The sequence below is a fragment of the Gemella morbillorum genome (assembly GCF_900476045.1).
GTDB lineage: Bacteria > Bacillota > Bacilli > Staphylococcales > Gemellaceae > Gemella > Gemella morbillorum.
The window spans coordinates 921,255-978,925 of the sequence record NZ_LS483440.1 but is presented as its reverse complement, the minus strand read 5'-3'; the positions used below and the strand labels follow the sequence as shown (position 1 = coordinate 978,925).

Here is a 57,671-nt window from a genome sequence, read left to right as displayed (position 1 = left end):
GGAAACAAATCTGAGAAATGGACTCGTGATGCTAACAAACTTAAAAAAGGTGAAGTTCTTAAAGTAGAAAAAGGTGCGAAAGTACCAGCTAAAAAAGTTTTACCTAAAACTTCAGCTGTTAAATAATTAGCTGTTGCTATAGAAAAGGATGTTTGTTAAGTCAAACTCCTTTTTCTTTATATTCCACATCTTATATAAAAGATGTGTTTTTTTTAATTTTATAGTATTTATTTTCTTTAATCAATTTTTTCATTATGTTATAATATAGTTATTATTAATTTAGGAGTGAAATTATGTTAAAAGTAGAAGTTTGTGCGAATAGTGTAAAGGATTGTTTGATTTCCCAAAGCTTGGGGGCTCATAGAATAGAGTTGGTAAGTGCAAGTTATTTAGGTGGGCTAACACCCAATCTTAGTGTCTTAGATATGGTTCTTGAAAAAGGTGTAATATTACCCATTATGGCAATGGTACGTCCGCGTGGTGGTGGTTTTTGTTATAGTGATTTAGAAAAAGAACAAATGTTTAGGGAGGCAAAAGAATTATTAAAACATGGAGCTAATGGTCTTGTTTTTGGTTTTTTAACAGAAAATAATGAAATTGATTGGCTAGCAACAGAGAAAATGATAGAACTTTGTGACAAATATAATGCAGAAAGTGTTTTTCATAGAGCTTTTGACTGTGCAAGTAATCCTGAATATAATATTCAACGCTTAATTGGATTAGGTTGTACTAGAATATTAACAAGTGGATTGGCTAATAACGTAAAAAGAGGGGCTAAATTAATAAAGTTATTCCAAGAAAAATATGGACAACATATTGAAATTTTAGCAGGAGCAGGGATAACAAGTGATAATATAGAGAAAATACTTGAAAAAACAGGTGTAAAACAAATTCATGGAACTTTTAAGAAATATATGAATGATACCACAACAAGTCGAGATGAAGTATCTTTTGCCTATACGGATAAAGGGGATTATGAAGAGGTAGATCCAGAAGAATTGATGAAAGTTTTAGTTAGTAGTAGAAATTATGAGATGACTTAAAGATAATAATCGGAAATTGAGAAAGGATATATATGATATTTGAAAGCATTCATCATATAGCAATAATAGGAAGAAATTATAATAAAACTAAAGAATTTTATATTGAAAAATTAGGTTTCGAAATAATAAGTGAGCATCATCGAGTAGATAAAAATGATATTATAATAAATGTAGAAAAAGAAAATGTAGTTTTAGAAATATTTATAAAAGAAGATGCACCATTACGCCCTCCAATACCTAATCCAGAAAACACAGGACTTAGGCATTTGGCGTTCAAGGTAAAGGATGTAGAAAAAAACACTTGAAGAATTTGACAGTTTAAAAATAGTACATCAAGGTTTAAGATATGATGATTTTGATGGAAAAAAGATGGTATTTTTCTTTGATCCAGATGGATTACCTTTAGAGATTCATGAATAATAATAAAACACAGTTTATTAAAAATAAAAAGAGATTGTATAAAAAAGATTAGTAGCTAAAAAATTTAGTACTAATCTTTTGTTCTTATATATCTATGTTTATGCCAATATTATTTTTTTCTGCTTTTTTTATAATTTCTGAGCCGCAAACTATGTCTAAAACAGCTGTTCCAACTGATTTGAATATAGTAATGTCATCTTCAGAGGTACGGCCTAGCGAAAAATCTAGTAGCAATTCTCCGAGTTCTCCTTTAAAATCCTTTGTTGTTATATGTTGTTTATCCAATGCCGATAATATTTCACCAGCTTCGCTAAGGACGCCATCATAAGTGTCTAAATATATTTTGTTCTCTTTTGTAATTAAGTCAACAGGAATTTCTATCATTTCTGGTGTGAATGAGCCAATTCCGTTAATATGTGCTCCTTTTTTAACAAATTTACTATCAAAGGTAGGTGTTTTTGAATTCGTGACAGTTGTAATTATATCGGAATTTTGTACAGCATCATTTGCATCTTTATATGCGACAATTTTAGTTTCAAAATTAGAAAAATCATTTTTCAAAATTTCAACAAAGTTTTTCGTTTTTTCGAAATTTCTACCAACAATACGTAGCTCATCTAATTTTCTAACAGTTAGAAGAGCGTGTGCTTGTTCGTATGCTTGTCCTCCAGTTCCGATTAATGAGGCTATTTTTGAATCTTTGCGAGCTAATAAATCAGTAGCTAAGCCTTGAAGAGCTGCTGTACGTAGTGCAGTGAGATAAGTCCCATCTAAAAGTCCATTAACAATTCCAGTTTTTTCATCAAGTGTCAACATAGTTGCAGGAACGGTAGGTAATTTTTTTTCTGTATTATTTGGGTAAACAGAAACTATTTTTAGCCCAAGTGATTCAGTATTAGAATTTACAGAACCTGGCATAAATAAGACTTGACCGTTGTGATTGGCTACAGAAATATTTGTGCGAAGAGGTATATTTGTTTTCTTTAGTGAGTAACTTAACATAGCACTTTTGCAAGTTTCAATAGTTTCTTGCATAGTAATACATTTTTTTATATCTTCTTTAGTTAATATAAGCATTAGAAAACCTCCACAATTATTAGTAATATATAAGTTTATTATAACAAATATTCTTTAAAAGTAAAACGCTATCTATCAATAAAAATGATCGATATGTAGTTGGATTTAAGAGAAAGTAAATGGTAGAGTAGAGGTGAATAATACAATTACCACCAAAATTATCTTTTGGTGGTAATTGTATTATTTATTTAAAAATTTAACAGTAACAGTTCCAGTAGAAGAAGATGTAAACAGCGTTTTCTTTTTATTAGAACCATTTGTGAAATTAGATTCATTATCGTTTAATTCAGCAAGGATGTTACCAGTTGTAGATTTAAGGGAAATAGAGTTGTTTACTGTAAGATTAAATAGGGAAATATCTCCTGTTTTTGTTTCTAAATTAATATTATCTGTTGATTCATTAGGTAAATTATTTATTGTTATATTTCCAAGTTTATTAGATATATTGATATTTTTTATAGTTGATGATGATAAATCAATATCTCCAGTATTATTATCAATATTTAGATTGCTAATACTGCTAATATTATTTAGTTTTATATTTCCAGTAGCAGTCTTTATTTTTAGAGAATTATTTTCACTTTTAAAATTATTAATTTTAAGATCACCAGTTGAAAGTTTGATTTCCGTGTCTAAAGTAGAAACATTAGTTAAATAAACATTTCCTATTTTACTATTTGCTGTAAGATGTTTGATGTTTAAATCTTTAATAATTAAATTACCTATCTTATTTAAAGAATGGACATCTATACTAGAAGAAGACTTAGGTACTTTTATTTTAATTTCTCGTTTTTTGAAGAAGATACTAAAGTCAATATTAATACCAAAAATATTTTTATTTTCTTTTATAGATAATTTTTTATCAGTGTGGGTTATAAGTATTTCGTGCTCTATACTAGTATAGTAATCTATTTCTATTTTATCAGAAGAGGTATTTTCTTCTAAGACAATATCGGAATCAAGAATATTTAAATCCAAATCTTTAATCTCATTAATTGAGACAGTATAATTCTTTTTATCATAATTAGCAGAGAATCTAGGTATATTGCCATTATTTAAGTATGTTGCAAAACCTATTAGTATGATACCAGTAATTATCAGGCTAAAGGCGATTTTAATAAATTTATTCATTGATATATACCTCTTTTTTGAAAACTTTTACAAACATTTTTTTGAAACTCCAACCATTTTTCCTTACTTTTTTTAATGATTTTAATAGATAATAAATTCCTATTAAACCAATTCCTGTAATAATAAAACCAAAGCCTAAAGTATCTAAACAGTAAGCTATGTTCTTTTCATATATAAGGTAGAAGGGTGCTTTTAATATGAGAGCAATACCTCCAACGAAAAAAGCAATTACTGAAACTACTAAACTGAATATTAAAGATATAAAAACTAGAAAAAAGCTAGCTACTAAAGAAAAAATGGTAATCCAAATAGGGAAAAGTATTATAGCAATAATTATATTAGCTACTGAGGGTGTTTTTTGTGGTATAAATCTCCATACTAATTTTTTCTGTCTTTTTTTGATATTATGTTCATCTAAAATTTGACCAACAATATCGTCTATATTACCTAATTGCGATACAGCTTGTTCTTCGCTTAATCCTTCATCAACACGATCGTCAATCATTTCTTTGAAAAAATTAAGAGTCTTATATACTTCTTCCGAAGATAAATATATTCTTAATTCATTTTCCAAAAGAGTACAAAACTGTTTTTTATTCATGTTGTTCATCTCCTAAAATATATTTATGTGCATTACTAATCACTTGCCAGTCAATAAGAAATTCTTGAATTTTGTTAAGACCAATATCCGTGATTTTATAATATTTTCTTAGTCTACTATTGTGTTCTACCGAATAAGAAGTAACACAATTATTCGCTTCTAAACGTTTTAAGATAGGATATAATGTTGATTCTGATATTGGAATTACATCTGATACATCTTTTATAATTTTATAACCATATGATTCGGAATTACGTAAAGTAGCGAGGACACAGATTTCCAATAATCCTCTTTTTAATTGAGATTCCATACAAATATCTCCTTTCATATTATACTATACATTACGCAGTATAATCTGTCAAGTAGTATAATGACTAATATTTAGAAAATAGCTTATAAAAAGTGGAATGCTAGCTAGAGAATAGATTTAACAATATAAATTAAATGATTAAGTTTTTCATAATTCATTTTGATAAAAGAGAAAACGATTTGTCTTAGTTGCTCTTTTTTGTAAATAGCAAAAAAGCTCTTGACACAATCAAAGGGAAAAGGTATAATAAATATTGTTGTTAAATATGGCGGTTGTGGCGAAGTGGTTAACGCATCGGATTGTGGTTCCGACATTCGTGGGTTCGATTCCCATCAGCCGCCCCATTTTAAAATATAATATAGTAAGGCGGCTTAGCCAAGTGGTAAGGCACGGGTCTGCAAAACCTTGATCACCGGTTCAAATCCGGTAGCCGCCTCCATTTAGACATCTAATTTAGGTGTTTTTATTTTTTTAAATAATTTAAAGCAAAAGTCTTTTAGAGTAATTATTCTAAAAGACTTTTTAATTATATTTTCTAACAGCACTCAAATTAAGTGATGTATTTATAATAAATTTTTTTGATTAAAAAATTAATGAAAATAAAAAATCTAGCGAACATAATGAAAATATGGTAAAATTAGGTAGAAATGAAATGGTAAGGTAATTATCCATAAGATAAGGAGGATTTGTATGAGAAAAATACTGTTGATAATTTTTAGTTTTATATTTATTTTTTCTATTGCAGGATGTTCTTCTAAGACAGAAAATAAAAAATCAGAAGAAAAAGTAATAAAAATGGGATTTGTTCCTCTTAAAAATAGTGAACAACTGATAGAGGATGTTAAACCGATTGCTGAGTATCTAAGTGAAAGGTTGGGTGTAAAAGTAGAGGCATTTACTGCTAGTAACTATATTGGAGTAGTAGAAGGTATAGGTAGTGGAAGTGTTGATTTTGGAATTATTCCACCATTTTCTGCTTTATTAGCTCAAAAACAAAGTAATGCTCAACCATTGTTGACTTCAAAAGGTACAACTGGGAAACCAGGATATACAGCAGAGTTATATGTAAGAAAAGATTCAGGTATAAAATCTTTACAAGACGTAAAAGGTAAAAAAGTTGCCTTTGTCGATCCTTCTTCATCATCAGGATATATTTATCCAGGTGCTATGCTGGTTAAAGCAGGAATCAATCTTGAAAAAGATATTAGTTATCAATTTAGTGGTGGACATGATAAAAGTTTACAACTTTTACTGAATAGAGATGTTGATGTTATTGCTACATTTGATGGTGTACCAGAAAGATATAAAAAAGATTTTCCAAATGCAGTTAATGAAGTTGAAAAGTTAGCAACAAGCGATATGATACCTGGAGTTATGGTAACAGCATCGAATAAAATGGATAAAGAATTACAAGAAAAATTAAAACAAGCCTTGCTTGATATAGAAAAAGATCCAAAATTAAAAGAGTTATTTAAAAAAATGTTTAGTATAACTGGATTTTCAGATGTAGACCAAGATGCGTACTCTAAGGTTGAAGCAACTGCAAAAATTATGAATGTTGATTTAGATAAAGTAAAATAGTTATTAGAAAGAACCTAGTTGATTTGATTAGGTTCTTTTAAAATAGTACTATAAGTTATTAAGAAATCAAATAGTCATTGATATTGACGATTTAAAATATTCTTGCTAAATGCTTGAGATTTTCGGCGTTTAATTTTATAATAATATAATCAATTAGGAGCGTGAATTTTAATGTATGCATATATAAAAGGGAAAATTTCTGAGATTAATCCTACTAACATCGTAATAGATAATAATGGAATAGGTTATGAAATCACTGTTGCAAATCCATATGAATATCAATTAAATGAAGAAAAACAAATTTATATAAGTCAACAAGTTAGAGAGGATTCTAACACCCTTTATGGCTTTTTAACTAAAGAACAAAAAAAGGTATTTTTACTTTTATTAAAAGTAAAAGGGGTAGGACCTAAAAGTGCGTTAGCAATTTTGGCTGGAGCAACTAGTGAGGAAATTATCTCAGCGATAGAAAAGCAAGATGTAAATTATTTAACAAAATTCCCTGGTATAGGTAAAAAATCAGCTCAGCAAATTATTTTAGATTTACAAGGGAAAATAGATTTTAATACTGCAGCAAATAAAACAGAATCACTAGCAAATCTTTATATTAAAGATGCATTACTTGCTTTAGAAGCCCTTGGTTATAGTACAAAAGAATTGGCAAAAATCGAAAGCAGGCTGGCTAAGTTTGAATTTAGTGCAGTGGATGATTATGTAAAACAAGGATTAAAATTATTATTTGGAAATTAATGAAAGGATGAAATATGGAAGAACGAATGGTATCTGCTCATTTAAATGACGGAGAAGAAAATGAAGAACAATCGTTAAGACCTAAATTCCTAAATCAATATATAGGTCAAGAACAAATTAAAAATAATCTTAAGATTTTTATTGAAGCAGCAAAACTTCGTGCAGAAGTCTTGGATCATTGTCTTCTTTATGGTCCTCCAGGATTAGGGAAAACAACACTTGCGACAATAATAGCTAATGAAATGGGTGTAGGGATAAAGTATACTTCAGGTCCAGCAATTGAAAAATCGGGTGACTTGGCCGCAATATTAACTAGTCTAGAGCCAGGAGATGTGTTATTTATTGATGAGATACATCGTATAAGTCGCTCAATAGAAGAAATTTTATATTCAGCAATGGAAGACTTTTACCTTGATATAGTTATAGGAAAAGGAGATGAATCTCGAAATATAAGAATAGAACTACCTCCTTTTACTTTGGTAGGAGCTACAACACGTGCAGGAGCATTAACGGCACCGTTAAGAGATAGATTTGGAGTTCATTGTCGTTTGGAGTTTTATAATGTAGACGAACTTAAAAATATAATTGATAGAACATCAGATATTTTTAATTGTGAGATTGATGAACAAAGTTCTTATGAAATAGCTATGCGTTCTAGAGGAACCCCACGAATAGCCAATCGTCTGCTTAAACGAGTTCGAGATTTCGCTCAAGTGAAAAATGATGGAGTAATAACTCAAAAACTAGCAACTTCTTCACTGGATTTGCTTCAAGTAGATGGACAAGGCTTAGACAGTATAGATTATAAAATATTAGAATGTCTAATTAAGCGTTATGATGGTCGTGCTGTTGGATTAGAAACTATTGCAATAACAATTGGAGAAGAAAGTATTACAATAGAAGATGTTTATGAACCTTATTTAGTTAAAGAAGGTTTTATAGAGAGAACTCCGAGAGGTCGTCGCGCGACACCTAAAGCATATAAACATTTAGGAATTGAATATATAGAAAAATAAGAAAGGTATAGTATGATAGATAGTAAACAGTTTATTAATACAAGGCATAAAAATCAAAAAATAAACTATGATAATGTTTTAAAAGAATTGATAAAAGAATGGAGTAAAAATAGCTTTCGCCCTAAAATTTTAATTCATTCATGTTGTGCACCATGTAGCACCTATGTTTTGGAATATTTATCAGAGTTTAGTGATATCACAATATTTTTCTCAAATTCTAATATTCATCCTAAAGAAGAATATATAAAAAGAATGCTCGTTCAAAAAGATTTTGTAGAAGAGTTTAATAGAAGAAATGACAAGAAGATAAAATTTTTAGCTGATGAATATTCACCTAGTAAGTTTATTAGAGCAGTAAAGGGTTACGAAGACGAACGTGAAGGTGGAGAAAGATGCCATATTTGTTATGAAATGCGCCTTGATTCATCTGCTCAAAAAGCTTTGGAATTAGGATATGATTATTTTGCTTCGGCATTAACAATTAGTCCAAAAAAAAACGCTCAAATAATTAACGAAACAGGATATGTTTTACAAGAACAAATTTCGATTTATTATTTACCTTCTGATTTTAAAAAAAATAATGGTTATCGTCGCTCAGTAGAAATGTGTGAGGATTATAATATATATCGTCAGTGTTATTGTGGGTGTGTTTTTGCAGCAAAAGATCAAGGGATAGATTTTAAAGAAATTAATAAGAATGCACGTGAATTTAATAATAATCATGAAGATTATGAAAGATTTAAGTCTATAATCAAACTCGGGGGAGAAATAGTTTAGTATTATTATTAAAAGTAGCTTCTTAAAGAGAATAAGTTTACTGTAAAATTATAAAAACATAATAATTTTAAATAAAACCTAAAAAAGAATTATAAAAATACTGAAGTTTAGAAAATTTCAGTATTTTTTTATATTAATATCTTTATAGTATATTTTTCTGTTTTCATTTCATTTTCAACAAAATACAACAACTATTTACACACATTAAAAGAAACGGCTTTCTTTGTTGTTTAATAGCAAGATTAGAACTTATGATTTCAACTCAAAACACTTGTAAATATTGTTTTCATGTGGTATTATTTGTTTGTAAATATTTTTTTAATAAAAGGAGATAATAACTATGCTACAAAAAGAATTTAAAGTAATTGACGAAACAGGAATTCACGCAAGACCAGCAACACTATTAGTGCAAGCTGCATCAAAATTCCAATCTAATATTGAATTAGAATACAATGGTCGTAAAGTTAACTTAAAATCAATCATGGGTGTTATGAGTTTAGGAGTTGGAAAAGACGCAGATATAACTATTTATGTTGATGGAGCTGATGAAGCTGAAGCACTTGCTGCTTTAGAAGAAACAATGAAGAAAGAAGGATTAGCATAATATGTTAAAATTAAAAGGTATAGCAGCATCACAAGGTATATCTTTTGCTAAAGCTTATGTATTTGTAGAGCCAGATTTGACAGTTAAAGAAGTGAAAATTGAAGATGTGGCAGCTGAAATTAAACGTTTTGAAGATGCTATAGAAGCATCTAAAAAAGAATTAACTATTATTAAAGAAAATGCATTAGCAAGCCTAGGTGCAGATAAAGCTGCTGTATTTGAAGCTCATCTTTTAATTTTAGATGATCCTGAATTTATGGGAACTGTTAAAACAGATATTGAGTCTAAAGTTATTAATGCAGAATATGCATTTAAAGAAACTTCTGATATGTTTATATCTATGTTTGAAGCAATGGACAATGAATATATGAAAGAGCGTGCAGCTGATATTAGAGACGTTTCTAAACGTATTTTAGCACATCTTTTAGGTGTGGATTTACCAAATCCGAGTTTAATAGATGAAGAAGTTATTGTTATCGCGGAAGACTTGACACCATCTGATACTGCTCAACTTAACAAAAAATATGTAAAAGGTTTTGCAACAAATATCGGTGGACGTACTTCTCACTCTGCAATTATGGCACGTTCATTAGAAATTCCAGCGGTAGTTGGAACAAGTTCAATTACAGAAGATGTGAAAAATGGCGACATTTTAATTCTTGATGGACTTGATGGTGTTGTTCTTGTAAATCCAGATGAAGCTACTACTGCTGAATATAAGGAAAAACACGCTAAGTTTGAAGCTCAAAAAGCTGAATGGGCTAAACTTGTAACAGAAAAATCTGTAACAAAAGATGGACATGAAGTAATTTTGGCAGCAAACATCGGAACACCAGCAGATTTAGAAGGTGTTAAAAATAATGGTGGAGAAGCTGTAGGATTATATCGTACAGAGTTCTTATATATGGGACGCGATCAACTGCCAACAGAAGATGAACAATTTGAAGCATATAAAGCTGTATTAGAAGGTATGGGTGATAAACCAGTAGTAGTTCGTACTCTAGACATTGGGGGAGACAAAGAACTACCTTACTTAGATTTACCAAAAGAAATGAACCCATTCTTAGGATTTAGAGCAATCAGACTTTGTTTAGAAGAAAAAGATCTTTTCAGAACGCAGCTTAGAGCATTATTACGTGCATCTGTGTACGGAAAATTATGTGTAATGTTCCCTATGATTGCAACAGTGCAAGAATTTAGAGCAGCTAAAGCTTTATTCTTAGAAGAAAAAGAAAAACTTGTAGCTGAAGGTGTTGCAGTAAGTAATGATATTGAATTAGGTATCATGGTTGAGATTCCGTCAACAGCTGTTATCGCTGACATCTTTGCTAAAGAAGTTGATTTCTTCTCAATCGGTACTAACGATTTAATTCAATATACTATGGCAGCAGACCGTATGAGTGAAAAAGTATCATACTTATACCAACCATATAATCCAGCTATCTTACGTCTTGTAAAAAATGTTATTGAAGCATCTCACAAAGAAGGTAAATGGACTGGAATGTGTGGAGAAATGGCTGGAGACAGTTTAGCTATTCCATTACTGCTTGGTATGGGATTAGATGAGTTTTCAATGTCTGCTACTTCAATTTTACAAGCACGTAGTCAAATCAAGAATTTAACACTTGCTAAAATGAAAGAATTAGTTGAAAAAGCTGTTATGTGTGCTACGACTGAAGAAGTATTAGCTTTAATAGAAGAATATACGAAATAAAGAAATATATAAATAAAATCATTCTTTCTTCGAAAAGGGGAAAGGGTGATTTTTATATTAATTATAAAGGAAAAAACATATTAGCTTTTTAAATAATTAAGATTAATTTGGTGTATAATAATTAGTATACTCGATAAAAATTAATATTGAGTTAAGTTTAAGATTTTAATAATAAAATAAAAACATATTCAAGGAGACTTTTATGGAAAAGATACATACATCAGAAAAATGGCTAAAAAAATATGAAGAAGTAAAGAATTTACTTACATCACCAGTAAATTATGCACAATGTTTTGAAATGAAAGAAATACAAGGTAAGGAAGTTTTTGTTTTAGATATGGGGGAAGTGAATTTCCCAACTGGAGAAATTTTGGTTAGAGATCCGTTAGTATGGCTTCACAGAGATGAAAAACCTTATTTACAGTCCGTACCTGTAGGGAAATTTAGAATAAAAACGCTAGTAGCAAAAATAGAGGAAGACCACTACAGATATGTGATGAGTAGAGTTAAATTTACAGAAGAAGAACCTGTTGTTTACTACGAAGCATTAAAGGGAGATGAAAATCTAGATTCTCTTGAAGAGGAGAGCATCTTCGGATTTTCCGTTGATGCAGGACTTGCAACAATAGTAGATGTTGAAACTAAAAATGCATATTGTGATTTTGAAGATAGTTGGTATGAAGAAAATCCTAATAAAAATATTTATGATGATTTCTTTGCGGATATTTTTGAAAAAAATGCAGTAGAAAATCCACTTTATCAACGTGAAGGAGGAGATTGGATTAATTTCAGGATTCCTAATACCAATTTAAGTATTCCGATGATTCAAACAGGTTTTGGAGATGGAGTGTATCCTGTATATTTTGGATATGATAAGAATAAAAATCTTTGTGACATCGTTATAGAGTATATTTATCTAGGATAAGGAGATTATTTATGTCGATAGAAAAAGTCTATGATTATTTTCATAACTATGATTCTAAGGTATATCAGATTTTTGCTTGTATGGGGAATGAACCATCAGAAAAAGATATATTAAATTTTGAGAAGCAGTATGATATAAGTCTTCCTGATGATTTTAAAGAGTTTACTATGTCTCCTTTGGGAGGACTTTACATGGAAGTCAGAGAAGAATTATGGCCAAGAGCTAAGGTATACGATGTAGCTCCATTTTGGACATTTTGTCGAGGAATTATGGTATATGGTATTGCAAAAGGAATACCAGATTATCTAGATATTCGTGTAAAAACAAAAGAATTACATGATGAAGGCTTAGAAGACTATATTCCATTTTTTTCAATAATAGGTGATGGAAACACAATATTTTGCTTTGATAAAAATAATAGAATTGTCGCACTTGATTGGTATTCTAAAGTTGCTTTTGTGGAAGATGAAGTGAACTTTTCTGATTTCTTGCTTAAGAAAATTAAAGAGTTGGAAGAACGTAAAACGCAAATGATAGAGACGCTCGAAAATAGAAAAATTAGTGAATAAAACTACATAGGAATGTATAGTTACTAATACTATATGAATAGGTCTGGCATTTGTAAATTTAATGTTTGGAGAGAAAATATGAAAATAATAGATAAAATCAAACAAATTGAAAAATATATATGTGAAAATTTTGAAGAATGGGATTTGGAAGATCCCGTAGAAGAAGAATATCTTGACGATTATCACAAAATTTCAGGAGCTTCAGAGACAGAGATTGTATCTTTCGAGAAGAAAATAGGTATAACCTTGCCTAATGATGTAAAAGAAATTTACAAATATAAAAATGGGAGTAAATACTTGAGTATTTTTCCTTGTATTATTGATGAAAGAGAAATGCCATTTTGTTTAATGAGTCTGCAAGATATAGAAAATACAAAGTAATATTTTCAAAATAAAGATGTCTTATTAACAGAGCTCAATGAGTATTTTTCAAAAGATGATATAAATAAAATGAAGGATAGCAGGGTAAAACCATATCTCTTTAACAAAAGGTGGATTCCTTTTGCTGAGTATTGTGATAGTTGCTTTCTAATGTTTGATTTTAGTCCAGATAGTACTGGGAAAGAAGGTCAGATTATCTGCTATATTCATGATCCTGATGAAATAGTTTATGTAGCTGAAGGAATTACAGAATTGATAGATGAGATAATGGCTGAAATTAATTAGCGTTATAATCTAACATTTTTGATCGAACTGCTAAATTAGAACTTAAAATAATATACATTGAGTTCATCAGTTATCATGCCTTATTTTTGCCGTATTAGTTGACATCGTGGTATTTTTATATTATTATTTTAACTATATAATTTAAAAGCAATGATTAAGACGGTATAATTAGAAGTTTTTAACAGGGAGCAGCTTTGTGACTGAGAGAGTTGTATTAACTGAATTTATATTTTCAGCTTATGAGTAATTGTATAAGTTAGATAATGAGTACAATCGGATGGCACCGTTAAAAGCTAAGCTAATTTAGGTTAGATTTAAGGAAGTCAGTTTGACTTTAAATTTGGGTGGTACCACGATTTATTCGTCCCTTCGAAACGAAAGTTTTGAGGGGCTTTTTATTTTGGATAATTAAAGTAACTTATACAAAATGTCTTTATAAAAAATATTAGGAGGATTTTATGTCTTTAGAAAATATAAAAAAAGAATATCTTGAATTAGTAAAAGATATTAAAAACGAAAAAGAATTGTATGACCTAAGAGTCAAATTTTTAGGTAAAAAAGGTGCACTAACAGAAATTATGAAAGGTGCTAGAGACCTTTCTCCAGAAGAGAGACCAACATTTGGGAAACTAGTTAATGAAGTGAAGACTTTCATTAATGAGAGCTTAGAAGAGCGAAAAGCAGAATTAGCAGAAAAAGCATTAGAGTTAAAACTTGCAAGTGAAAATATTGATGTTACTTTACCTAGTAGAAAAGTAGATTTAGGTGGAATGAATCCACTAAATAAAGTCATAGAAGAAGTAGAAGAAATATTCATTTCTATGGGGTATTCAGTGGCAGAAGGTCCAGAAGTTGAAACAGATAAATTTAATTTTGAAATGTTAAATCTTCCAAAAGATCATCCAGCACGTGATATGCAAGATACATTTTATATTACTAACGAACTTCTTATGAGGACTCAAACATCTCCTGTTCAAGCAAGAGAAATGTTAAAATCTAATGGTCAAGGTCCTGTTAAAATTCTTTGTCCTGGTAAAGTATTCCGTCGTGATAGTGATGATGCTACTCACTCACATCAATTTGCTCAAATTGAAGGATTAGTAGTTGATAAAAATATTACATTTAGTGATTTAAAAGGGACATTAGAATATTTTATTAAATCTGTTTTCGGAGAAAATAAAAAAATTCGTCTTCGCCCTAGCTTTTTCCCATTTACAGAACCTTCAGTAGAAGTTGATGTATCTTGGGGAAATGAAGATGACGAAAATAATATTAAATGGTTAGAAATTCTTGGTGCAGGTATGGTGCATCCTAATGTATTAGAAATGGCAGGATTTGATACAGAAGAATATAGTGGTTTTGCTTTCGGTATGGGGGTAGAACGTATCGCAATGTTAAAATATGGCGTTAGTGATATAAGAAGTTTCTATACAAACGATATTAGATTCTTACAACAATTTAATAATGATAGAAACGATTAGTAGGAGGTAGCAATGTTAGTAAGTTATAATTGGTTAAAACAATATACAAATGTAGAAGATAATGCTGCAGATTTAGCAGAAAAAATTACTCGTGGTGGTATTGAAATAGAAGGAGTAGATTACTTAGCTGAGGAATTATCTAATGTAGTGGTAGGCTATGTAGAATCGAAAGAAAAACATCCAGATGCAGAAAAATTAAGCGTATGTCAGGTAAATGTAGGAGAAGAGGAAAATCTTCAAATCGTATGTGGTGCACCAAACGTAGATGCTGGACAATATGTTATTGTAGCAAAAGTTGGAGCAAAACTACCAGGAATCAAAATCAAAAAAGCTAAGCTTCGTGGAGTAGAATCACAAGGGATGATTTGTTCGCTTAAAGAGCTTGGATTAAATCAAAGTGTAATCCCTAAAAATTATCAAGATGGTATTTATACTTTTGGAGAAAAACAAGAATTGGGAGCGGATGTATCAGAGGTACTAGGTTTAAATGATTATATATTAGACCTATCAATTACACCAAATAGAGCTGATGCATTAAGTATGCGTGGTTTATCGTATGAATTAGGAGCTTTATATAATAAGGCTGTAACTTTTAATGATAAAGAAGTAGCGGAAAATTATAAAGGAACTACTTTATCTGTAGAGGTAGAAAGTCCTTCTTGTAAAAATTATTTAGGACAAGTGATTAAAAATATAGAAGTGAAAGATTCACCATTATGGCTACAGGTTCGCCTTATGAGTTCGGGTATTCGTCCAATTAACAATATTGTAGATATAACTAACTATGTTCTTTTAGAGTTCGGTCAGCCGATGCATGCATTTGATAAAGATTTAGTGGGAGATAAGATAGTTATACGTGATGCAAAAGAAGGAGAAGTATTAGAAACTCTTGATGGAGTAGAACGTAAACTACAAGATACAGATTTAGTTATTACAGATGGGAAACAGCCAATAGCTTTAGGTGGAGTTATGGGTGGAAAAAATACAGAAGTAAGCGAAAGTACTAAAAATATAATTTTAGAATCTGCATACTTTAATTCGTCAAGTATACGTCGTACTTCAGCTGCTCATGGATTAAGAAGTGATTCATCAGCACGTTTTGAAAAAGGAATAGACTCTAATATGCAACTTGCAGCCTTACAGCGTGCAGTAGAATTAATTTTGGAATTATGTCCAAATGCTACTGTAGAATCTTCGGTAGGTGTAGTTAATAAAGAACAAGAAAGAGAAGTAGCTATTACGACAACATACATTAATAATTATTTAGGTATTATTTTATCAACAGAGGAAATTATTTCTATTTTAGAAAGTTTGAACTTTGGTGTAGAAGTAGCTGCTGAAGAATTAATAGTAAAAGTACCAACAAGACGTCCAGATATCACAATTAAGCAAGACTTAGTAGAAGAAGTTATTCGTATTTATGGTTATGATAATTTGGCATCCACATTACCAAAATTCTCAAGAACAACAAAAGGTGGTTTAACTTATACACAACGTGCTGTTCGTGATTTACGTAGATTGTATGTTAATGCTGGCTTTAACGATACAATTAATTATTCATTGGTATCTGATGAAGAATCAACAAGTTTTACTTTAGAAAATCATCATAAAGTAAAATTATTAATGCCAATGACAGAAACACATTCAACACTTCGCCAAAGTTTAATACCAGGATTATTGAATACAATTGGATATAATGTGGCTCGTAAGCAAAAGGATTTAAAACTTATAGAAATTGGGAGAGTTTTCTTCGGAAGCGGAGATGATAATGTTCAACCCAAGGAAACACTTTATCTTAGTGCTGCTTTAGCTGGAGAAGAAAGAGCTACAAAATGGTTAAAAGATAGTCGAGAATTAGATTTTTATGCAGCAAAAGGTTATTTAGAAGTTGCTTTAGAATATCTAGGTTTAGATCAGAAAGTAACATATAAAAAGGTAACAGTTGACGGAATGCACCCAGGGCGTACAGCTGAAGTATATTTAGGAGAAGAGCGCATTGGATTAATTGGAGAAGTGCATCCATTAGTAGCTGAGAAACTTGGACTTAATAGAACTTATGTTTTTGAAATTAATTTAGATAAAGTTATTTCAGAAGAAAAAGTAAAACCTAAGTATGAAGAAGTAACTAAGTATCCTGAAATAACTCGTGATATTGCGATGCTAGTTGATTTGGAAGATGAATATCAAAATATTTATAATGCAATCGAAAGTGTAAATAGTAAATTAATAACAAATATAGAATTATTTGACTTATATGTAGGCTTAGAATTAGTGGCTGGTAAAAAGTCTCTAGCATTAACAATTACATATAGCGATAAAGAAAAAACATTAACTGATGAAGAAGTAACAGCTGTTCATGAAAAAGTTCTTGCAGCGTTGACAGAGTATGGAGCTATAATAAGATAGGAGAATATATGATTACACAAGTTTTATTGTTTTGTGCTATTGCATATTTAATAGGTGCTATCCCATTTGCTTTAATTATTGGGAAACTATTTTATAATACAGATATTCGTACTATGGGGAGCGGAAATTTAGGAACAACAAATACATTTAGATGTCTTGGAAAAAAAGCAGGAGTCATGGTGTTTATTTTAGATATATCTAAAGGAATTTTTGCAACGTTTTTACCTACGTTAAGTCTAGGAAAAGTAGAATTTCTCTCTATTTTTGGAGCATTTGCAATGATAGGACATGTTTATCCTATCTTTGCAAACTTTAAAGGAGGAAAAGCAGTTGCAACTGGCTCAGGAGTATTTATTTTTCTTTATCCAGCTTTGAGCGCACTTTTACTTGTAATATTTTTCTCAACACTATTTATCACTGGATATGTTTCTTTAGGGAGTATTTTAATCTGTTTAACTTCTATAGTTTACTTAGCTATTTTTGAAACAGGTGTTGATAAGTGGGTTATGATTGTAATGTGTATTTTTGTTATATATATGCATAAGAAAAATATTCAAAGATTATTGAATGGTACGGAAAATCAATCTAAAGCAAAATTGAGATTAGGAAGGAAAAAATAATGACAAAAATTATAAGCGGTACTGATCTTGCTAAAAAATTACGCGCTGAGATAAAAGAAGAAGCAACAATTCTTCAACAAAAAGGTATAATTCCAACGTTAGCGGTAGTTTTAGTAGGAGATAATAAGGCTTCTAAAAGTTATGTTAATTCAAAGCATAAAGCATGTTTAGAAAATAACATTAATTCTGTTAAAATAGAATTAGATGAAAATATTTCTACTGCTAGCCTTTTAAATGAAATTGAGAAATTAAATAATGATGATAATGTACATGGTATTTTAGTTCAATTACCATTACCTAAACATATCGATGCAGAACAAATTTTAAATGCGGTAAGCCCGCAAAAAGATGTTGATGGTTTTCATCCTATTAATGTAGGAAAGTTAGTTATTGGAGAAGCAAAACTAATTCCATGTACACCTCTTGGTATTTTAGAAATGATAAAATCTACTGGTGATGAAATTGATGGAAAGTTAGCATTAGTAATAGGAAGAAGTAATATTGTAGGAAAACCTATATCTACATTATTGCTTCAAAATAATGCAACTGTGATAACAGCACACTCAAAAACTAAAAATCTTGATAGTTTATTAGAACAAGCTGATATTATTGTTAGTTGTGTGGGTTCTGCACACTTTTTAACTGGAGAAGAAAAAGTAAAAGAAACAGTTACTATTATTGATGTAGGTAATAACTACAAAGATGGCAAGTTAGTTGGAGATGTAAATCTTGAAAACTTTATGGGGAAAGTTAAGTACATATCTCCAGTGCCTGGTGGGGTTGGGCCATTAACAATTACTATGTTAATGAGAAACACCTTGGTAGCAACATATGATTTAATAAAATAAATAAGTATTTCTTGAGAGAAATAATAAATATAATTTTGTAATACAATTATTGAAATATATTTCTCTCAAGATTTTTAAATGTTTATTTAGCAATTTTAAGATATATATTTGAAAAGTTTCTTAATAAATGTTACAATAATATATTGTACAAGTGTACTTATTTTTATTTGAAATTTTATAGATTTATGAATTGTGCTATGGTATAATTTATAAAATGTACAATGAAAGAATTAAATTTGTATGAGAGGAGAATTCACTAGTGTTAAGATTTTTAAAAAAAGTTGTTTCAGAAATGAAAAAAGTAAGTTGGCCAACATTTAACGAACTTGTTAGAAAAACTCTTATAGTTATAGTAGTTGTAGGAATATTAATGTTGTTCAGTTATGTGGTAGATTTAGGAATAACTGCTGGAATTAGACATTTTAGTAAGTAAGAGAGGTTATTATGAGTGATACAGTAAACAAAGAGTGGTACGTAATTCATACATACTCTGGTTATGAAAATAAAGTAAAAGATAATATTGAAAAACGTGTTGAATCTTTGAATATGGAAGATAAAATATTTAGAATTGTTGTTCCAGAAGAAAAAGAAACTATTATAACACCAACAGGAAAAAGAAAAGAAGTAAATAGAAAAACTTTCCCTGGATATGTTCTAGTTGAACTTGTTATGACTGATGACTCTTGGTTTGTAGTTAGAAATACACCAGGTGTAACTGGATTTGTAGGTTCACATGGTGGGGGTTCAAAACCAAGTCCATTACTTCCAGAAGAAATCAATTTTATTTTACAACAAATGGGGCTTTCAAGCGTTGTTGATGTAGATATCGAAGTAGGAGACCATGTTCGTGTTATTTCTGGGCCATTTGTAGATATGGAAGGTAAAGTGGTGAATATAGACCTTAATAACTACAAAGCAGATGTAATGATCGAACTTATGGGTAGAGAAACAAAAGTTGAATTAGAACTGTATAATATTGAAAAATTCTAGGAAAGGAAAAGCTATTGTAAAATAGTAGGTATGAGTGTGGAAAAAATAGCTATTGTAATGGATTCGACAGCATATTTACCAGGTGAATTAACAAAAGAATTAAATATTAGAACGGTTTATTTAAATATAGTTATTGATGGAAATTCTTATAAAGAGGTTATTGATATGCCTCTTGATAAATACTATGATTATTTAAAGGATCCTAATAATTCTTTTCCAACAACCTCTCAACCAGCAATTGGGGAAGTTGTTTCATGCTTAGAAAAATTAAAAGAAGAAGGTTATACAGATGTTATTGCTATAGCACTATCTAGTGGTATAAGTGGAACATTTTCATCATACTCTGTAGCTGATCTTATGGTTGATGGTATTAATGTTCATCCATTTGATTCAGAAGTTGCATGTCATCCTGAAGGATATTATGCAATTAAAGCGGCTGGACTAATAAAAGAAGGTAAGAGTTCTAAAGAAATTATTACTGCATTAGATGAAATGAAAAAAGTTTCAAAAGCATATTTTATGGCTGATGACTTATCACACTTACAACGTAGTGGGCGCTTAAGCGGTGCACAGGCTATAGTTGGTAACTTATTACAAGTTAAACCTTTATTACATTTTGAGGATAAGGTAATCGTACCATTCCAAAAAATACGTACTTATAAAAAAGTTGTATTAAGAATTTATGAATTATTTGATGAATTTTATCGACAACACAAGGATGAAAACATATCTGTATGTATTCTTCATGTAGATGCTTTAGAGAAGGCGGAAGAAATTAAAAATTATATGAAAGAAGTTTATCCTAATGTTAATGTCGAAATAGACGCAATTACTCCTGTAGTATCAACTCATCTTGGGATTGGAGCTATAGGTTTTGCGTGGACAATATTATAAAAAGATTTTTGAGGTGAGATTATGGTTCAAACTATGGCGCATACTTGTTATAGAGTTGCTGATTTAGAAAAATCAATTAAGTTTTATACGGAAGCATTTGATTTTAAAGTAAGTAGAGAAAGAGATTTTAAAGAATATAAATTTACTTTAGTATATTTGACTTTACCAGGTTCTGATTATGAATTAGAGTTAACTTATAATTATGATCATGGTTCATATGATTTAGGAGATGGTTACGGTCATATTGCAATTTCAGTTTCTGATTTAGAAGGTTTATATGAGAAACATAAAGAGGCAGGATACGATATTACAGATTTAAAAGGTTTACCAGGATTCCCGCCAAGTTATTACTTTATCAAAGATCCAGATGGATATAAGATTGAAGTTATTCGTGATAAGTAAGACAAATTAATTGATTTCTCTTATTTATTGTGATACAATGTAACTACATTGAAATAAATTACCGAAAGGGTGGTGAATTTTGAAAGTTCTCCACTTTTTTATATTGCAATTTTAGATTTAAGAAAGAGGTGTAATATGAGTATAGTACAAAGAGTAAAAGCTATTGCAGATGAGCAAACAAAAGATACAGTATATTCACTTTATGATGTAGAATATGTAAAAGAAGGTAGTGAATTCTTCTTACGCATTTACTTCGATAAAGATGGTGGTTTAACACTAGATGATTGTGTACTTCTAAGTGAAAAACTAGCAGAAGAATTGGATAAAGAGGATTTTATAAGCGACAAGTATTATCTTGAAGTTTCTTCACCAGGTATAGAACGTGAGTTAAGAAATCTGGAAGAAGTTATCGATTCAATAGGTAAGCATGTATATATCAAAACTTATGAGAAGGTAGATAACCAGAAAGAATTTTATGGTGACATCTTAGATGTTGAAGATAAAGAAATTACTATTGAATATAAAGATAAAGCAAGAGTAAAGAAATCAACAATTAGTTATGAGAAAATTGCTAAGATTAGATTAGCTGTTAAATTTTAATTTTTAAAGGAGAAAAGAACAATGAGCAAGGATTTGCTTAAAGCTATTAAATTAATTGAACAAGAAAAAGGTATTGCAGAAGATATACTAGTAGAAGCTATTGAATTAGCTCTATTATCAGCATACAAAAAGAATTTTAACGCTGCAAAGAATGTAAGAGTAGATTTTAATCGTGCTACAGGTGATTATAAATTTATCATTAGAAAAGATGTTGTAGAAGAAGTATATGATGATAGAATTGAATTTGCTTTAGAGGATGCATTAAAAATAAATCCAGCGTATGAAGTTGGTGATATCTATGAGGTAGTAGATCTTCCAGATGACTTTGGTCGTGTTGGAGCTCAAGCAGCTAAACAAGCGCTATTACAAAGACTTCGTGAAGCAGAAAAAGAAATCTTATTTAAAGAATATAGTGAATATGAAGGAGAAATCCTTTCAGGTACTGTAGACAGAATTGATACACGCTATGTATATGTGAAACTTGGAAAAATTGAGGCTATTTTAGGAGAGAATGAAAGAGTTCCTGGTGAAAATTATGTACCACAAACACCTATAAAAGTTTATATAGCTAAAGTAGATAACCCAAGCCGTGGTAGTAAGCCGCATGTTCTGGCATCTAGATCACATCCTGAATTTATTAGAAGATTATTCGAAATGGAAGTTCCTGAAATCTATAGTGGAACAGTAGAAATTAAGAGTGTGTCTCGTGAAGCTGGCGAAAGAACTAAACTTGCCGTTTTTTCAGAAGACAAAAATGTTGATCCAGTTGGTGCATGTGTAGGTAATAAAGGAGACCGTGTTAATCGTATCGTTGATGAATTAAACGGTGAGAAGATTGATATCATTACATGGGATGCTGATCCTGTGAAATTTATTACTAATGCATTAGCACCTGCTAAAGTAGAAGAAATCATTATAGATGAAGAAGAAAAAATTGCTAATGTTAAAGTTAAAGAAGATCAACTATCTCTTGCAATAGGGAAAAAAGGTCAAAACGTTCGCTTAGCAGCAAGATTAACTGGATGGAAAATTGACATTAAAGCAGCTGAGTAGTGAGGTGTTAAGATGAAAAAAAGAAAAATACCAACAAGAAAATGTATACTAACCAACGAGATGTTTCCGAAAAAAGATTTACTAAGAATAGTAAAAAATAAAGAAGGAGAAATTTCGGTAGATCCAACAGGAAAAAAAGCTGGGCGCGGAGCATATGTTGTATCAGATTTGGAAGTAATTAATAATGCAAAAGATAAAAAATTACTTGAGAAATTCTTTTCAACTACTCCAGAAATTATGGAGCCTATTTACAACGAAGTAATTAGATTAATATATAGAAAGTCTATTCCACAAAAATAATGTTAAAAATATATAATTTATTTGGTTTAATGCAAAGAGCAGGTAAACTTATAACAGGCGAAGATTTAATCACAAAAAATTTAAAGAATAAAAAGATAAAATTATTAGTCATAGCACAAGATTGCGGTATTAATACAAAGAAAAAATTGATAGATAAAGCGACGTTTTATGGTGTTAATCACATCGAATTTTCAGATATTGAAAATATAAGTAGAGCAATTGGACGAGATAATCGTGTCGCACTTGGTATGACTGATGATGGGTTTATAAAAAAGTTTAAACAACTATTAGAAGAAGGAGGAAGATTGTAATGAAAAAAGTCAGAGTATATGAATATGCTAAAGAGATTGGTAAACAGTCAAAAGATATAATTAAAGTTTTAAGAGAATCTGAAATTGAAGTGTCTAACCATATGTCAATGTTAACGGAAGAGGGGTTAGCCAAACTTGATAGCATCTTCAAAGCTAAAAAAGAAGAACCAAAAGCAGAAAAAGTTGCTAGTAATAAAAATCAAAGTGATACTAAAAAACATAAAAAGAAAAAAAATAAAAAAGAAAAAAATAAAAAATCTAATAAACAGCAGCCTGCAATTATTGAAGCACCTACAGAAGAAACAATTTCAGAAGACACTATCTTAGTAAGAGATGGTATGACCGTAGGAGAACTTTCAGAAGTACTATCAGTAAATTCAACTGAATTAATTAAAAAGTTATTTATGGAACTTAAAATTATGGCAAATATCAATCAATCTCTTACTTTAGAGCAAATTGAATTAATTGCTATGGATTATGGAAAAGAAATTCAAGAAGAAGTAGAAATCAATAAAGAAGATTTAGATTTATACTTTGAAGTTGAAGATGAAGAAAAAAATCTTAAAGAAAGAGCTCCAATTGTTACAATAATGGGGCATGTTGACCATGGGAAAACAACTTTATTAGATACAATTAGAAACACACGTGTAACTGCAGGAGAAGCAGGGGGTATCACTCAACATATTGGTGCTTATCAAGTTCGTACTAAAGATAAGAAAATTACATTTTTAGATACACCAGGACACGCTGCGTTTACAACTATGCGTGCACGTGGAGCAAAAATTACTGACGTAACAATTTTAGTAGTGGCTGCTGATGATGGGGTAATGCCTCAAACAATAGAAGCTATTAACCATGCTAAAGCAGCAGATGTACCTATTATTGTTGCTGTTAATAAAATGGATAAACCTCAAGCAAATCCAGACCGAGTTATGAATGAACTTGTAGAATATGGACTTATTTCTGAAGAGTGGGGTGGAGATACAATCTTTGTTCCTATTTCAGCTCTGAAAGGTGAGGGTATTGATGAACTATTAGAAAATATTTTATTAGTTACAGAAATGCAAGAGTTAAAAGCCAATCCAAACCGTCTAGCACTAGGTACTGTCATTGAAGCTAAACTTGACAAAGGGCGTGGAGTAGTTGCAACATTACTAGTACAAAATGGTACTCTTAATGTAGGAGATCCGTTAGTAGTAGGTAATACATACGGGCGTGTTCGTGCTATGATTAACGATCGTAGTAAAAATATCCATACTGCTAAACCATCTACACCAGTAGAAATAACTGGTCTTCAAGACGTACCAAATGCAGGAGATCGTTTTGTAGTATTCGGTGATGAAAAAACAGCGCGTCAAATTGGAGAAAAACGTCAACAACAATATATTGAAACTACACGTCAAGCTAACTCAGCAGTATCACTTGATACGCTATTTGAACAAATGAAACAAGGTGAGATGAAAGATCTTAACATTATTATAAAAGCAGATGTTCAAGGTTCAGTTGAAGCACTTGCCATGTCATTAGCGAAAATTGATGTAGAAGGTGTCAACGTGCGTATTATCCACACTGGAGTAGGAGCAATCAATGAATCTGATATTACTCTTGCTGTTGCATCTAGTGCCGTAGTAATTGGATTCAACGTTCGTCCTGATAATAACGCTAAGCAAATGGCAGCAACTGAACAAGTAGATATTCGTTTACATAGTATTATCTATAAAGTAATCGAAGAAATCGAAGCAGCTATGACAGGATTATTAGATCCAGAATTTGTAGAAAAAGTAATAGGTCTTGCAGAAGTTCGTCAAGTATATAAAGTATCAAAAATTGGAACAATCGCTGGTGCTTATGTTACAGAAGGTAAAGTTTCTCGTGATGGTAAAGTACGTGTAATCCGTGATAGTGTTGTAATTTACGAAGGTGAAATTGATACACTAAGAAGATTTAAAGATGATGTAAAAGAAGTTCAAAGTGGTTATGAATGCGGTATGACTGTTGAAAACTTTAATGATATTAAAGAAGGAGATGTCTTTGAAGTTTACATCATGGAAGAAGTAAAAAAATAGGAGGAGAAACTAATGTCAGAATTAAGAGTTAATAGACTTGCAGAACAAATCAAAAAAGAAATTACTTATGTTTTAGCAACAAAAGTTAAAAATCATGATTTAGGATTTGTTACTGTTACAGAAGTAACTTTGACAGGAGATTATTCTCAAGCAAAAGTGTACTACACAGTTCTAGGTGGAGAACGCGAAAAAGAAAAAACTAAAGAATCGTTTAAAAAAATAAAAGGATTCGTTAAAAGCGAAGTTGCTAAAAAAATAAAGATTCGTAAGTTTCCAGAATTGATTTTCGAATATGATAAAACAGCTGAGTATGCTTTACATATTGAAAGTCTAATTGCAAGTGTAAGTCAAAAAGAAGAAGAATAAAGTATAGGGAAGCTGACTAAAGGTGTTAGGCAGTTTGTCCTATGATTGAATAAAATTAGAGGAGAATGTAATGTTACAAGTAACAAATTTAGGTTTGCGTTTTGCAGATAGAAAACTATTTGAAGATGTAAATATAAAATTTACAAATGGTAACTGCTATGGGCTGATTGGTGCTAACGGAGCAGGTAAGACAACATTTTTAAAATTATTATCTGGTGAAATTGATTCACAACAAGGTCACGTATCATTAGGAAAAGGTGAACGACTTGCGGTACTTCGTCAAAATCACTTTGCTTATGAAGAAGATAGAGTTATTGATGTTGTAATGATGGGACATGAGCGTCTTTGGGATGTTATGAAACGCAAAAATGAAATTTATATGAAAGATCCATTTACAGAAGAAGATGGTATCATTGCAGCAGAACTTGAAGGTGAGTTCGCTGAAATGGACGGTTGGAGTGCTGAGAGTGATGCGGCTCAACTTTTAGAAGGCTTAGGTATTTCTGTAGAGTATCATGTTCTGCTTATGGGAGAATTAGATAATGCAATTAAGGTAAAAGTACTTTTAGCTCAAGCGTTATTCGGAAACCCAGATGTTCTATTGCTAGATGAGCCTACCAATGGACTTGACATTGCAGCCATTAAGTGGCTTGAAGAATTTTTAATTAACTTTGAAAATACAGTTATTGTAGTCAGTCATGATCGTCACTTTTTAAATAATATTTGTACACATATTTGTGATTTAGATTTTGGAAAAATTCAACTGTACGTTGGTAACTATGATTTCTGGTATCAATCAAGCCAACTTGCACGTCGTATGATGGAAGATTCTAATAAGAAAAAAGAAGAAAAAATTAAAGAACTTCAAGAGTTTATTGCTCGTTTCTCAGCAAATGCTTCGAAATCAAAACAAGCAACAAGTAGAAAGAAAATGCTTGACAAAATTACGCTTGACGATATTAAACCAAGTAGTCGACGTTATCCATATGTGCGCTTTACTCCAGATCGTGAAATCGGTAATGATTTATTAATCGTAGATGGTGTAAGTAAAACAATTGAAGGAAAAGAAGTTTTAAACAATGTGAGTTTTACAGTTAATCCTAACGATAAAGCTATTCTTTTAGGAGATGAAGTAGCTAAAACTACACTTCTTAAAATTTTAGCAGGTGAGATTGAACCAGATAGTGGAACTGTAAAATGGGGAATTACTACCTCACGTAGTTATATGCCAAAAGATAATACAGAATATTTTGAAGGATTGAAGCTTTCATTAGTAGAATGGTTACGTCAATATGCTTCTCCGGAAGAAGAAAGTGAAGCATATCTACGTTCGTTCTTAGGAAGAATGTTATTCTCAGGAGAAGAGGCACTAAAACGTGCTCATGTACTTTCTGGGGGAGAAAAAATGCGTTGTATGCTGTCTAAAATGATGTTATCTAAAGCTAACGTTATTCTTTTAGATGAACCTACTAACCACCTTGATTTAGAGTCAATTACTGCGGTTAATGAAGGAATTATCGCATTTAAAGGTTCAGTATTCTTTACATCTCATGACTATGAATTTATTCAAACAATTGCTAATAGAGTAATTGAACTTACTCCAGAAGGAGCAATTAATAAAGAAATGGATTATGAGAACTACCTTAAATTTAAAGGAATTATCGATTAATATTAAAAAAAGAGGTTTACTTCTAAATGAAGTTAAACCTCTTTGCTATTTTAAAATTTTATGTTTTCAAAAATTTGTTTTGTTACCTCATTGAATACCAAGACTTCTTCAGGAGAGAATCTATCAAATTCAATAGAATCAATATCAAGAAGTGCAACAACTTCATTATTTTGTATAATAGGAATTACAAGCTCACTGTTAGTTGCACTATCACAAGCTATGTGTCCAGGAAATTGATGAACATCTTTTACATAAATTGCTTCTTTTGTTGTATAGCAATGCCCACAGACTCCCTTATTGAAAGGAATACGCGTACATGCGACTTTTCCTTGAAACGGACCTAAGACTAGATTGTTTTGTTCTTTATCTACTATATAGAAACCAACCCAGTTAGTATTGGGCAAGTATTCTTTGTATAATGCAGAAAGATTAGAAAGATTAGTAATCAAATTTTTCTCATTGATAATAAGTGAATTTGCTTGTTTAATAAATAAAGATTTATCTGTAATAATATTCATATGAAACCTCGCTAAATTTATTTATCTTATTTTCGCATATTAAGAAAAAAAAATAAAGTGAAATGACTATATAAGATTTAAGGGAAGATGCGAAATAAATTTTAATAGTTCTGAAATAAAAATTCAAAAAAATTTCAAAAAAATGGTTGAAATACTTTGTTTTTTACGCTAAAAATGGTATAATTTTGTTAGTATTTATTGTATTAATAAACGTAAAATTTAATAAAAATTTCAGGGGGAAGATATATGACATATATATTTTTATTTGTATGTGTTCTTATTCTTGGAGGAGTAGTGGCTCTATTCATCTTTAGAAATAGAAAAAAACAAGATTTATACCCTCTTTTAGTTATGAAAGATGAGCTAGAAAGAGAAACATTGTCTGATGATTTGAAACAAGTAAAAGCATTAGAGATAGCAGGAAAAGCAGAAAAACTTTATACTAAGTGGGAAAGTGAATGGTATGAAATTCAAAGTATTGATATAGAAGAATTAGATCGTGATCTTTATAATGCTGAAAGCTATATAGATAAATTTAATTTTAAACGTGCTGATGAAGTAATAATGAATAGCGGTGAACTAATTGCAAGTATAAAAGATAGAATTGCAGAGATTCGACGAGAAATTAAAGAACTTAAAGAAGTTGAACCTAAAAATAGAGAAGTTTATGAAGAAATTGTTGCAGAGTATAAAGAGCTTAATCGTGAACTTTTAGCTAAAAGACATCAGTATGGAGCAGCAGCTGATCAATATGAGCAAAATATTAAAGAACTTGCTCCTCAATTAGATGACTTCAAATTATTGACATCTACAGGTAAATATATTGAAGCACAAGAAAAAATTACAGCAATTAAAAATTCTATCTTTAATTTAAAAGAAAAAATGGATGTATTACCAGATCTACTAAAAGAGATAGAAAAAACTTGTCCAACTCAAATACAGTCATTAAGACTTAAAGTTGAGGAAATGGAGAAAAAAGGTTTCAAGCTTACGCATTTAGAAATATCTAGTAAAATTGAAAGTATTGTTTGGCAATTAAATGATGCCCGTGAAAAAGTTAAATTAGGTGATATTGATCTAATAGAAAATATTTTAGATGGTATTTATGATGTTATTGATGAAGTTTCTAACGACCTTAAAAAAGAGCTTGATTATAAGAGATATATAGAAGAAAACTATCGTGAAATTACTAATAAACTTGATTTACAAGATAAATTAAATGAAGCCCTTTATAATAATATTCAGGAAATTAAAACTAGATATCAAATCTATCAAAAAGATGAAGAAATGGTAGCTAATTATTATGATGAATTAAGCGAATTGTTAGATCTTAAACATGATATAGATGTCTATATTAATAATCAACCAAAATTAAATTATAAAGATCTTAAAGATAAAGTTGAATTATTAGAGCAAGGATTAGAAAAAATCGAAGAAGACCAAACAAATTACTCTAGATATTTAACAAGTTTACGTGAAGAAGAAAGTATTGCAAGAGAAAAATTAATATTTATTAATCAAGAAAAAGAAGTAATTAAACGTAAATTAGATAACTCTCGAGTTCCTGGTTTCAGTGATAGATTTATTGTTCTTTATAAAGATGTTACAGATAGTTATAGATATGCTTTGGAAGAACTGAAAAAAGAACCTATTAATATTGATTTGTTAAAACGTGCAGTTGCAGAAGCAGAAGAGTCACTAGATATTTACTCATCTGAAGTTAATAATATACTTACAGATATAGAATTAATCGAAAAGCTCATCCGTTATGCAAACAGATATAGAAAAGAAAATATTGAATTCCATCAACAATTAACAGTGGCTGAACAATATTATAGAGAATATCGTTACAACAAAACATTAGAAATAATTCGTACTTCTCTAGAAAAAGTAGAGCCAGGAGCATACGAAAGAATAAGAAATTCTGTAAAACCAAGATAAAAAAACCAGTCATTTTGACTGGTTTTTTTATCTGCGTTTTAAATTGTAATAACCAAGGCTTAGGAAATAAAATAGTGCTTCAATAGTAGCAATATAAAAAGTAGTTGGTAGGGCCGAATAGTAAGACAATGTAATGCCTAACCAAGTTCCTATTAAAGCGAAAGTAATTGAAATAGCAATCATTACTCCTACTTTATTAGTTAAATATCTAGCTGCACTAGCAGGTACAGTAAGTAATACAAACATTAATAAAGCACCTACAACTGGAACTGTAATACTTGTTGCAACAGATAATAGCACTAGGAAGAATATTGAGATAAATTTTCCATTAAGACCGAGTGCTTTAGCACCAATTGCATCAAAAGAATCAAATTTTATTTTTCTATAGAATAGTGATAGTAAAATAATTACAGCAATAGCTAGCGAAAATATTAGTTTAACGTCATCACGAGTGATGGATACAACACTCCCAAATAAAATACTATTTACATAACTTGTACTTTTTGGTGTTAGTGAAAGGAATAGCAAACCTAGACCTAAGAATATCCCAAGCATAACACTTACAGTTGCTTCACGACGAAAAGCTTTTACGCTAAGATGTCCTACTAAATATGACATAGTTATTGTGAAAATAAGCAATCCATAAATCGGATTAATTCCAAGAAAAACAGCAAAAGCAGCTCCAGCAAATCCAACGTGAGATAGGGTATGGGAGATAAATGACATATTTCGTGCCATTACAAATACTCCGATATATCCAGCCATAATTGCTACAATAGTACCTGCAATAAAGGCATTTTGCATAAAATCATAATTAAGCATAATTGTTATCTCCTACATAATGTTTACATAATTTAAAATCACTTTGTTCTTTATTAAAGTCGTTAATACTAATAAATTTATAACAATCTTCCTCTAAGTATAGAATTTTATCAATATATTTTTCGTCAATTAACGAAAGTTCATGTGTAATACAAAGAGTAATTATATTATTTTTTTTAGTAATATCACGAACCAAAGACATACATTCAATCTCGCTACCTTTGTCAAGATTAGAAGTAAACTCATCAAGAAGAAGTAAATTAGGATTATTAACAAGTGCCTGTGCTAGGAATACGCGTTGTTTTTCCCCGCCTGATAAATGACCTATTGACTTTTCTTTTTTAGTTAGCGAATTAGTTGTTTCTAAGGCAATTTCAATTTGTTTTTTTTCTTTTGACGAAAGCCAAGGAAGAATTTTTTTATGGAGAGGAAGTGCGACAAAATCCTCAACTGATAGAGGCAATTCTTCGTCTATTTGACGGAATTGCGGAACATAGCCAAGACGTGCTTCTTCTCCAGTTAATTTTATATTTTCTGTTTTATTTAATTTTTCTAATATATTGTTTAATAAAGTTGTTTTACCAACACCATTCTTTCCGACAACAGCTATTACTTCTCCAGCAGAACAGCTAAAAGAAAGATTGTTGAGTATTAACTTATCACCTATTGAATAGGTTAAGTTTTTTATATTAAGTTCAGTCATAATAAACTCCTAACTTATGGATTAAATTACACTTTTAGTATAAAAAAGAAGAGATACGATTTACAAATCTCTTCTTAATATTATACTACATATTTTCTAATTGTAAAAACTATTTTTTATTAATGGTTGTGATTGTGTCCCTCATGATTATGATCATGTCCTTCATGGTCGTGCTCATGATCGTGAGAGTGAGATTCTTTAGCATCCTCTGTGTGATATGCTTTTTCACCTTTACCACCATTTAGAATCTCTTCAAGTTTATTATATTGGTCTAACATCCACTCTATATATGTTTTACCATCAGGTTGCGTCTCAGTAACATTTAGAATCGGAATATTATTTTGTTCAGCAAGATTTATTAATCCTTCAACTGTTTTGTTAGTAGTCTGAACATTATTGATAATCAATGAAATTTGTTTTTTCTTAATTTGTTGCTGAATATTTTTAAGGTCTTGTGGTGCTGGATCATTTCCTTCCTCTGTAGCTTGCGCTAATTTATTCACCTCGTCAGATACTTTTAGTCCAAGAGATTTAACAGCATATTCGAATACAGGTTCGGTAGTAAGAACAGATTTTCCATTAGCTTTTTCTTTTAGAGAATTTATTTTTTCTGTAATTTTTGATAACTCTTTTTTGTATTTATCTCTATTTTTTTCATAGAAATCCTTATTAGAAGAATCTTTTTCACTTAATATTTTAGTTAACTCATCAGCGATTTTGCTCATTACCTCAGGATTATACCAAATATGTTCATTTTCACCTTCTTTAAGACCTAATAATTTAGCACCATCTATTTTAGTTATATTCTTACTATTATTAGTAAGTTTTTCAAACCATGAATCATAGCCGCCGCCGTTTAAAATAGCAATTTTTGAATCAGCTACAGTCTTAGCATCTTGTGCAGTTGGTTCAAAATCGTGTGGGTCAATAGAAGAAGAACTTATTATAGAAGAAACTTCTGCTTTGTCACCAGCAACAGCTTTGGCAACTTCTGCGTAAAAGTTAACAGATGTTACAATTTTTATTTTTTCAGTTGAAGTAGGGTTTGAATTTGTTTTACTAGAACACCCAACTAGAAATAAAGTTAATGCTGTAATAATTGATAAAAATTTTAAAAATTTACTCATAGTAAAAAATACCTCCGTTATTTCGTAATTATTACGGTCTAATAAATTATAATACTAAATTATTAAAAAATCAAGGGATAAATCGAAATTATTTTGATTAAGAAAAAGAGAAGATCAAAATAAGATACATACAAATCTTTAAAAAATCAAAATCTAAAAGGTATAATTTTATTTTCTAAAGAAGAAAAATAACAAGTAATATTTTAAAAATTTTCAATTATATATTTGCTAAAATGCGATAAAAGCACTTGATTTTTATTGCTGAATACTATATAATTAATAAAGTTGAGTAAAAATCAACAAAAAATAAAACACACGACATTTGAGTAGCTGCTCGGTGCATTAAATGTTTGCAGTAGGCTTAGAGAATGTCGGAGGAAAAAACCAAGGAGGAAAATAACTTATGGCAGTTATTTCAATGAAACAATTATTAGAAGCTGGTGTACACTTCGGTCACCAAACAAGAAGATGGAATCCTAAAATGGATAAATACATCTTCACAGAAAGAAATGGTATCTATATCATCGACTTACAAAAAACAGTTAAAAAAGTAGATGAAGCATATGAATTCGTTAAATCAGTTGCTGATCAAGGCGGAAAAATGTTATTCGTAGGTACTAAAAAACAAGCACAAGATGCTATTAAAGAAGAAGCTGAAAGAAGTGGTCAATACTACATCAATCACCGTTGGTTAGGTGGAACTTTAACTAACTACAAAACAATCAAAGGACGTATTGATAGAATCGCTGAAATCGAAAAAATGGAAGCTGATGGAGTATTCGAAGTTCTTCCTAAAAAAGAAGTTATCGAATTAAGAAAAGAATACGATAAACTTAACAAATTCTTAGGTGGAATCAGAGAAATGAAAGGTATGCCAGATGCAATTTTCGTTGTTGACCCTAAAAAAGAACACAATGCAATAGCTGAAGCTAAAAAATTAGGAATTCCTGTAGTAGGTATCGTAGATACAAACTGTGATCCAGACGATGTTGACTATGTAATCCCTGCAAACGATGACGCTATTCGTGCAGTTAAATTATTAACAGCTAAAATGGCAGATGCTTTTGTGGCTTATAATGAAGGGAATATCGAAGAAACAGCTGAAGAAGTATTCGTAGAAGAAGTAGAAGCAACAGAAGAATAATTTTATAAATAAATTTTAAAGAATATAATAACGGAGGCAATCAAAATGGCACAAATTACAGCTAGTTTGGTAAAAGAATTAAGAGAACGTACTGGTGCTGGTATGATGGACTGTAAAAAAGCACTACAACAAACTGATGGAAATATCGAAGCAGCAATCGACTATTTAAGAGAAAATGGTATCGCTAAAGCAGCTAAAAAAGCTGACAGAATCGCTGCAGAAGGTCTTTCTTATATTGAAGTTAAAGGTAACAAAGCTGTTATCTTAGAAATCAACTCAGAAACTGACTTCGTTGCTAAAAACGAAAAATTTGTTGCTTTAGTAAAAAATGTTGCAGATGCTATCTTAGCAGCTGAACCAAAAACTTTAGAAGAAGCACTTCAAGTAGAAGCACAAGGTGGAACTGTAGAAGCAGTTATTAATGAAGGTATCGCTACAATTGGAGAAAAACTTTCATTAAGAAGATTTGAAGTAGTATCAAAAACTGATTCAGATGCATTTGGTGCATATTCTCACATGGGTGGAAGAATTGGTGTTCTTACACTTGTTGAAGGAAGCACTGATGAAGAAGCAGCTAAAGATGTTGCAATGCACATTGCTGCTTTAGCTCCAAGATACTTAGACGAAAGTGAAGTACCAGCTGATGTACTTGAACACGAGAAAAAAGTATTAACTGAGCAAGCATTAAATGAAGGAAAACCTGCTAATATCGTTGAAAAAATGATCGTTGGTAGAATTAACAAATTCCTAGAAGAAATTACAGTAGTTAAACAAAAATTCGTTAAAGACGATAGTTTGACTGTAGAAAAATTTGTAGCATCAAAAGGTGGAAAACTTGCTAAATTTGTACGTTACGAAGTAGGAGAAGGTATCGAGAAAAGAGAAGATAACTTCGCTGAAGAAGTAATGAGCCAAGTTAACGCTAGCAAATAATTCTCTATTTAATATTCATTATTAGAAAGAGGTAAAGCACACACTTCTTGTGTGTGCTTTTTTAAAAGATTAGTATATATTTAGATATATCTGTATTTTATTAGGAGGATTAAAATGGCTACTAGATATAAAAGAGTTTTATATAAACTTAGTGGAGAAGCACTTGCAGGTGGAAAAGGATTCGGAATTGATTCTGAGACAGTTAACAAAATAACATCTCAAATCGTTGAAGTTGTAAAGCAAGGGGTAGAAGTTGCTATTGTTGTTGGTGGTGGAAATATTTGGCGTGGTAAAACTGGAGAAGAGCTAGGTATGGAACGTGCAACAGCAGATTCAATGGGAATGTTAGCCACAGTAATGAATTCATTGGCTCTACAAGATTCATTAGAACAAAAAGGTGTGGATACTCGTGTACTTACATCAGTAGAAATGAAGGCTATGGCGGAACCATATATTAGAAGACGTGCAATTAGACATTTAGAAAAAGGACGTGTTGCGATTTTTGCAGCAGGAATTGGAAATCCATACTTCTCAACAGATACTACGGCCGCTCTTCGAGCTAAAGAAATTGGAGCTGAGGCTATTCTTATGGGTAAAAATGGGGTAGATGGAGTTTACTCTGCAGATCCTAAGTTAGATAGCTCAGCAACTAAGTTTGATAAATTGTCATATATGGATGTAATGAATAAAGGATTAACTATTATGGATTCGACAGCTATTACGTTCTGTATGGATAATAACTTACCAATTATCGTCTTTTCTATTGATGATGCAGATAATATTGTAAAAGTTGTTACTGAAAAATTAGGAACAATTATTGAATAAATTATAAGTAGGAGTGTAAAACTATGCCTGAGCAAATTATGAATAATTTAAATGAAAGAATGGAAAAAGCAATTGCGAGTTTGCGTCGTGAGTTAGCTTCTATTCGAGCTGGGAAAGCAAGCGCGGCAGTACTTGATAGATTAACTGTTGATTACTATGGAGTTGCAACACCTATTAACCAAGTGGCTGGAGTTTCAGTACCAGAACCAAAAATGTTAGTAATATCTCCTTATGAGAAAACTTTATTAGGAGATATAGAAAGAGCAATTCAAGCATCAGATTTAGGTCTTAATCCTTCTAACGATGGATCAGTAATTCGTATTGTATTTCCAGCGTTAACAGAAGAACGCCGTAAAGAATTAGCAAAATTAGTAGGTAAAGAATCTGAAGGTGCAAAAGTAGCTGTTCGTAATGTACGTCGTGATGCAATTGACGCAATGAAGAAATTAGAAAAGGCTTCTCAAATTACAGAAGATGATTTGAAAGGATATTCAGATGATATTCAGAAAGTAACTGATAAATTTGTTGCAGAAATTGATAAAGTAACAAAAGAAAAACAAGATGAATTAATGAGTGTATAATAATATGGAAATGACAGAAATTATTGCTAAGATTAATTCTCTTAATGCAACAAAAAAAGAACGCGAGCTAACAGCTGTTGAAACAGAAGAGTTGGCAGAATATAGACAATTATATTTAAAAAATTTTAAAGCTAATATGCGTAATATATTAGATAATACAAAAGTGATAAATGAAAAAGGAGAAGATATTACTCCTAAAAAGAAAGGACTTTAAATTATGAGTGCGACTACAATTACAATTTTAGTTGGAGCTATTTGTTTACTTGCAGGAGTAGTAGGGGGCTTTTTCCTTGCAAGAAGAAACTTCATGAACTATATGGAAAAAAATCCTCAAATTAATGAAGATATGGTAATGGCAATGATGAGCCAAATGGGGCAAAAACCATCTCGTAAAAAAATTAACCAAGTTATGGGGAATATGCAAAAAGCTCAACAACAAGCAAAAAAACAAGCTAAAAAATAATATATTTAGAGCAAATATTATGTATTATAAAGCATAGTATTTGCTCTTTAATTTTAATAGAGAATAACTATATAGAAAATAATTATAATAGATATCATATTAGTTTACAATTAGCGTATTTTTCGTTAATATAGTATAGTACAAAAAGGAGGAAGTAATGGAAGCCAAGATTATAAAATATACTTCACAAACAGTAGAAAGAATTGATAAGTTTTTACAAAAAGAGCTTTCTGAGTTATCGAGAACTAATATTCAAAACTTGATTTCAGAAGGATATATAAAAGTAGATGGAAAAGAAATAAAAACTAATTTTAAATTAAAAGATGGTAATGAAATTACTATAGAGTATAAAGAACCGGAAGAACTAGATGTTGTAAAACAAGATATTCCAGTAGATATAGTTTATGAGGATAGTGATTTGATTGTAGTAAATAAAGCAAAAGGAATGGTTGTGCATCCATCTGCAGGACATAGAGATGGTACATTAGTAAATGCATTACTATTTCATAGTGAGTTATCTAGTATCAATGGGACTATTCGTCCAGGTATAGTACATAGAATAGATAAGGATACTTCAGGACTTTTAGTAGTTGCTAAAAATGATAAAGCACATGTTAAATTATCAGAAATGATTGCAAATAAAGATGTAAAAAGAAAATATTATGCTTTAGTGCATGGAAGTATAAAGCATGATTATGGAACAATCGATGCTCCTATAGCGCGTAATCCAAAAGAGCGTAAAGAAATGGCAATTATAGATGAAGGGAAACCGTCAATAACACATTTTAAAGTAGTAGAAAGATTTGAGAAATATACTTTGATTGAATGTGAATTAGAAACAGGACGTACTCATCAAATAAGAGTCCATATGAAATACATTAATCACCCATTGGTAGGTGATCCTGTATACGGTCCGAGAAAAACATTAAATGCAAATGGGCAGGCTCTACACTCAAAGAGTATTGAGTTTAATCATCCTATTACAGGAGAGCACTTGTATTTTGAGACGCCAATTCCTCAATATATGCTAGATATTATGGCAAAACTAGACAAATAAAATAGTTAATTGAAAAAATTTTCATAAAATAGTTTATTTTTTCTAGGAAATATAGTATTATAGAATAAGTAAGTAGTTATTTAAGGAGGACAATAACATGGTATTAGTACCAGCAAAAGATATGCTTGTAAAAGCTAGAAAAGAAGGATATGCGGTAGGGCATTTCAACATTAATAACTTAGAATGGACAAAAGCTATTTTAGCAGCTTGTGAAGAAGCGAAAAGTCCAGTTATCTTAGGTGTAAGTGAAGGAGCAGCTAAATATATGACTGGGTTCAGAACAGTTGCAGCTATGGTAGAAGCTATGGTAGAAGAAATGAAAATTACAGTTCCTGTTGCATTACACTTAGATCACGGTTCATACGAAGGAACTAAAGCAGCGATTGAAGCTGGATTTAGTTCAGTAATGTTTGATGGATCTCACTATCCATTCGAAGAAAATATCGAAAAATCAAAAGAAATGATAGCTTTAGCTCACTCTAAAGGAATATCAATTGAGTGTGAAGTTGGATCAATCGGTGGAGAAGAAGATGGAGTTATCGGTAGTGGTGAATTAGCTGATCCGCAAGAATGTAAAACTATGGCTGAATTAGGAATTGATTTCCTTGCAGCTGGAATTGGTAATATTCACGGTAAATACCCAGAAAACTGGGCTGGATTAAGCTTTGAAACATTAGAAAACATCTCAAATGTAACTGGTGGAATTCCACTAGTATTACACGGTGGTTCTGGAATCCCAACTGAACAAATTCAAAAAGCTATTTCTCTAGGAGTTTCTAAAGTTAATGTTAATACTGAGTGTCAATTAGCATTTGCAGAAGCAACAAGAAAATATATTGAAGAAGGTGGAGATCTTAAACCTAAAGGATTCGACCCTCGTAAATTATTAAATCCTGGATTCGAAGCTATTAAAGCTATGGTTCATCAAAAAATCGATATCTTCGGTTCAAGAAACAAAGCATAATAACTACAGATTACTAAAAAAGGCTCGTGCTTTGCATGGGTCTTTTTATCTATATAATAAAAATAATTTATAACTAAGTTGAAATTATATATTGTAAATACAAAGGAGTGTTCGCATGAAAGAAACTATAAATTATATAAAAAAATTAATAAGTATTGACTCACCTACAGGATTTACAAGAGAAATTAGTACATACTTAATTGAAGAGATAGAAAAACTAGGATATAAAGCAATACGTGGAAACAAAGGTGGAGTTAATGTCGTTGTAGAAGGGGAAAATGATAAAAAACATAGAATTGTTACTGCGCATGTTGATACGCTTGGGGCAATAGTTCGAGCAATTAAACCTGATGGACGCTTAAAAATAGCTCAAATAGGAGGTTATCCTTGGAATATGATTGAAGGGGAAAACTGTGAGGTGCATGTTGCTAGTAATAATAAAAAAATTAGTGGTACTATTTTAGTACATCAGACAAGTATTCATGTTTATCGAGATGCAGGAACAGTTGAAAGAACTCAAGATAATATGGAAATACGACTTGATGTGAAAGTAAATAGTGCAGAGGATGTACGTTCTTTAGGTATAGATGTAGGAGATTTTATTAGTTTTGATCCTAGGACGATTGTTACAGAGACAGGATTTATAAAAAGTCGTTTCTTAGATGATAAAGTAAGCGCAGCTATATTATTAGATCTTTTACGAAAATATAAAGATGAAAACATTACTCTTCCATATGCAACTCATTTTATGTTTAGTGTTTTTGAAGAAGTAGGGCATGGTGCAAATTCTTCTCTTCCTAAAGAAGCTGTAGAATATTTAGCGGTAGATATGGGAGCAATGGGAGATGATCAACAAACAGATGAGTACACAGTCTCAATTTGTGTTAAAGATGCAAGTGGTCCATATAACTATGAGTTTCGTCAACACTTAACAAATTTGGCACGAGAAAAACAAATTCCTTTTAAGTTAGATATTTATCCATACTATGGAAGCGATGCTTCGGCAGCTATGCGAGCAGGCGCAGAAGTGAAACATGCTTTACTAGGAGCAGGCATAGAATCTAGCCACTCATATGAGAGAACGCATATCGATTCAGTAGAAGCAACGCAGAATTTAGTTGATGCATATTTACAAAGTGAATTAATAAGTTAAAAAGCAGACTATAAAGTCTGCTTTTTTTGATAAATTATTATTCATAAAAATTTTTTATACTAGAGTTTACTTCAATTTTTTTATTTGTAACGGGATGATTAAAAATAACTTTTAGCGCTCCAAGATACATCTTTTCATATTTATGACCATCATTAGAATAAAGTTTATCTCCAATAATAGGATTTCCTTTATATGCTAAATGAACACGAATTTGATGAGTGCGACCTGTTTCTAGTGAAATGGTAGTAGCAAATTTATTCTGCTCTATTTTTTCACAAGATAGTATATTTGTAATTGCATTTTTTCCTTTATTAGTAACTGCCATTTTATTTTTTTCACGGTTATCACGTCCAATATTAGTATTAATAGTTTGAACATTAATATTATTTTTTACAAGTGCTGTATAGAAGCGTTTTATGACACGATGTTCTAACATTTGATCAAGTTTGGATTTTACAAATGGTGTTTTTGCAAAAATGACTAAACCACAAGTATCGGTATCAAGACGATGTATTGGTTCTAGATAAGGATAATCAGTAATTAAGTAATTAACTAATGTATTATTTTCATCTGTTATATCATTTGGATGAGTTTTAATTCCAAATGGTTTAGAAGCAATTAGTAAGTAGTCATCTTCGTATTCTTTTATAATGGATAGTGAATTATTTGCAATATAATTAGAAGTTCCAAGTTCTATGTTAATCTCTAAATTATCATCCTTATTCAGTTTTGATTGTAGGTCAGCACTTTGTCCATTGATAATAATAGTATGGACATCATGATGAGAATTCATACGTATAGTATGAATATTTTTTTTAGAAATTTTTAAAAAATTACTAAGATATGATTCGACATTAATGTAAGATGATAAAATTTTAAAATTCATAATTCTCCTTCTGATTTAGAATACTTAATAATATAATAAGTATAATTATATAATATTTTCAATTTTGTATAAAGTAAAAAGCAAGATAAATAAGGATCTTATAAAACTTCAAAAAGTTTAAAAATATTTAATTTAATCTTGATTTTAATTCAAAAGTATAGTATTATATATCTTGTGATTTAATATTACTAAACTTAAAGTTTAATTAAGTATAACTTTAATTACAAAAAGTTAGATATAGGTAAACAAAAGTGACAATAAGTTTAATTATAATAAACTTTGAAACTAAAAATTTATTATGCCTAAATATAAATTAAAAGAAATAATGGAAAGGAGAAATATGTATTCAATAGGTGAAAGATTAAAACGATTAAGAATTCAAAAAAATCTTACTCAAGAAGAACTTGGGGAAAGAACCGACTTAAGTAAAGGATATATTTCACAAGTAGAACGTGATTTAGCATCACCATCTATGGAAACATTTTTTAATATTTTGGAAGTGTTGGGTTGTGCTCCAAAAGACTTTTTTGATAAAGAAAGTACAAGTCAAAAAGTATATTATTCATTAGAAGATCAAACTAGTTATGAAGAAACTGATGAAGGGTATGTATTAACATGGCTTGTTCCAGAATCTAATGAGAAAGAAATGGAATCTTTAATACTTAGACTAGAAAAACACAGTAATTATAAGACATTTAGTCCATCGGAATCAGAAACACTATGTTATGTTTTAAAAGGTAAATGTAAATTAAAACTAGGTGATGAAGAGTATATTGCATCATCGAATGAAAGTTTTTATTTTTTAGCTACATCAGAGCATAGGTTATCAAATCCTTTTGACGAAGTCTGTGAATTATTGATAGTAGCGACAAATTCGTATTTATAACAAAGAGAATGAAGGTTACTTAATTAAAGATTAAATAACATTCAAATCTCTTGCTTAATTTAATTATATTATTATATGTGAGGAGAATAAAATGGCAAATATTGTTGAGTTTAAAGATGTATCAATGTCATTTGGTAATAATAAAGTTTTAAAAAATATAGACTTAGAAATTGAAAAAGGTAAATTTTATACTTTACTTGGGCCTAGTGGTTGTGGTAAAAGTACTATTCTGAAATTGATTGGTGGATTTTTAAGTCCAACGTCTGGGGATGTTTTATTAGATGAAAAAGTGGTAAATGAATTACCAGCAAATAAACGTCAGGTTAATACAGTGTTTCAGGATTATGCATTGTTCCCACATATGAATGTTTTCGAAAATGTTGCCTTTGGTTTAAAAATCAAAAATGAAAAAAGGGAAATTATTAAGAAAAAGGTAAAAAAAGCTTTAAAACAAGTAAACTTAACTGATTTTGAAAAACGTGATATTAGTGAGATGAGTGGTGGTCAAAAACAGCGTGTTGCTATAGCTCGAGCTATAGTTAATGAACCAGAGATTATCCTTCTTGATGAATCTTTGTCTGCTCTTGATTTAAAACTTCGTCAAGAGATGCAATATGAACTTCGTGAACTTCAACAGCAAACAGGAATTACTTTTATTTATGTTACGCACGATCAAGAAGAAGCTCTTGCAATGAGTGATTATATCTTTGTTATGAATGATGGGAAAATTGAACAAAGCGGAACGCCACTTGATATTTATGATGAGCCAGTTAACCGCTTTGTTGCTGACTTTATAGGAGAATCTAATATCGTTAATGCAGTAATGATAGATGACTATTTAGTAGAAATTTATGGAAAACAATATGAATGTGTTGATGCTGGTTTAGATAAAAATAAGCGAGTAGAAGTAGTAATTAGACCAGAAGATTTAGAAATTACTTCTTCAGAAAAAGGGAAAATTAATGTGGTAGTTGATACTCAACTATTTAGAGGTGTACATTATGAAATTTGTTGTTTAGATGATCAATATAACGAATGGATTGTACATTCAACTAAAGAAGCAAAACCTGGTTCTGCTGTCGGATTAAACTTTGATCCTGAAGCAATACATATCATGGTACCAGGAGAAACAGAAGAAGAATTTGACGCACGTTTAGAATCATATGAAGAGGAGGAATAATAATGTTTAATAAAAAAACACGCTCACTTTTCATGATTCCATATGTAATGTGGATGTTACTTTTTGTAGTATTTCCAATTTTACTGATTGTTTATTATTCTTTTAGAGATATTAATGGTAATTTTACACTTTCAAACTATCAAGTATTTTTTAGTAGCACATATGTATTAATGACGCTTTATAGTTTTTGGTATGCTTTTTTAATTACTCTAATTTGTTTAGTAATAAGTTATCCTTTAGCTTTTATAATTAGTAAAAGCAAATATAGCGAATTGCTACTTTTACTTATTATATTACCGACATGGATTAATATATTGTTAAAAACATACGCGTTCTTAGGATTATTTGGAGAATATGGAACAATTAATAGTTTCTTAGAATATATAGGAATAGGTACGCAAAGTTTATTATTCAACTCATTTAGTTTTGTATTTGTATCTAGTTACATATTCCTACCATTTATGTTATTACCAATCTATAACTCAGTAGTTGGAATTAATAGAAACTTGATAGAAGCTTCATATGACTTAGGGGCAGATTTTAAAACTACATTTAGAAAGATTATATTTCCTTTAAGTATTAACGGTGTAAAAACAGGAATACAGGTAACATTTATTCCAGCATTATCTCTATTTATGATAACAAGACTTATTGCAGGAAATAAGATTATTAACTTGGGTACTGCTATTGAAGAGCATTTTCTTGTTACACAAAACTGGGGATTAGGATCTACAATAGCTGTATTCTTAATAGTTGTAATGGGAATTATAATGGTATTAACAAATACAAAAGATAAAGTAACTACAGGAGGAAAAAAATAATGAAATTAACTTCAAAATTATATTTAATAGTTATTTTTGCAATATTATATATACCTCTAGTTTATTTAGCATATTATTCATTTAACTCTGGAAAAACAATGATTGATTTTGAAGGATTTTCGTGGAAACACTATATAGAATTGTTTGAAAATACTCGTATGATGGTAATTGTTATTAATACTTTAGTAGTTGCTTTACTATGTGGATTATTTTCAGCTGTTTTAGGAACTTTAGGAGCATTAGGTATATACTCATTAAAATCTAACAAAAAGAAAAATAGTTTTTTAATTGGTAACAATATTTTAATTGTGAGTCCAGACGTAATAATTGGGTGTTCATTCTTACTTATGTTTACATTTATAGGAAAACAGTTAGGGATTGATAATATTCAAGGTTTTTGGTCAGTTCTACTATCACATATAGCTTTTAGTATACCGATAGTAGTATTGATGGTACTACCAAAATTATATGAGATGCCAAAATCTATAATTGATGCAGCTGTTGACCTTGGGGCAACATATCCACAAGTTTTAAGTAAAATCGTTATTCCGTATATTACTCCCGGAATTCTAGCAGGGTTCTTTATGGGTCTAACATATTCACTTGATGACTTTGCGGTAACTTTCTTCGTTACTGGTAATGGATTCCAAACACTATCAGTAGAAATTTATTCAATGGCAAGACAAGGAATAAACTTACAAATCAATGCATTATCAACCGTATTAACTCTATTTGTTGTAATTGCTGCAATTATATATTATATAATTAATACAAGTAAGTTGAAAAGGGAGGTAAGATAGTATGAAAAAATTACTTATTTCTGCTTTATCAATCTTAGTTATTTGCTTAGGTTTATTATACAGTAGAGATTTCATTGATAGCTCAAGTAGCGGAGAAAAACAAACTCTTACAATTTTCAACTGGGGGGAATATATTGATCCAGAGCTTATTAAAAAATTTGAAGCTGAAACTGGAATAAAAGTTGTTTATGAAACTTTCGATTCAAATGAGGCTATGCTAACAAAAATACAGTCAGGATCTACACCTTATGATTTAGTTATACCTTCAGATTATATGATTAAAAAAATGAAGAAATTAGATTTATTAAAAAAACTAGATCATAGTAAAATAGAAGGTTTTGATAATATAGATAAACAATTTATAAATCTTTCTTTTGATCCTAACAACGAATACTCTGTTCCATATTTTTGGGGTACACTAGGAATAGTTTATAATAAGACAAAAGTTCCAAGTGATTTGAAATTTGAAAAATGGGATGACTTATGGGACGCTCGTTTAGAAAATAATATTCTTCTTATAGATGGTGCAAGAGAAATGATGGGAATTGCTTTACAATCTGAAGGTAATTCTGTAAATGATACTAATGAAGTTAATCTTAATTTAGCTGAGAAAAAATTAGAATTATTACATAAAAATGTTAAAGCAATAAATGCTGATGAGAAAAAGATGCTAATGATTAACAATGAAGCTTGGGTTTCAGTTGTCTTTTCAGGTGATGCATCAGCAATAATGACAGAAAATGAAAATATGGTATATTCAGTACCTAAAGAAGGAACAAACCTTTGGTTTGATAATATAGTTATACCTAAAACTTCAAAAAACGAAGATGCAGCTTATAAATTTATAAACTTTATGCTTAGACCAGAAAATGCAGCTCAAAATGCTAAATTCATAGGATACGCTACTCCAAATGAGAAAGCTAAAGAATTATTACCAGAAGATATTACTTCTGATGAACAGTTCTATCCTGATTTAAGTAGTATAGGAAAAGCAGAAGTTTACGAAGATTTATCGCCAGCAATGCTTCAGTTATACAATGACTTATTCTTGAAATTTAAAATAAATAATAGAAATTAATATGAATTAAGATAAAGTAGATTATTTATAAAAAGTGAAATCTACTTTATCTTTTTTTATAGTTGATACAGCTAATCGCCTTGTTGTATAATAAATATAACTAGTAGAGAAGGGAGAATTATTATATGAAGAAAAGTACTGCACTATTAATTACAATATTACCAATAGAATTAATGACATTATTGTTATTTTTTTTACCTGAAAGATATATATCAACTGGAGCTATGATGACAGTACTATATTTTGGAATAATTTTGTTGGTTTTAGGAAAATATATAAAAAGAGGTGATAATGCTCACTTGATTAATGGTATCGATATTAGTTTTGAAGAAGCAAAATTACCAGAAAATATTGAGAAGTATTCTAAAGATAGTAAGATTGTAGGAAATATTTGTTTTGGAATGAGTAGTATATGTTTCCTTGTTGTAATAGTATACTTTATTGTAATTAATATTTAGTAATAAGTATAGTGAATAATTTTTACTATGCTTTTTTTACTATAAGTAATATATAAAATGTGGTATAATTATATAGTTAAGTTTATATAGGAGGATTATATGTTTCAGGCTTTATATAGAAAATATCGACCACAAACATTTAATGATATTGTAGGTCAAAATCATATAGTTTCAGTACTAAAAAATGCAATTGAAAAGAATCAAATTAGCCATGCGTACTTGTTTTACGGTCCTAGAGGGACGGGTAAAACTTCTATTGCGAAAATATTTGCTAATGAAGTGAATAAAAATGAAGTCTATCAAAAAGAAAATGTAGATATAATAGAAATTGATGCTGCAAGTAACAATGGTGTTGATGAAGTTCGTGATATAAAAGAAGCAATCAAATTTTTACCAAGTGAAGGGAAGTATAAAGTTTATATAATTGATGAAGTACATATGCTTACCACAGCAGCCTTTAATGCCCTGCTTAAAACTTTAGAAGAACCTCCAGCACATGTTATTTTTATTTTAGCTACTACTGAGATTCATAAAATACCAGCAACAATATTATCAAGATGCCAAAGATTTGAGTTTAAAAATTTATCAGTTGAACAATTAGTGGATAGATTAAAATATATCTCAGAAAATGAACGTCTAGATATTGAAGATGATGCAATAAAGAAAATTGCAACCTTAGCTAAAGGTGGTCTAAGGGATGCAATCAGTATATTAGATCAAGTATCAAATTATTCAGAGAAAATTACATTAAATAACATTTTAGAAGTAACATCGTCCATTGGAGAAAATGAGATATTAGAGTTTTATAAGAAACTTATTTTAGGAGATATAAATGGTTCTTTATTAATGTATAATAATTTTGTAGAACAGGCAAAGGATACAAAGTTATTGCTTAACGATTTAATAAATATTACTCGTGATGTTATAGTCTATAAAAACTTAAAAGATAGAGCATATACTGGTTATAACATTGAACTGCTTGATGATGCTATAGGAACTATATCATTTGATTACTTCTATGAAATTATAGAATACTTGTCTCAGACGGAGCAATATATTCGTTTTTCAACAGAGTATATGAGTTATATGCAAATTTGTATTGTGAAAATTTGTTCAAAAGAAAAAAATATACAACCAGAACGTCAAGAAGTATTTACAAGAGAAAGTTCTGTTTATAATACCCGAGTTCTTGAATTAGAAGAGAGAATTAAAATATTAGAAAATAAACTTGAACAATTTAACTTTAATATTAAAGCTGATAAAACTAGTGAATCAAAATTAATAAGTCAAGGTCATATTGAAAACGAAAATGATAGTAAAAATATAACTTGGGATAATGATATTAAAGAAAATATTAAAGATGTAGTAATAAAAGATAAAAATAGAATTTTAGATTTATTATCTACTTCTAATGATACTTTTACTAATTATGCAGCAGGGGTTTTTAATAAGATAATAAGAGAAAGTTTAGGTGCTAACAATAGTGAAGTTACAGCTATGAGAGAGTTATTAAAAACTTGTACTTTAGTCGCCTCATCAAAAGTGGGAGGATTATTAATCTCTACTGAAGCAGAAAGTATGATAAAAATGACACCAAACTCGAAATATAAACAATATTTAGAGACGTTATTTGCACGTTATATAGGGGTAGAATATAAGATATACGTACTTCAAGAACATCAGTATAAACTATTATTACAGGAAATAGAAGATATTGAAGATGCGGTTGAAGAAAAATTGTTAACTGAGGAGATATTAGAAGAATCAAAACTAGAACAACTTTTTAAAGATATAATAATTGAGAATTGATAGCAAGTTAACTAAAGAAGTTACTATAGTTGCTATAAAAGCAAGATATAAAATAAAGTATATAAATTATTTTAGTAAAAAATTTTTCATACAATCATAGTAAAAGATTTAAACATTATGACTAGGATGGAAATTATTGACAATAAACATAAATTTAAATAGAATTATATTATAAAGATACTAGGAGGATAATAAAATGCGTGGAATGGGAAATATGCAGCAAATGATGAAAAAAATGCAAAAAATGCAAAAAGATATGATGGCTGCACAAGAAAGTCTTAAAGATCAAACTGTAGAAGGAACTGTATCTGGTGGTATGGTAACTGCGGTGGCTAACGGAGATGGAAAAATTTTAGATATTAAAATTAAAGAAGAAGTAGTCGATCCAGATGATATCGAAATGTTACAAGATATGGTCTTAACAGCAGTAAATGATGCGTTAGAAAAATCAAATAAACTTAAAGAAGATACAATGGGAAGATTTACTAACGGACTAAATATTCCAGGTTTGTAAGATGAACTATCCTAAACCAATTTTAGATTTAATAGATAGTTATTCATTACTACCAGGTATTGGGAGAAAAACTGCAGTTCGTCTTGCTTTTCATACATTAAAAATGCACGATGATGACATTAAAAATTTTGCAGATTCTCTACAAGGTTTAAAAGAAAAACTTACTAACTGCGAAATTTGTCATCGTCTTAGTGAAACACATGTTTGTGATATTTGCTCTGATAACAGTAGAGATAAGTCTACTATATGTGTGGTAGCCAATGATAATGACCTAGTTGCTATGGAGAATATGCAACAATATAGAGGACTTTATCATGTTTTAGATGGTCTTATATCGCCTATGGATGGTATCGGGCCGATGGATATAAATATCAAATCATTATTTGAAAGAGCACAAGATACGACAGTTAAAGAAATAATTTTGGCAACAAATTCTTCGCCGGAAGGAGAAGGAACAGCAAGTTTTATTTCAAGATATTTAAAAAATACAAATATAAAAGTTACCAGAATTGCTCAAGGTATTTCATTTGGAAGTGATATTGAATATGTAGATGAAGTTACATTATCGCGAGCGATATCGGGTAGAATAGAATTATAATTATAATTTAGGAGGGCATTAATATGTCACAACAATCAGTAAACGCTATTAAGGTATTAGGTGTTGATGCTATAAACAAAGCAAAATCAGGACATCCTGGAGTTGTTATGGGAGCTGCGCCAATGGCTTATTCATTATTTGCTAAACACCTTAGAGTAAATCCTAAAAAAACAGATTGGATAAATAGAGATAGGTTTGTTCTTTCTGCAGGTCATGGTTCGATGCTGCTTTATTCTTTATTACATTTATCAGGATTTGAGGATGTATCTTTAGAAGAAGTTAAAAACTTTAGACAATGGGGTTCTAAAACTCCTGGGCACCCAGAATTTGGACATACAAAAGGTGTTGATGCAACTACTGGACCATTAGGGCAAGGAATTTCTACAGCAGTAGGAATGGCTCTTGCGGAAAGATATTTAGCGGCTAAATATAATAAAGAAGGATATAAATTATTCGATCACTATACTTATGTAATTTGTGGTGATGGAGATATTATGGAAGGTGTTGCTTCTGAAGCAGCAAGTTTTGCAGCAGTACAAAAACTAAATAAACTTGTGGTTCTATATGATTCTAATGATATTTGTTTAGATGGTGAAACAAGAGACGCTTTTAGTGAGAATGTTCGCAATAGATATGAAGCATATGGTTGGAACACTATATTGGTAGAAGATGGTGCTGATGTTGAAGCAGTAAACGTTGCTATAGAAAAAGCTAAACAATCAGATAAACCCACATTAATTGAAGTTAAAACAATTATTGGAGCAGGATCTCCAAATAAACAAGGAACTAATGGTGTACACGGTGCACCGTTAGGAGAAGAAGAAACAGCTTTATTCAGAAAAGAAATTGGTTGGAATTATGAACCATTTGAAATACCAGAAGAAGTATATGCAGACTTTAAAGTTAATGTTGCAGATCGTGGGGAAACTGCGAATAATGAATGGGAAAAATTATATAATGAATATAAAGAAAAATTCCCAGAGTTAGCTGCTGAATTAGAAGAAGTACTATCAAGAGAAGATATTAAACATCTTTCTAAAGAAAGCTTCAGTTTTAAAAATGTCGGAGAAGCTCAAGCTACTCGTAATTCATCTCAAGATGCAATTAACAGTATTGCTAAAGTTTTACCAACATTCTTTGGAGGTTCAGCAGACCTTTCTCACTCTAACATGACGTTTATTAAAGGTGACGGTCTTCAAGATGATGCTCATCGTACTGAACGTAATATCCAATTTGGAGTTCGTGAATTTGCAATGGCGACAGTACTTAACGGAATGATGTTACATGGAGGAGTGCGCGTATTTGGAGGAACATTCTTTGTATTTTCTGACTATTTAAAAGCTGCGTTAAGATTATCAGCGCTACAAAACTTACCTGTAACATATGTATTTACACACGATAGTATTGCTGTTGGTGAAGATGGTCCAACGCATGAACCAATTGAACACTTAGCATCTTTACGTACTATTCCAAATACATATGTATTCAGACCAGCAGATGCTACAGAAACTCAAGCAGCTTGGTATTTAGCACAAAATATTAACGATAAACCAACATCGATAGTTCTTACACGTCAAAATTTACCAGTTTTAGAAAATTCATCATTTGAAAAAGTAGCAAAAGGAGCATATGTTGTTTATGAAACTTCAAGTGATTTTGATACAATTTTAATCGCAACTGGTTCAGAAGTAGCACTGGCAATAAGTGTTGCTCAAGAATTAGAAAAAGAAGGTATGAAAGTACGTGTTGTTAGTATGCCTTCTATTGAATTATTTGAAGAACAAACTAGCGAATATAAGGAAGCTTTATTACCACGCAGTATACGTCGTCGTGTATCATTAGAAATGGGGAACACTGCTCTTTGGTATAAATACGTAGGGCTTGATGGTTTAGCAATTGGTATTAATAAGTTTGGAGCGTCAGCACCAGCAAATAAAGTTATTGAAGAATATGGATTTAGTGTTGAAAAAGTAGTAGCGAGAATAAAAAATGAGCTATAAAGAAATACAACCTGGTGATATAATTAAAGTTAAAATAACAGCAGTTAAACCGTATGGTGCATTTTTTGAAACACGAGACCGTCAAGTAGGTTTGATACATATTTCAGAGATAACAAATTGCTTTATTTTTGATATAGGAAGTTACATTAAACAAGATGAAGTATTAGAAGTAAAGGTATTATCGATAAAAGATAATAAAATAAATGCGACTCTTAACTTTAATCATAAAAAGATAACTAAGAAAGAAATTAACAGTTTAGATACGTTGAATTTCGAATATGGTTTTGATACTTTAAAACAAAATATGAAACTTTGGCAAAAGAAAGCGTTGTTAGAAATAAGAAATTCTAAGTAAAATCTATTGACATTTGTTTTAGAACTGTATATAATGTATCTAAATAATAAATGAAGTTTAGGAATTAGAAGTTAGTAATATTATATTTAGAGAGAGTCTAGTGGTGAAAAAGATTCATAATATAACTTTTATGCTACCTATATAGTGCTTCATCGGCAGTTAAGCCGTTATAAAAACTAATGAGGAGCATAGCTCAAATTAGGGTGGTAACACGATTATAGTCGTCCCTTGTGTAATATATTTACACAAGGGATTTTTTTAATTGAAAGGAGAAAAAAATGAAACAATTAACATCAACACAAATAAGAAGAATGTATTTGGATTTCTTTGTAGAAAAAGGTCATAAGATTGAGCCTAGTGCTTCGTTAGTGCCAGTAGATGATCCATCATTATTATGGATTAACTCGGGGGTAGCAACATTAAAAAAATATTTTGACGGACGTGAAATTCCAGAAAATCCTAGAATTACTAACTCACAAAAATCAATTCGTACAAATGATATAGAAAATGTTGGTAAGACTGCGCGTCACCATACATTTTTTGAAATGTTAGGAAATTTCTCTATTGGTGATTATTTTAAACCAGAAGCTATTGCATGGGCATGGGAATTTTTAACTTCTGAAAAATGGCTAGCTTTAGAAAAAGAAAAATTATCAGTAACTATTCACCCAGAAGATACAGAAGCATATGATATTTGGAAAAATGTCATCGGGCTTCCGGAAGACAGAATTATTCGTATTGAAGGAAACTTTTGGGATATAGGAGAAGGACCATCAGGACCGAATACTGAAATTTTCTATGATCGCGGGCCAGAAGCTGATACTTGGTCTCCAAAAGAAGAAATGTATCCTGGTGGAGAAAATGATCGTTATCTTGAAGTTTGGAACGTTGTATTTAGTCAATATAATCATAATGCAGATGGAACATATACAGAACTTCCTGCAAAAAATATAGATACAGGAATGGGACTTGAGCGTATAGTTTCAGTTCTTCAAGATGTGCCTACTAACTTTGATACAGATTTATTTATTCCAATTATTCGAGAAATTGAAAAATTATCTGGAGCAAAATATGGTGTTAGCAAAGAACAAGATGTAGCGTTTAAAGTTATCGCAGACCATATACGAACAGTAGCATTTGCAATTGCAGATGGAGCTCTTCCATCAAATGAAGGTCGTGGTTATATACTTCGTCGTTTATTACGTCGTGCAGTACGATTTGCAAAAATTTTAGGGTTAAATAGTTCATTTATGTATAAACTTACTGACATAGTAGCTGAAATTATGATTGATTACTACCCAAATGTTAAGGAAAGTGTAAGCTTCGTTAAAGATGTGATTCTTAAAGAAGAGGACAGATTCCATGAAACACTTCATGAAGGAGAAGCAATCTTAACTAATATTGCGAACGAAGTAAAAGATACAACAAAAGTTATCTCTGGGGAAGATGCATTCAAACTGTATGATACATTTGGATTCCCAATTGAATTGACAGAAGAATATGCAGAAGAATTGGGGTTAACAGTTGATATTGATGGTTTCAATGAAGAAATGGAAAAACAAAAAGAACGTGCTCGTGCATCTCGTCATGATGATTCATCAATGCAAGTTCAGTCAGATTTATACAATAGAATTATAGGAGACAGCGAATTTGTTGGTTATACACAATTAATAGAAAAATCATCAAAACTACTTGCAATTGTAGATAAAGAGGATAATCTATTAGATAAGTATACAGGAACAGATGTAGTGAAAGTTGTCTTTGAAAGAACACCATTTTATGCTGAAAGTGGTGGGCAAGTAGCGGACCGCGGAGAGATTATAGCACTAGGCTTCAAAGGAGAAGTTCTAGATGTTAAAAAACTTCCTGATAAACGCCATATTCACTTTGTAAAAGTCGTTGAAGGAGAACTTCTTGTAGGAAATGAATATGAACTTGTAGTTAATAGAAATTATAGATTAAATATTGAGAAAAATCATACTGCAACTCACTTATTAAACGAGGCTCTTCGTCAACAAGTAGGAACGCATATTAAACAAGCAGGTTCATTAGTAACTGATGACAAATTACGATTTGATATTACACACTTTGCACCATTAACTAAAGAAGAAATCGAGAGAGTTGAACAAGAAGTTAATGAACAAATTTGGAATGCTTTAGAAATTAAAACAGAAGAAATGCCTATAGCTGAAGCTAGAAAACTTGGTGCTCAAGCATTATTTGGTGAAAAATACGGTGATGTAGTACGTGTTGTTTCTATAGGAGATTATTCTATAGAATTATGCGGTGGAACACACAATGCAAATAGTAGTGAGGTTGGAATTTTCAAGATAGTTTCTGAATCAGGTGTTGCTGCTGGAGTCCGTAGAATTGAAGCTTTAACAGGGAAAGCTGCTTATGAATATTTAAGAAAACAAGAAGAAACTCTACGTTCTGTAGAAAAATTAACAAAAGCAAATTCAGCTAATGTTATTGAAAAAGTTTCTAGTTTACAAGTAGAAATTAAAAAATTAACTAAAGAAAAAGAAATTCTTCAACAAAAAATTGCTAATGCTGAATTAAACAACTTAGTTAATGATATTAAAGAGATAAATGGTGTTAATGTTTTAACAAGTGTTGTTGAATCAGAAAACATGAATCACTTAAAACAACTTGTAGATAATGCTAAATCAAAACTAGAAAATTATGTTATTGCTTTTGCATCTATTAATGAAGATAAAGTTAATTTTGTTGTAGCAGTTGATAAAGCTATCACAGATAAATATAATGCAGGAAAACTTGTTAATGTGCTTGCAACAGTGTGTGATGGTCGTGGTGGAGGACGACCTGACATGGCTCAAGCGGGTGCTAAAAATAAAGACAACATAAACAAAGCATTTGAAGAATTACTATCTAATATTTAATCGATATTATGATAAAATTTAAAAGGAGTAAGATAATAAATTTACGTTATCTTACTCCCTTTTTTTCGTTAAATATGGTATAATAATAGGGATATAATCATTTTATGTTAAGCAACGCGTTTTACATAAAATAAACTTAGGAGGAATAAGGAAATGGAAAATAAAAAATTAGGAAAAGTAGAAATAAATCCAAGTGCATTAAGTGTTATTGCAAATATTGCAGCAACTGAAGTAGAAGGAGTTTCAAAATTATTAGGTAAAAAAGTTTATTCACGTGGAGTAGAATTAGAATTTGTAGATAATGAATTAATTATAGACGTTTATTGTAATATGAAATCAGGTTATGGTGTAGCGAAAACAGCTCGTAAAATTCAAGAGAATGTAAAAAATTCTATTTTCAACATGACTGAAATTACTACGAAAAGTGTCAATGTTAATGTATTAGGAATAGATTTTTAATTAGGAGGCTTTAATGAAAAGTAGACACGAATTAAGAGAAGCTGTATTTAAGATCTTATTCCAAATAGAAAACACGGAGTTAGACTATAAGGAACTTTTAGAACTAGAACAAGAAGAGATAGCTAATAGCAGCTATGTTAATAATACTCTAACTGAAATTATTGATAAACTTGAGGAAATTGATAATGTAATTAGTAATAATTTGAAAGATTGGAAACTTGAACGTCTTTCTAAAATGGATAGACAGATATTACGTATTTCAGCATATGAAATATTACATAGTGATATTCCATATAAGGTTTCTATCAATGAGGCGGTGGAGTTATCTAAAAAGTATAGTGAAAAGGACGAGAGCTATAAATTTATCAATGGTGTTTTAAAAGGTATAGTAGAAACTTCAACAAAATAAGAGGTAAAACCTAGTGGAAGAAAGAACATATTTAACTGTAACAGCCTTAAATAAATATATAGAAAAAAAATTTTTGCTAGATCCATACTTAAGTGAAATATATATAAAAGGTGAAATTTCAAATTTGAAACTACATAATAATAATAATATGTATTTTTCTATAAAAGATGAGAATACAAGAATAAATGCTGTGTGGTTTGGGGCTAAAAATCTTGAATTTAAAGATGGCGATACAGTTTTAATAAAATCAAAAGTCAATTTTTATTATCCTAGAGGAGAGTATAATCTTCTAGTAATGGATATAAGAAAAGATCGTATAGGTGAACTGTATCAAAAATTTTTAGAACTAAAAGAAAAGCTTGAGAAAGAGGGGTTATTTGCACCACAGTACAAAAAATCAATTCCCAAATTTAGCCAAAATATCGGAGTGATAACAGCCCAAACTGGTGCTGCTATTCAAGATATAACAAGGACTATTCAACGTCGTTTCCCTATCGCTAACATAAATGTTTATTCTACACTTGTACAAGGTGAGGCATCAGTTCAAGATATTGTAAAAAATATTAAGTTGGCCGATGAGGATAATAATGATGTAATTATTTTGGGTCGTGGAGGCGGTACAATTGAAGATTTGTGGAGTTTTAATACAGAAGAAGTAATTCGAGAAATTTTTAATTGTAAGACTCCGATAGTAACGGGAATAGGACATGAAACAGATACAACTTTAGCTGATTTCGTATCAGATAAGAGGGCCTCTACACCTACAGCCGCAGCAGAACTCGTAACACCAAATATTGAGGATATAAAAAATAGATTAAATTTTAATAAAGATAAATTATATAATAGAATAAATTTTATTATACAAGGTTATAAAAATAGAGTGCAAAATAGTATAGAGAATCCATATTTTAAAAATTATGACAATATTTATGTTGAATACAGAAAAAAAATATTATTGTTTGAGCGAGATTTATCAAGAGTAATTGAAAGTAACTTAAGAGATAAGAAACTTAACTTATCATATACTTGTGAAAAAATAAAAAATATAGATGTTTTGGTAAAGCATAAAGAGAAATTTTCTAGAAAAGTGGAACGTTTAGAAGCAAATTCTCCTCTTAACATCTTGAAAAAGGGTTATTCTATTACGTTTTCAGATAATAAAAAAATAGTGTCAATACATGAGGTTAATAGAAAAGATAATTTATCGATTCGATTAATAGATGGAATAGTTGAATGTGAAGTGACTGACATTATAGAAGAAGGAGTAAAATAATGGCTAAAGAGAATTTCGAAACTAATTTAATAAATTTAGAAAAAATAGTTCTAGAATTAGAAGAAGGGAATTTATCTTTAGAAGATTCTCTTAATCGTTATAAAGAAGGTATAGAACTAATCAAAAACTGTAATATTATTATAGAAAATGCAGAGAAGGAAGTAACAAAATTAGCTAAGGATTTCAAAAATGATGAATAAATTTCAAGTTTTTATAGATGAAAATAAAGATATACTAAACGATTTTGCAAAGAAGTATATAGAAAAAACAGATATGCCAGAATTGTTAAAAAAATCTATTTCTTATTCTTTAGTTAATGATGGTAAGAAAATTCGTCCATTATCATTTTTATATTTATTAAAATATTATGGAGAGGATTTTGCTGAATACTTTGATGTGGCATTAGCAATTGAATTAGTTCATACATATTCATTAGTTCATGATGACCTTCCAGAAATGGATAACGATGATTATCGTTGGGGAAAATTAACTAATCATAAAGTCTTTGGACAAGATGTTGCGGTACTTACAGGAGATGCTATGTTAACCTTGGCGTTTGAAGTATTAAGCAATTCTAATATTAAACCAGATTTAAAAGTAAAATTAATTTCTCAATTTGCTAATTATTCTGGGGCAATGGGAATGATTGCAGGACAAATTTACGATATTAAGCAAAAAGAGTATGAGGTTAATGCAGACTATCTTCGTAGAATGCATAGTTTAAAAACAGGAAAACTAATAGAATTACCTCTTGATTTTGCATGTCAAATTGCAGGTAAAGTAGAAGAATTAAGTGATATAAATTCTTTTGGTAAAGAATTAGGAATAGCATATCAAATTAAAGATGATATTCTTGATTATTATGGAGATTTTGAAAATATCGGTAAGTTACCGAGTGATGAGGATATGATAACTTATCTTAGTTTTTATGGTATTGAACAATGCGAAGAGTTATTAGAGAAACATACTACATCAGCCATAGAAATAGCGAGAAAATTAAAAAATTGTGAATTAGAAGATTTTTCTAATTATTTATTAAAAAGAAATAAATAAGAAAAAATGATTAGTAATCAATAAAACGATTGCTAATCATTTTATTTTGTATTATATATTATAAAGATTAGTTTATAGTATAGATATAAAAAACCACGATAGTTTAGGGGTAAACTTCGTGGTGCTATACAGTTTTAAATATTAAAACCTAGAGAAAGAGGGCATTAATTAGTTATAATATATTATGATATAAATGCAGCTTACTGGCACAAACATGAGGATTACTTTATTAAAAGTAGTTTGTACTGCAATGTATAATTCAAAACTGTATTATTTCTTAACTAAGTTAAGAATAAATTTAGCCCAACTCTGAATATTATTCAAAGTTCTCTATAAAGTGCAAATCACTTTACATAATCATTATACTAAAAAAAGGACTATATTTAAAGTATTTATGTAAATTTTATATATAACATTTTAGAATAAAAATTATAACGTAGAGTATTTTAAAAAAGTATAATAGATGATAAAATAGTTTTAGAGTATCATAATTAACATGAAAAAGAGGTGTTTAAAATGGACATTTTAGTTGCTATTAATGAGTTTAAAGGATCTCTTTCTTCTGAAGAACTCAGGGAGATTGTTACTAAAAAAATTTGCGAGATTATACCTAATGTTAATGTTAGTAGCCAAGTTATAGCGGATGGTGGAGATGGTTTTTTAGCACTATTTAAAGACTTTACTAAAGAAAATTTTATCACAGTTAATGCTTTAGGAAAAGAAATAAGAGCGGAGTATTTAATTAACAATTACAGAAAAGAAGCAGTA

The 57,671-nt window shown here is 30.2% G+C and carries 63 protein-coding genes, 2 tRNA genes and 1 pseudogene (2 of these 66 cut by a window edge); 57 read left to right on the top strand and 9 right to left on the bottom strand.

Annotation, left to right across the window (positions count from 1 at the left end; genetic code table 11):
• The 3 genes from DQN46_RS04825 to DQN46_RS04815 form a co-directional block, all read left to right on the top strand.
• Positions 1-126 carry the 3' portion of a hypothetical protein gene (locus DQN46_RS04825; protein WP_111743212.1) on the top strand. Its footprint begins 183 nt before the window's first position, so only the last 126 of its 309 coding nucleotides appear in the window; its start codon lies off the left edge, out of view; the stop codon is at positions 124-126.
• A 167-nt stretch (positions 127-293) separates the two neighbouring features.
• Positions 294-1,043 (top strand): copper homeostasis protein CutC, encoded by a 750-nt coding sequence (locus DQN46_RS04820; RefSeq protein WP_111743211.1) that lies wholly within the window; start codon positions 294-296, stop codon positions 1,041-1,043.
• A gap of 32 nt (positions 1,044-1,075) precedes the next feature.
• Positions 1,076-1,348: a VOC family protein gene (locus DQN46_RS04815; protein ID WP_224207394.1), complete on the top strand. Its 273-nt coding sequence runs from the start codon at positions 1,076-1,078 to the stop codon at positions 1,346-1,348.
• 199 nt (positions 1,349-1,547) lie between these two features.
• On the opposite strand, the gene DQN46_RS04810 is transcribed toward DQN46_RS04815, so the two are convergent.
• The 4 genes from DQN46_RS04810 to DQN46_RS04795 all read right to left on the bottom strand — a co-directional run bounded on the left by DQN46_RS04810 (position 1,548) and on the right by DQN46_RS04795 (position 4,582).
• Positions 1,548-2,540 (bottom strand): ornithine cyclodeaminase family protein, encoded by a 993-nt coding sequence (locus DQN46_RS04810; protein WP_111743210.1) that lies wholly within the window; start codon positions 2,538-2,540, stop codon positions 1,548-1,550.
• A 180-nt stretch (positions 2,541-2,720) separates the two neighbouring features.
• Positions 2,721-3,671 (bottom strand): DUF4097 family beta strand repeat-containing protein, encoded by a 951-nt coding sequence (locus DQN46_RS04805; protein ID WP_111743209.1) that lies wholly within the window; start codon positions 3,669-3,671, stop codon positions 2,721-2,723.
• Complete coding sequence (locus DQN46_RS04800; protein WP_111743208.1) at positions 3,664-4,272, bottom strand: DUF1700 domain-containing protein; 609 nt, start codon at positions 4,270-4,272, stop codon at positions 3,664-3,666. The genes DQN46_RS04805 and DQN46_RS04800 overlap by 8 nt, the downstream gene beginning before the upstream one ends.
• The gene (locus DQN46_RS04795) at positions 4,265-4,582 is read right to left on the bottom strand and encodes a PadR family transcriptional regulator (RefSeq protein WP_003147255.1); all 318 of its coding nucleotides are present in this window, start codon (positions 4,580-4,582) and stop codon (positions 4,265-4,267) included. Before DQN46_RS04795 ends, DQN46_RS04800 begins: the two co-directional genes overlap by 8 nt.
• A gap of 268 nt (positions 4,583-4,850) precedes the next feature.
• Here DQN46_RS04795 and DQN46_RS04790 point away from each other — a divergent pair.
• The 26 genes and pseudogenes from DQN46_RS04790 (at position 4,851) to DQN46_RS04665 (ending at position 27,190) form a co-directional block, all read left to right on the top strand.
• A tRNA-His gene (locus DQN46_RS04790) sits at positions 4,851-4,926 on the top strand.
• Positions 4,927-4,947: 21 nt separating this feature from the next.
• Positions 4,948-5,021: transfer RNA gene (locus DQN46_RS04785), tRNA-Cys, on the top strand.
• Between the two features lie 251 nt (positions 5,022-5,272).
• The gene (locus DQN46_RS04780; protein ID WP_111743207.1) at positions 5,273-6,163 is read left to right on the top strand and encodes a phosphate/phosphite/phosphonate ABC transporter substrate-binding protein; all 891 of its coding nucleotides are present in this window, start codon (positions 5,273-5,275) and stop codon (positions 6,161-6,163) included.
• A 171-nt stretch (positions 6,164-6,334) separates the two neighbouring features.
• Positions 6,335-6,913, top strand: coding sequence for a Holliday junction branch migration protein RuvA (ruvA, locus tag DQN46_RS04775; protein ID WP_004631829.1), 579 nt, complete (start codon positions 6,335-6,337; stop codon positions 6,911-6,913).
• Positions 6,914-6,927: 14 nt separating this feature from the next.
• Complete coding sequence (gene ruvB / locus DQN46_RS04770) at positions 6,928-7,929, top strand: Holliday junction branch migration DNA helicase RuvB (protein ID WP_004631831.1); 1,002 nt, start codon at positions 6,928-6,930, stop codon at positions 7,927-7,929.
• A gap of 12 nt (positions 7,930-7,941) precedes the next feature.
• The gene (locus tag DQN46_RS04765; protein WP_111743206.1) at positions 7,942-8,706 is read left to right on the top strand and encodes an epoxyqueuosine reductase QueH; all 765 of its coding nucleotides are present in this window, start codon (positions 7,942-7,944) and stop codon (positions 8,704-8,706) included.
• Between the two features lie 340 nt (positions 8,707-9,046).
• Positions 9,047-9,310, top strand: a complete 264-nt coding sequence (locus tag DQN46_RS04760) for a phosphocarrier protein HPr (RefSeq protein WP_004631834.1) — start codon at positions 9,047-9,049, stop codon at positions 9,308-9,310.
• A 1-nt stretch (position 9,311) separates the two neighbouring features.
• Positions 9,312-11,024: a phosphoenolpyruvate--protein phosphotransferase gene (ptsP, locus tag DQN46_RS04755; RefSeq protein WP_111743205.1), complete on the top strand. Its 1,713-nt coding sequence runs from the start codon at positions 9,312-9,314 to the stop codon at positions 11,022-11,024.
• Positions 11,025-11,226: 202 nt separating this feature from the next.
• Positions 11,227-11,949 (top strand): DUF4241 domain-containing protein, encoded by a 723-nt coding sequence (locus tag DQN46_RS04750; protein ID WP_111743204.1) that lies wholly within the window; start codon positions 11,227-11,229, stop codon positions 11,947-11,949.
• 11 nt (positions 11,950-11,960) lie between these two features.
• A complete protein-coding gene (locus tag DQN46_RS04745) occupies positions 11,961-12,518 on the top strand; it encodes an SMI1/KNR4 family protein (protein WP_111743203.1) in 558 nt (185 codons plus the stop codon).
• A 33-nt stretch (positions 12,519-12,551) separates the two neighbouring features.
• Positions 12,552-13,184: pseudogene (locus tag DQN46_RS08745) on the top strand (SMI1/KNR4 family protein).
• A 458-nt stretch (positions 13,185-13,642) separates the two neighbouring features.
• Positions 13,643-14,665 carry a phenylalanine--tRNA ligase subunit alpha gene (pheS, locus tag DQN46_RS04735; RefSeq protein WP_111743202.1) on the top strand — a complete coding sequence of 341 codons (1,023 nt, stop codon included), beginning with the start codon at positions 13,643-13,645 and terminating at the stop codon, positions 14,663-14,665.
• Between the two features lie 12 nt (positions 14,666-14,677).
• Complete coding sequence (gene pheT / locus DQN46_RS04730; RefSeq protein WP_111743201.1) at positions 14,678-17,071, top strand: phenylalanine--tRNA ligase subunit beta; 2,394 nt, start codon at positions 14,678-14,680, stop codon at positions 17,069-17,071.
• 8 nt (positions 17,072-17,079) lie between these two features.
• Positions 17,080-17,691, top strand: coding sequence for a glycerol-3-phosphate 1-O-acyltransferase PlsY (gene plsY / locus DQN46_RS04725; RefSeq protein ID WP_111743200.1), 612 nt, complete (start codon positions 17,080-17,082; stop codon positions 17,689-17,691).
• Positions 17,691-18,539: a bifunctional 5,10-methylenetetrahydrofolate dehydrogenase/5,10-methenyltetrahydrofolate cyclohydrolase gene (locus DQN46_RS04720; protein ID WP_111743199.1), complete on the top strand. Its 849-nt coding sequence runs from the start codon at positions 17,691-17,693 to the stop codon at positions 18,537-18,539. Before plsY ends, DQN46_RS04720 begins: the two co-directional genes overlap by 1 nt.
• Before the next feature lie 259 nt (positions 18,540-18,798).
• On the top strand, positions 18,799-18,972 hold the full coding sequence (gene secE, locus DQN46_RS04715) for a preprotein translocase subunit SecE (RefSeq protein WP_111743198.1): 174 nt from the start codon (positions 18,799-18,801) through the stop codon (positions 18,970-18,972).
• An 11-nt stretch (positions 18,973-18,983) separates the two neighbouring features.
• Positions 18,984-19,529 (top strand): transcription termination/antitermination protein NusG, encoded by a 546-nt coding sequence (nusG, locus tag DQN46_RS04710; protein WP_111743197.1) that lies wholly within the window; start codon positions 18,984-18,986, stop codon positions 19,527-19,529.
• A gap of 30 nt (positions 19,530-19,559) precedes the next feature.
• Positions 19,560-20,423 carry a DegV family protein gene (locus tag DQN46_RS04705; protein ID WP_224207393.1) on the top strand — a complete coding sequence of 288 codons (864 nt, stop codon included), beginning with the start codon at positions 19,560-19,562 and terminating at the stop codon, positions 20,421-20,423.
• Between the two features lie 21 nt (positions 20,424-20,444).
• The gene (gloA, locus tag DQN46_RS04700; RefSeq protein WP_111743195.1) at positions 20,445-20,825 is read left to right on the top strand and encodes a lactoylglutathione lyase; all 381 of its coding nucleotides are present in this window, start codon (positions 20,445-20,447) and stop codon (positions 20,823-20,825) included.
• A 135-nt stretch (positions 20,826-20,960) separates the two neighbouring features.
• Positions 20,961-21,425: a ribosome maturation factor RimP gene (rimP, locus tag DQN46_RS04695; RefSeq protein ID WP_111743194.1), complete on the top strand. Its 465-nt coding sequence runs from the start codon at positions 20,961-20,963 to the stop codon at positions 21,423-21,425.
• Between the two features lie 21 nt (positions 21,426-21,446).
• A complete protein-coding gene (gene nusA, locus DQN46_RS04690) occupies positions 21,447-22,478 on the top strand; it encodes a transcription termination factor NusA (RefSeq protein WP_111743193.1) in 1,032 nt (343 codons plus the stop codon).
• 12 nt (positions 22,479-22,490) lie between these two features.
• Positions 22,491-22,778 (top strand): RNase P modulator RnpM, encoded by a 288-nt coding sequence (gene rnpM, locus DQN46_RS04685; RefSeq protein ID WP_004631855.1) that lies wholly within the window; start codon positions 22,491-22,493, stop codon positions 22,776-22,778.
• Positions 22,778-23,089, top strand: a complete 312-nt coding sequence (locus tag DQN46_RS04680; RefSeq protein ID WP_111743192.1) for a L7Ae/L30e/S12e/Gadd45 family ribosomal protein — start codon at positions 22,778-22,780, stop codon at positions 23,087-23,089. Before rnpM ends, DQN46_RS04680 begins: the two co-directional genes overlap by 1 nt.
• Positions 23,089-25,155 carry a translation initiation factor IF-2 gene (gene infB / locus DQN46_RS04675; RefSeq protein ID WP_111743191.1) on the top strand — a complete coding sequence of 689 codons (2,067 nt, stop codon included), beginning with the start codon at positions 23,089-23,091 and terminating at the stop codon, positions 25,153-25,155. The genes DQN46_RS04680 and infB overlap by 1 nt, the downstream gene beginning before the upstream one ends.
• Positions 25,156-25,167: 12 nt before the next feature.
• Entirely contained in the window at positions 25,168-25,521 is a 354-nt protein-coding gene (gene rbfA, locus DQN46_RS04670) for a 30S ribosome-binding factor RbfA (RefSeq protein WP_111743190.1), read from the top strand.
• 70 nt (positions 25,522-25,591) lie between these two features.
• Entirely contained in the window at positions 25,592-27,190 is a 1,599-nt protein-coding gene (locus DQN46_RS04665) for an ABC-F family ATP-binding cassette domain-containing protein (RefSeq protein ID WP_111743189.1), read from the top strand.
• A gap of 50 nt (positions 27,191-27,240) precedes the next feature.
• Here DQN46_RS04665 and DQN46_RS04660 read toward each other — a convergent pair whose 3' ends face one another.
• Positions 27,241-27,708, bottom strand: coding sequence for a GAF domain-containing protein (locus DQN46_RS04660; protein WP_111743188.1), 468 nt, complete (start codon positions 27,706-27,708; stop codon positions 27,241-27,243).
• Between the two features lie 246 nt (positions 27,709-27,954).
• On the opposite strand from DQN46_RS04660, the gene DQN46_RS04655 reads away from it, so the two are divergent.
• Positions 27,955-29,649 (top strand): septation ring formation regulator EzrA, encoded by a 1,695-nt coding sequence (locus DQN46_RS04655; RefSeq protein ID WP_004631867.1) that lies wholly within the window; start codon positions 27,955-27,957, stop codon positions 29,647-29,649.
• A gap of 27 nt (positions 29,650-29,676) precedes the next feature.
• Here DQN46_RS04655 and DQN46_RS04650 read toward each other — a convergent pair whose 3' ends face one another.
• The 3 genes from DQN46_RS04650 to DQN46_RS04640 form a co-directional block, all read right to left on the bottom strand.
• Complete coding sequence (locus tag DQN46_RS04650; RefSeq protein ID WP_004631869.1) at positions 29,677-30,471, bottom strand: metal ABC transporter permease; 795 nt, start codon at positions 30,469-30,471, stop codon at positions 29,677-29,679.
• Complete coding sequence (locus DQN46_RS04645) at positions 30,464-31,174, bottom strand: ATP-binding cassette domain-containing protein (RefSeq protein ID WP_004631870.1); 711 nt, start codon at positions 31,172-31,174, stop codon at positions 30,464-30,466. Before DQN46_RS04645 ends, DQN46_RS04650 begins: the two co-directional genes overlap by 8 nt.
• 119 nt (positions 31,175-31,293) lie before the next feature.
• Positions 31,294-32,301, bottom strand: a complete 1,008-nt coding sequence (locus tag DQN46_RS04640) for a metal ABC transporter solute-binding protein, Zn/Mn family (protein WP_111743187.1) — start codon at positions 32,299-32,301, stop codon at positions 31,294-31,296.
• A 403-nt stretch (positions 32,302-32,704) separates the two neighbouring features.
• On the opposite strand from DQN46_RS04640, the gene rpsB reads away from it, so the two are divergent.
• The 9 genes from rpsB to DQN46_RS04595 all read left to right on the top strand — a co-directional run bounded on the left by rpsB (position 32,705) and on the right by DQN46_RS04595 (position 39,421).
• On the top strand, positions 32,705-33,445 hold the full coding sequence (rpsB, locus tag DQN46_RS04635; protein WP_004631873.1) for a 30S ribosomal protein S2: 741 nt from the start codon (positions 32,705-32,707) through the stop codon (positions 33,443-33,445).
• Between the two features lie 45 nt (positions 33,446-33,490).
• On the top strand, positions 33,491-34,378 hold the full coding sequence (gene tsf, locus DQN46_RS04630) for a translation elongation factor Ts (RefSeq protein ID WP_004631876.1): 888 nt from the start codon (positions 33,491-33,493) through the stop codon (positions 34,376-34,378).
• A 114-nt stretch (positions 34,379-34,492) separates the two neighbouring features.
• Entirely contained in the window at positions 34,493-35,203 is a 711-nt protein-coding gene (gene pyrH / locus DQN46_RS04625) for a UMP kinase (protein ID WP_004631878.1), read from the top strand.
• A 23-nt stretch (positions 35,204-35,226) separates the two neighbouring features.
• Positions 35,227-35,784: a ribosome recycling factor gene (gene frr, locus DQN46_RS04620; RefSeq protein ID WP_004631880.1), complete on the top strand. Its 558-nt coding sequence runs from the start codon at positions 35,227-35,229 to the stop codon at positions 35,782-35,784.
• Positions 35,785-35,794: 10 nt separating this feature from the next.
• Positions 35,795-35,998: a DUF896 domain-containing protein gene (locus tag DQN46_RS04615; RefSeq protein WP_231120301.1), complete on the top strand. Its 204-nt coding sequence runs from the start codon at positions 35,795-35,797 to the stop codon at positions 35,996-35,998.
• 3 nt (positions 35,999-36,001) lie between these two features.
• The gene (locus DQN46_RS04610) at positions 36,002-36,247 is read left to right on the top strand and encodes a YneF family protein (protein WP_004631884.1); all 246 of its coding nucleotides are present in this window, start codon (positions 36,002-36,004) and stop codon (positions 36,245-36,247) included.
• Positions 36,248-36,404: 157 nt separating this feature from the next.
• Entirely contained in the window at positions 36,405-37,304 is a 900-nt protein-coding gene (locus DQN46_RS04605) for an RluA family pseudouridine synthase (RefSeq protein ID WP_004631886.1), read from the top strand.
• Between the two features lie 97 nt (positions 37,305-37,401).
• Positions 37,402-38,268, top strand: a complete 867-nt coding sequence (fba, locus tag DQN46_RS04600; RefSeq protein WP_004631888.1) for a class II fructose-1,6-bisphosphate aldolase — start codon at positions 37,402-37,404, stop codon at positions 38,266-38,268.
• A 115-nt stretch (positions 38,269-38,383) separates the two neighbouring features.
• Entirely contained in the window at positions 38,384-39,421 is a 1,038-nt protein-coding gene (locus DQN46_RS04595) for a M42 family metallopeptidase (protein WP_111743186.1), read from the top strand.
• A 37-nt stretch (positions 39,422-39,458) separates the two neighbouring features.
• On the opposite strand, the gene DQN46_RS04590 is transcribed toward DQN46_RS04595, so the two are convergent.
• Positions 39,459-40,307 (bottom strand): RluA family pseudouridine synthase, encoded by an 849-nt coding sequence (locus DQN46_RS04590; protein WP_111743185.1) that lies wholly within the window; start codon positions 40,305-40,307, stop codon positions 39,459-39,461.
• A 340-nt stretch (positions 40,308-40,647) separates the two neighbouring features.
• Here DQN46_RS04590 and DQN46_RS04585 point away from each other — a divergent pair, with 340 nt between their 5' ends.
• The 18 genes from DQN46_RS04585 to DQN46_RS04500 form a co-directional block, all read left to right on the top strand.
• Entirely contained in the window at positions 40,648-41,193 is a 546-nt protein-coding gene (locus DQN46_RS04585) for a helix-turn-helix domain-containing protein (protein WP_111743184.1), read from the top strand.
• 91 nt (positions 41,194-41,284) lie between these two features.
• Positions 41,285-42,373 carry an ABC transporter ATP-binding protein gene (locus DQN46_RS04580; protein WP_004631896.1) on the top strand — a complete coding sequence of 363 codons (1,089 nt, stop codon included), beginning with the start codon at positions 41,285-41,287 and terminating at the stop codon, positions 42,371-42,373.
• A gap of 2 nt (positions 42,374-42,375) precedes the next feature.
• Positions 42,376-43,194, top strand: coding sequence for an ABC transporter permease (locus DQN46_RS04575; RefSeq protein ID WP_111743183.1), 819 nt, complete (start codon positions 42,376-42,378; stop codon positions 43,192-43,194).
• Positions 43,194-43,994 (top strand): ABC transporter permease, encoded by an 801-nt coding sequence (locus tag DQN46_RS04570; RefSeq protein ID WP_111743182.1) that lies wholly within the window; start codon positions 43,194-43,196, stop codon positions 43,992-43,994. Before DQN46_RS04575 ends, DQN46_RS04570 begins: the two co-directional genes overlap by 1 nt.
• Position 43,995: 1 nt before the next feature.
• On the top strand, positions 43,996-45,072 hold the full coding sequence (locus tag DQN46_RS04565) for an ABC transporter substrate-binding protein (protein WP_111743181.1): 1,077 nt from the start codon (positions 43,996-43,998) through the stop codon (positions 45,070-45,072).
• 125 nt (positions 45,073-45,197) lie between these two features.
• Positions 45,198-45,530: a hypothetical protein gene (locus tag DQN46_RS04560; protein ID WP_111743180.1), complete on the top strand. Its 333-nt coding sequence runs from the start codon at positions 45,198-45,200 to the stop codon at positions 45,528-45,530.
• A 99-nt stretch (positions 45,531-45,629) separates the two neighbouring features.
• On the top strand, positions 45,630-47,339 hold the full coding sequence (gene dnaX, locus DQN46_RS04555) for a DNA polymerase III subunit gamma/tau (RefSeq protein ID WP_111743179.1): 1,710 nt from the start codon (positions 45,630-45,632) through the stop codon (positions 47,337-47,339).
• Between the two features lie 196 nt (positions 47,340-47,535).
• Positions 47,536-47,853: a YbaB/EbfC family nucleoid-associated protein gene (locus DQN46_RS04550; RefSeq protein ID WP_004631908.1), complete on the top strand. Its 318-nt coding sequence runs from the start codon at positions 47,536-47,538 to the stop codon at positions 47,851-47,853.
• A 1-nt stretch (position 47,854) separates the two neighbouring features.
• On the top strand, positions 47,855-48,451 hold the full coding sequence (recR, locus tag DQN46_RS04545) for a recombination mediator RecR (protein ID WP_111743178.1): 597 nt from the start codon (positions 47,855-47,857) through the stop codon (positions 48,449-48,451).
• Between the two features lie 23 nt (positions 48,452-48,474).
• Positions 48,475-50,451, top strand: a complete 1,977-nt coding sequence (gene tkt, locus DQN46_RS04540; protein WP_111743177.1) for a transketolase — start codon at positions 48,475-48,477, stop codon at positions 50,449-50,451.
• Complete coding sequence (locus tag DQN46_RS04535; RefSeq protein WP_111743176.1) at positions 50,441-50,806, top strand: S1 RNA-binding domain-containing protein; 366 nt, start codon at positions 50,441-50,443, stop codon at positions 50,804-50,806. Before tkt ends, DQN46_RS04535 begins: the two co-directional genes overlap by 11 nt.
• A 278-nt stretch (positions 50,807-51,084) precedes the next feature.
• Positions 51,085-53,709, top strand: coding sequence for an alanine--tRNA ligase (alaS, locus tag DQN46_RS04530; RefSeq protein WP_111743175.1), 2,625 nt, complete (start codon positions 51,085-51,087; stop codon positions 53,707-53,709).
• A 153-nt stretch (positions 53,710-53,862) separates the two neighbouring features.
• A complete protein-coding gene (locus tag DQN46_RS04525) occupies positions 53,863-54,168 on the top strand; it encodes an Asp23/Gls24 family envelope stress response protein (protein WP_004631918.1) in 306 nt (101 codons plus the stop codon).
• A 13-nt stretch (positions 54,169-54,181) separates the two neighbouring features.
• Positions 54,182-54,577, top strand: coding sequence for a transcription antitermination factor NusB (nusB, locus tag DQN46_RS04520; protein WP_111743174.1), 396 nt, complete (start codon positions 54,182-54,184; stop codon positions 54,575-54,577).
• 13 nt (positions 54,578-54,590) lie between these two features.
• The gene (gene xseA, locus DQN46_RS04515) at positions 54,591-55,850 is read left to right on the top strand and encodes an exodeoxyribonuclease VII large subunit (protein WP_111743173.1); all 1,260 of its coding nucleotides are present in this window, start codon (positions 54,591-54,593) and stop codon (positions 55,848-55,850) included.
• Positions 55,850-56,050 carry an exodeoxyribonuclease VII small subunit gene (gene xseB, locus DQN46_RS04510; RefSeq protein ID WP_111743172.1) on the top strand — a complete coding sequence of 67 codons (201 nt, stop codon included), beginning with the start codon at positions 55,850-55,852 and terminating at the stop codon, positions 56,048-56,050. Before xseA ends, xseB begins: the two co-directional genes overlap by 1 nt.
• Positions 56,040-56,903, top strand: a complete 864-nt coding sequence (locus DQN46_RS04505; protein WP_224207392.1) for a polyprenyl synthetase family protein — start codon at positions 56,040-56,042, stop codon at positions 56,901-56,903. Before xseB ends, DQN46_RS04505 begins: the two co-directional genes overlap by 11 nt.
• Before the next feature lie 516 nt (positions 56,904-57,419).
• Positions 57,420-57,671, top strand: the start of a protein-coding gene (locus DQN46_RS04500; RefSeq protein WP_111743171.1) for a glycerate kinase family protein. It continues 900 nt past the right edge of the window; only the first 252 of its 1,152 coding nucleotides appear in the window; the start codon lies at positions 57,420-57,422; its stop codon lies off the right edge, out of view.

What these genes read in the sequence shown, in the direction of transcription:
- DQN46_RS04820 (WP_111743211.1), top strand. Translation starts at nt 294, where the DNA reads ATGTTAAAAGTAGAAGTTTGTGCGAATAGTGTAAAGGATTGTTTGATT.
- DQN46_RS04815 (WP_224207394.1), top strand. Translation starts at nt 1,076, where the DNA reads ATGATATTTGAAAGCATTCATCATATAGCAATAATAGGAAGAAATTAT.
- DQN46_RS04810 (WP_111743210.1), bottom strand. Translation starts at nt 2,540, where the DNA reads ATGCTTATATTAACTAAAGAAGATATAAAAAAATGTATTACTATGCAA.
- DQN46_RS04805 (WP_111743209.1), bottom strand. Translation starts at nt 3,671, where the DNA reads ATGAATAAATTTATTAAAATCGCCTTTAGCCTGATAATTACTGGTATC.
- DQN46_RS04800 (WP_111743208.1), bottom strand. Translation starts at nt 4,272, where the DNA reads ATGAATAAAAAACAGTTTTGTACTCTTTTGGAAAATGAATTAAGAATA.
- DQN46_RS04795 (WP_003147255.1), bottom strand. Translation starts at nt 4,582, where the DNA reads ATGGAATCTCAATTAAAAAGAGGATTATTGGAAATCTGTGTCCTCGCT.
- DQN46_RS04780 (WP_111743207.1), top strand. Translation starts at nt 5,273, where the DNA reads ATGAGAAAAATACTGTTGATAATTTTTAGTTTTATATTTATTTTTTCT.
- ruvA (WP_004631829.1), top strand. Translation starts at nt 6,335, where the DNA reads ATGTATGCATATATAAAAGGGAAAATTTCTGAGATTAATCCTACTAAC.
- ruvB (WP_004631831.1), top strand. Translation starts at nt 6,928, where the DNA reads ATGGAAGAACGAATGGTATCTGCTCATTTAAATGACGGAGAAGAAAAT.
- DQN46_RS04765 (WP_111743206.1), top strand. Translation starts at nt 7,942, where the DNA reads ATGATAGATAGTAAACAGTTTATTAATACAAGGCATAAAAATCAAAAA.
- DQN46_RS04760 (WP_004631834.1), top strand. Translation starts at nt 9,047, where the DNA reads ATGCTACAAAAAGAATTTAAAGTAATTGACGAAACAGGAATTCACGCA.
- ptsP (WP_111743205.1), top strand. Translation starts at nt 9,312, where the DNA reads ATGTTAAAATTAAAAGGTATAGCAGCATCACAAGGTATATCTTTTGCT.
- DQN46_RS04750 (WP_111743204.1), top strand. Translation starts at nt 11,227, where the DNA reads ATGGAAAAGATACATACATCAGAAAAATGGCTAAAAAAATATGAAGAA.
- DQN46_RS04745 (WP_111743203.1), top strand. Translation starts at nt 11,961, where the DNA reads ATGTCGATAGAAAAAGTCTATGATTATTTTCATAACTATGATTCTAAG.
- pheS (WP_111743202.1), top strand. Translation starts at nt 13,643, where the DNA reads ATGTCTTTAGAAAATATAAAAAAAGAATATCTTGAATTAGTAAAAGAT.
- pheT (WP_111743201.1), top strand. Translation starts at nt 14,678, where the DNA reads ATGTTAGTAAGTTATAATTGGTTAAAACAATATACAAATGTAGAAGAT.
- plsY (WP_111743200.1), top strand. Translation starts at nt 17,080, where the DNA reads ATGATTACACAAGTTTTATTGTTTTGTGCTATTGCATATTTAATAGGT.
- DQN46_RS04720 (WP_111743199.1), top strand. Translation starts at nt 17,691, where the DNA reads ATGACAAAAATTATAAGCGGTACTGATCTTGCTAAAAAATTACGCGCT.
- nusG (WP_111743197.1), top strand. Translation starts at nt 18,984, where the DNA reads ATGAGTGATACAGTAAACAAAGAGTGGTACGTAATTCATACATACTCT.
- DQN46_RS04705 (WP_224207393.1), top strand. Translation starts at nt 19,560, where the DNA reads ATGAGTGTGGAAAAAATAGCTATTGTAATGGATTCGACAGCATATTTA.
- gloA (WP_111743195.1), top strand. Translation starts at nt 20,445, where the DNA reads ATGGTTCAAACTATGGCGCATACTTGTTATAGAGTTGCTGATTTAGAA.
- rimP (WP_111743194.1), top strand. Translation starts at nt 20,961, where the DNA reads ATGAGTATAGTACAAAGAGTAAAAGCTATTGCAGATGAGCAAACAAAA.
- nusA (WP_111743193.1), top strand. Translation starts at nt 21,447, where the DNA reads ATGAGCAAGGATTTGCTTAAAGCTATTAAATTAATTGAACAAGAAAAA.
- rnpM (WP_004631855.1), top strand. Translation starts at nt 22,491, where the DNA reads ATGAAAAAAAGAAAAATACCAACAAGAAAATGTATACTAACCAACGAG.
- DQN46_RS04680 (WP_111743192.1), top strand. Translation starts at nt 22,778, where the DNA reads ATGTTAAAAATATATAATTTATTTGGTTTAATGCAAAGAGCAGGTAAA.
- infB (WP_111743191.1), top strand. Translation starts at nt 23,089, where the DNA reads ATGAAAAAAGTCAGAGTATATGAATATGCTAAAGAGATTGGTAAACAG.
- rbfA (WP_111743190.1), top strand. Translation starts at nt 25,168, where the DNA reads ATGTCAGAATTAAGAGTTAATAGACTTGCAGAACAAATCAAAAAAGAA.
- DQN46_RS04665 (WP_111743189.1), top strand. Translation starts at nt 25,592, where the DNA reads ATGTTACAAGTAACAAATTTAGGTTTGCGTTTTGCAGATAGAAAACTA.
- DQN46_RS04660 (WP_111743188.1), bottom strand. Translation starts at nt 27,708, where the DNA reads ATGAATATTATTACAGATAAATCTTTATTTATTAAACAAGCAAATTCA.
- DQN46_RS04655 (WP_004631867.1), top strand. Translation starts at nt 27,955, where the DNA reads ATGACATATATATTTTTATTTGTATGTGTTCTTATTCTTGGAGGAGTA.
- DQN46_RS04650 (WP_004631869.1), bottom strand. Translation starts at nt 30,471, where the DNA reads ATGCTTAATTATGATTTTATGCAAAATGCCTTTATTGCAGGTACTATT.
- DQN46_RS04645 (WP_004631870.1), bottom strand. Translation starts at nt 31,174, where the DNA reads ATGACTGAACTTAATATAAAAAACTTAACCTATTCAATAGGTGATAAG.
- DQN46_RS04640 (WP_111743187.1), bottom strand. Translation starts at nt 32,301, where the DNA reads ATGAGTAAATTTTTAAAATTTTTATCAATTATTACAGCATTAACTTTA.
- rpsB (WP_004631873.1), top strand. Translation starts at nt 32,705, where the DNA reads ATGGCAGTTATTTCAATGAAACAATTATTAGAAGCTGGTGTACACTTC.
- tsf (WP_004631876.1), top strand. Translation starts at nt 33,491, where the DNA reads ATGGCACAAATTACAGCTAGTTTGGTAAAAGAATTAAGAGAACGTACT.
- pyrH (WP_004631878.1), top strand. Translation starts at nt 34,493, where the DNA reads ATGGCTACTAGATATAAAAGAGTTTTATATAAACTTAGTGGAGAAGCA.
- frr (WP_004631880.1), top strand. Translation starts at nt 35,227, where the DNA reads ATGCCTGAGCAAATTATGAATAATTTAAATGAAAGAATGGAAAAAGCA.
- DQN46_RS04615 (WP_231120301.1), top strand. Translation starts at nt 35,795, where the DNA reads ATGACAGAAATTATTGCTAAGATTAATTCTCTTAATGCAACAAAAAAA.
- DQN46_RS04610 (WP_004631884.1), top strand. Translation starts at nt 36,002, where the DNA reads ATGAGTGCGACTACAATTACAATTTTAGTTGGAGCTATTTGTTTACTT.
- DQN46_RS04605 (WP_004631886.1), top strand. Translation starts at nt 36,405, where the DNA reads ATGGAAGCCAAGATTATAAAATATACTTCACAAACAGTAGAAAGAATT.
- fba (WP_004631888.1), top strand. Translation starts at nt 37,402, where the DNA reads ATGGTATTAGTACCAGCAAAAGATATGCTTGTAAAAGCTAGAAAAGAA.
- DQN46_RS04595 (WP_111743186.1), top strand. Translation starts at nt 38,384, where the DNA reads ATGAAAGAAACTATAAATTATATAAAAAAATTAATAAGTATTGACTCA.
- DQN46_RS04590 (WP_111743185.1), bottom strand. Translation starts at nt 40,307, where the DNA reads ATGAATTTTAAAATTTTATCATCTTACATTAATGTCGAATCATATCTT.
- DQN46_RS04585 (WP_111743184.1), top strand. Translation starts at nt 40,648, where the DNA reads ATGTATTCAATAGGTGAAAGATTAAAACGATTAAGAATTCAAAAAAAT.
- DQN46_RS04580 (WP_004631896.1), top strand. Translation starts at nt 41,285, where the DNA reads ATGGCAAATATTGTTGAGTTTAAAGATGTATCAATGTCATTTGGTAAT.
- DQN46_RS04575 (WP_111743183.1), top strand. Translation starts at nt 42,376, where the DNA reads ATGTTTAATAAAAAAACACGCTCACTTTTCATGATTCCATATGTAATG.
- DQN46_RS04570 (WP_111743182.1), top strand. Translation starts at nt 43,194, where the DNA reads ATGAAATTAACTTCAAAATTATATTTAATAGTTATTTTTGCAATATTA.
- DQN46_RS04565 (WP_111743181.1), top strand. Translation starts at nt 43,996, where the DNA reads ATGAAAAAATTACTTATTTCTGCTTTATCAATCTTAGTTATTTGCTTA.
- DQN46_RS04560 (WP_111743180.1), top strand. Translation starts at nt 45,198, where the DNA reads ATGAAGAAAAGTACTGCACTATTAATTACAATATTACCAATAGAATTA.
- dnaX (WP_111743179.1), top strand. Translation starts at nt 45,630, where the DNA reads ATGTTTCAGGCTTTATATAGAAAATATCGACCACAAACATTTAATGAT.
- DQN46_RS04550 (WP_004631908.1), top strand. Translation starts at nt 47,536, where the DNA reads ATGCGTGGAATGGGAAATATGCAGCAAATGATGAAAAAAATGCAAAAA.
- recR (WP_111743178.1), top strand. Translation starts at nt 47,855, where the DNA reads ATGAACTATCCTAAACCAATTTTAGATTTAATAGATAGTTATTCATTA.
- tkt (WP_111743177.1), top strand. Translation starts at nt 48,475, where the DNA reads ATGTCACAACAATCAGTAAACGCTATTAAGGTATTAGGTGTTGATGCT.
- DQN46_RS04535 (WP_111743176.1), top strand. Translation starts at nt 50,441, where the DNA reads ATGAGCTATAAAGAAATACAACCTGGTGATATAATTAAAGTTAAAATA.
- alaS (WP_111743175.1), top strand. Translation starts at nt 51,085, where the DNA reads ATGAAACAATTAACATCAACACAAATAAGAAGAATGTATTTGGATTTC.
- DQN46_RS04525 (WP_004631918.1), top strand. Translation starts at nt 53,863, where the DNA reads ATGGAAAATAAAAAATTAGGAAAAGTAGAAATAAATCCAAGTGCATTA.
- nusB (WP_111743174.1), top strand. Translation starts at nt 54,182, where the DNA reads ATGAAAAGTAGACACGAATTAAGAGAAGCTGTATTTAAGATCTTATTC.
- xseB (WP_111743172.1), top strand. Translation starts at nt 55,850, where the DNA reads ATGGCTAAAGAGAATTTCGAAACTAATTTAATAAATTTAGAAAAAATA.
- DQN46_RS04505 (WP_224207392.1), top strand. Translation starts at nt 56,040, where the DNA reads ATGATGAATAAATTTCAAGTTTTTATAGATGAAAATAAAGATATACTA.